The following is a 57,671-nucleotide window of genomic DNA, read 5'->3' as shown; positions in this document are numbered from 1 at the left end:
GTCGGGGCCGAAGCCCACGCGGGTGGCACCCGCCCAGGAGCGGCTGAGCGTCGTCACGACGTAGACCGCGAAGAGGACGAGGCCGACGATGCCGGTCTGCATCCAGACGTCGAGCGCGGCGTCGTGCGCCTGCAGGTAGGTCACGCCGTTGCGGGGTGCGAGCTGTGCCAGCAGCGGGATGTCCGGCCACCAGTAGCCGATCCAGCCGAAGCCGAGCACCGGGTGCTGCTCGATGAGCCCCCAGACGGCCGTCCAGATCGTCCCGCGACCCGTCAGGTCCGAGGACCGGCCCAGCACGGCGACCAGCGTGTCCTTCGCGAGGACGGTGCCGACCACCACGACCACCAGGCCGAGCGCGATCGCCCCGTACCGGGGCGCGCGGCGTTCGGCCGGGACCCGGCGCATCCACAGCGCGAGGGCCAGGACCACCAGCACGACCAGGGCAGCCACGAGCACCGTGCTCGAACGGGTCAGAGCGGTCACCAGCACGGCGACGACGAGCCAGCCGATCGCCCGCATCCGGCGCATCCGGCCCTCGGCGAGCTGGACGGCGACGACGATCGCGGTGAGCAGGGCCACCATCGCCAGGAGGTTCGCGTTCCCCGGGAGCCCCTGGATCCGGCCACCGGTGAAGAGCTCGGCGCGCGAGAAGTAGAACGCGTCCGGGACGTCCCGGTCGCCGTAGTCCGTCCAGATCGGTGCGATCGGATGCCGGACGACGACGGCGACGACGGCCTCGAACAGCAGCGACAGACCGAGGACCCACCGGAACGCCAAGCTCATCGCGTCGAGGATCCGACGCCAGGTCAGGGTCGAGGCGATCGCGAAGGCGACCAGGGCGCACAGCACCTGGGCCACGGTGCTCGCCAGCGTGGCCAGCCGCCAGTGCGACCAGAGCACGGACACCAGGCACCAGGCGAGGAAGAGCCAGAGTGCCCGGGGCGTGCGGGTCAGCGGCGGACGGGCACGGACCACGACACTGACGCCCCAGGCGCCCTCGAGCGCCCACACCGCCGCGGCACCCCACCACGTGATCGTGTTCGGGACGGCGTCGCCGGCGGACAGCGTCAGCAGGACCGTGGCGGCGAGGGCGAAGGCCTCTCGTTCGGGCACGGAGCCGCGCGCCAGTGGCCAGGTGTTCGTCACGGAGGACAGGCTAGTGCCGCTCACTGCCCGAGCGTCCGGAGTGCGTCGGCGAGCGCGCTGCCGAGGGACGGGGCCAGGGTCCGCGCGAACGTGGCGGTGAGGTGCGTCGGGTCGCGGTGCACGACGACGCCGCCCACCACGGCCGGGCAGGTGGTGGCGGTGCAGTACCGGTCGGTCAGGTCCACGAGCGCGGCACGGTGGCCGAGCCGTGCCACGGCCTCGGCGGAGCCGTCGAACGCGGCGAGCGCGGCGGCCCGGGGTGAGTCGCAGACGTCGGTCGTGGGGCCGGTCATCCGACCGAGGCAGTCCAGGGTGTCGTTGCCCGCGACGGGGTTGTCGCGGATAGCGATCACCGGCACCCCGGCGTCCGTGGCGTTCCGCCATGCGCCGACCAGGCCGTCGACCACCGTGGCGTCGTTCGTCGAGCCGGCCGGCACGATCACGGGGCTCTTCGTCGCCGCGTGCGTGACCACGAGGGCGTCGAGGTCCGGGTGGTCCCGCACCCAGGCGAGCGCCGCCTGCTTCCACCCGTTGCAGCTGGCGGTGTAGGCGTCGGACGGTGCCTGCTGCTCGGCCGTCGTCAGGTAGCAGCCGATGTGCCCGGCGACGTCGATCCGCCAGTTCCGTTCGCGCGCGATCGCCGCGTAGGCGCTGATCAGCGCGTTGTTGTGCGAGTCGCCGATCGCCGCGATGTGCTTCGTGTAGCCGGTCGCCGGTCCGAGGCGGCAGACGGCGAGGTCGGGCGTGGTGTTCGACCAGCACGCGGGGCGGTTGGCGTCATCGGTGCCCGCGGCGGCCGGCGCCGGGACGCGGACGTCGGACAGACGCGGGTCGGTGCACGGGTCCGCGGTGCCGACACCGGCAGCGGCGCCGAAGCAGGGGACGTCGCCGGTCTCGAGCGACCGCTGGTAGGCGGCTGCCTGCGTCTGCTGCACCTCGAGCGCGCCGAGTGTGGAGGCCCCGAGGGCGACCACGAGGAGGGTGCTGGCGATGCCCCAGAGCGCCACGCGCCGTGGCCGCAGTGCCGTCACGCGGGCCGAGAACCGCAGGGGTTCCTCGACGAAGCGGGTCGTGAGCGCCGCGAGGGCGATGCTGCCGACGAGGATCGCGACCTTGCTCCGGGTGCCGAGCGGGTGCCCGGTGACGATCGGCAGCAGGACGACGGCCGGCCAGTGCCAGAGGTACACGGCGTAGGAGATGCGGCCGAGTGCCGCGACCGGCGCCCACCGACCGAGCACGGTCAGGCCCGACGACCCGCCGAGGAGGACCACGAGGCCCGCGCCGACCACGGGCAGCAGGGCGGCGGTGCCGGGGTAGGGCGTCGTCGGGGAGATCATCCACAGGGCCGTGACGAGCATGACGACGCCGAGCCAGGCGCCGCCGCTGCGCAGCCGGTCGGCTCCGTCCCCGCGTCGCGTCGCCTCGCGGGGGATCGTGCGCAGCGTTGCCGCCAGCCCACCGAGGGCGAACTCCCACGCCCGGGTGGCGGTGGAGAAGTACGCGATGCCCGGTGCTGTGCGGGTCTCGACCACGCACCAGACGAGCGAGAGCACCACGACGGTGCCGAGCAGCAGTCGGGCGGTGTGGACCGGGGATGCGGAGCGTGTCCCGCTGCGCGCGTGGCGGCGGACCGCGGCCAGCACCACCAGCAGCACCGGCAGGGCGATGTAGAACTGCTCCTCCACGGACAGCGACCAGAAGTGCTGGAACGGCGACGGGTCGTTGTCCGAGGCCAGGTAGTCCACCGCGTCCGAGGCGAGTTGCCAGTTCTGCAGGTACACCGTCGACGCGATGAGCTCACGCCCGTACTGCCCCCACAGCGTGCTCGGCACGAGGACGAGGACGGCCGTCCCGGTGGCGATCAAGGTCAGCGCCGCGCCGGGCAGCAGGCGCTTCGCCCGGCGGGCCCAGAACGCCGCCAGCGCGATCCGCCCCGAGCGGACCTGCTCGCGCAGCAGGTGGCCGGTGATCAGGTACCCGGAGACGACGAAGAAGACGTCCACGCCGACGAACCCGCCCGGCACTCGGTTCGGCCACAAGTGGTAGACGACGACGGCGAGGACCGCGAACGCCCGCAGCCCCTGGATGTCCCAGCGGGTCCGGTCGGCGTGGTCGGAGGCGGGGCGGATCGGCTCGGACATCGCGGAGAGTCTATGTATCGCGGATCGTGCACGTGGTGTGCCGCTCCCGTCCACTGCCGCCGGATACGCTCGACCCATGTTCCTCGGCATCACGAACACCCCGCGCGACTACGCCTGGGGGTCCGTCTCCGCGATCCCCGAACTCCTCGGACGGACCGTCACCGGCGTCCCGCAGGCCGAACTCTGGCTCGGCGCCCACCCCGGCAGCCCGAGCGTCGTGGTCAACCCCGCGATGGTCGGCGGCGCGGACACGGTGCTCGACTGGATCGCCGCCGAGCCGCAGACGGCCCTCGGCGACGACCGCACCGGACTGCCCTTCCTGCTCAAGGTCCTCGCCGCCGCCGCACCGCTCTCGCTGCAGGCGCACCCCACGCCCGAGCAGGCGCGCGAGGGTTTCGACCGCGAGGAAGCGGCCGGCGTCCCGATCGACGACCCCGCCCGCAACTACAAGGACCCGTTCCCGAAGCCCGAACTCGTCGTCGCGCTGAGTGACCGGTTCGAGGCACTCAGCGGGTTCCGTCCGGTCGCCGAGGCGCTCGCCGACGTCGAGACGCTCGACGCCGGGTCCGGCCGACTCGGACCGCTCGTGGTGCACCTGCAGCAGGGACTCGAGGACACCGTGCGTTGGCTCGAGGAGACCGACGACTCCGCCCGTGCCGTGATCGGCGCGGTCGGGCACCTGGCCGAGGAGGCCGTGGCCGCTGCCGTCGCCGCCGGGACCGCCGTCTCGCCGAACACCGCGACCGCCGCCGACCTGGCCCGGACGTACCCGGAGGACCCGGGCGTCGTCGTCTCGCTCCTCATGCACCGCGTGACGCTGACTCGAGGCGAGGCCATGTACCTGCCGGCCGGGAACATCCACGCGTACCTCGACGGCCTGGGCATCGAGCTGATGGCCCCGTCGGACAACGTCCTGCGCGGCGGCCTCACGCCGAAGCACGTCGACGTCCCGGAGCTGCTCCGGGTGCTCGACTTCACGGCGTACCCGGCGCCGCTGCTCGAGCCGGAGCACCTCAGCCCGGCCGTCGACCGCTTCGCGCCCGAGGGTGTCGGTTTCGCACTGGTGCGCGTCACGAGCGACGGGCGGCCGGTCGGGCTCAGCACGGGTGGTACCGCCCCACTGTCGGGTCCGTCCATCGCGATCTGCACCGAGGGCGTCGTCACGCTGGTCGGGACCAACTCGGCGATGCTGCTCCGTCAGGGGGAGTCCTGCTACATCACGCCCGACGAGGGCGACGTGTCGGTCGAGGCCGACGCCGGCAGCGGCCGCACCGCGACGGTCTTCATCGCCACCGGCGCGTAGCGCGTAGCGCGGCGCCGGGACGGGGAGGCGGCGGGGCAGCCGGTCCGCCGTCCCACCGGCCCGTTCCGCTAGCGTGGCGACATGAGTTGGTTGGTCACCGGCGGTGCCGGGTACATCGGGTCCCACGTCGTCCGCGCGCTGGTCGCTGCGGGCATCGACACGGTCGCGTTGGACGACCTCTCGAGCGGCTTCCGCGCCTTCGTGCCGGAGAGCGTCCCGTTCGTCGAGGGCACGATCCTGGACGGCGGACTGCTCGCCCGCACGCTGCGCGAGCACGACGTGACGGGTGTGGTCCACGTCGCGGGCTTCAAGTACGCGGGGGTCTCGGTCGAGCGGCCGCTGCACACCTACGAGCAGAACGTCACCGGCATGGCGACCCTGCTCCGGGCGATGGCGGACGCCGGTGTCGACAAGGTCGTGTTCTCCTCGAGTGCCGCGGTCTACGGCACGCCGGACGTCGACGTGGTCGTGGAGGAGACCCCGAAGGCGCCGGAGTCCCCGTACGGCGAGTCGAAGCTCATCGGCGAGTGGCTGCTCCGCGACATGGAGGTCGCCGCGGGCTTCACGACCACGTCGCTCCGATACTTCAACGTCGTCGGTTCGGGGGAGCCGGACCTCTACGACGCCAGCCCACACAACCTGTTCCCGCTCGTCTTCGACGCCCTGCTGGCCGGCCGGACGCCGCGGATCAACGGGGACGACTACGCCACGCCGGACGGCACCTGCGTCCGTGACTACGTGCACGTCGCCGACCTGGCCCACTCGCACGCGGTCGCTGCACGCAAGCTCGAGGCGGGCGAGCCGCTCGAGCGCGCCTACAACCTCGGCAGCGGTGACGGCGTGAGTGTCCGTCAGATCATGGACGCGATGGCTCGCGGGACCGGGATCCACTTCCGGCCCGAGATCGCGCCGCGTCGCGCCGGGGACCCAGCACGCATCGTCGCCACCGGCGAGGCGGCCGGTCGGGACCTCGAGTGGGCGATGCGACACACGCTCGACGACATGGTGACGAGCGCCTGGGAGGCCCGGCAGCGCGCCGCGTAGACAGCGCACGACCGCCACGCCCCGCCTCCACTTCGGGCGCGGGGCGTCGCTGTCCCCCGAAAGGCCCGCAGACACGCCGCGACACGCCCGAATGGGGGACATGCCACGGCGGAAGCCGGAGGGGCTTCTATGATCCGCGACTTGACTCCGGGTAATCACACCGATGTAATTACACCGACGACATCGTCGTCAGGTTCCCGAACCGAGACGTCAAGGGGTGATCAGGGTGAGCGCATCCGACTTCGAAGCCGGAGTGCCGGACGACTGGCACGTCGACCCCGTCGCGCTCGGTGTCCCGGGCGTCCGCCGGTCGACCGAGGCCGACGAGGAGAACCCGCTCGCGTGGCAGGTGGACTCGCTCTGCGCGCAGACCGACCCGGAGGCGTTCTTCCCGGAGAAGGGCGGCTCCACCCGCGAAGCGAAGAAGATCTGCACCTCGTGCGAGGTCCGGTCGCAGTGCCTCGAGTACGCGCTCGAGAACGACGAGCGGTTCGGCATCTGGGGCGGTCTCTCCGAGCGTGAGCGTCGCAAGCTCCGGAAGCGCGCCTGAGGCTCGCACAGGTTCACGCCGCGCCGTCGTGCGCGGCCGGCACCGTGCCTCCCGGCCCGTAGAGTCGCTCCCGTCATGCAGCCCAGTGCCTCCACGCCCCGCGTCACCGCGATCCTCGTCGCAGCCAACGGGTCGGACCATCTCGACCGCACCCTGAACGCCCTGGCGGCGCAGACCCGCCCGCCGGAGGGGCTCGTGGTGGTCGACGTCGGCTCGACCGACGGGTCGACCTCCGAGCTCTCCTTCGGCGGCAGCGCCCAGCTGTCCCGCATCGCGGCCGGGCGGCCCTTCGGTGAGGCGGTCCGGCACGGCGAGCAGGTCGCCCCCCGCGCCGAGGCCCAGGACGGCGTCGACGAGTGGCTCTGGCTGGTCGGCCACGACAACAGCCCCACGCCCGGCACCCTCGCCGCGCTCCTCGGTGCCGTCGAGATCGCCCCCTCGGTCGCGATCGCCGGCCCGAAACTCGTCAACGTCGACGACCCGGCCCGCATCGCCGCGTTCGGCGAGAGCATGACGCGGATGGGGCGCTCGATCACCCTCGTCCAGGACGAACTCGACCAGGGCCAGCACGACCGGCACACCGACGTGCTCGGTGTCTCCGCGGGTGGCATGCTCGTCCGCCGGTCCGTGTGGAACAGCCTCGGCGGCTTCGACCCCGCGCTGCCGGACGTCGACGCAGCCCTCGACTTCTCCGTGCGTGCCCGCCTCGCCGGCCACCGCGTCGCCGTCGTCCCGGACGCCCGGGCCACCAGCGCCGGTCCGATCGAGGAGTTCGGCCGCGCGAAGGTGTCCGAGCGGCGCCGTGTGCGGATGCACCGCCAGGCGCAGCTGCACCGCCGCCTGACCTACTCGTCCGCCGGTGTCCTCTGGATCCACTGGCTGACCCTCGTGCCGTTCGCCCTCGGACGGGCGATCGGACACCTCGTCGCGAAGCACCCGGCCGCGGTCGGCGGTGAGCTCGCCGCCGCGTTCGCGGTCGCCTTCGGCGGTGGGGTCGGTCGTGCCCGGCGGACCCTCGCGGCGAACCGGAAGCTCGGCTGGGGGGCGATCGAACCGCTCCGGATCAGCTGGCGACGGGTGCACGAACACCGCACGACCTCCCGCGACGTCGAACTCGCGCGCGTCGAGGACGCGCCCATCGCCCGAGCGTCCTTCCTGGCGGACGGCGGCATCTGGGTGGTCCTGGCCGCCGTCGTGCTCAGCGTCGTGACGCTCTTCCCGCTGCTCGGCTCGCCTGCGCTCACCGGCGGGGGACTGCTGCCGCTCAGCACGGACGTCGGCGACCTCTGGCGGAACGTCGGCTACGGCTGGCACTCCCTCGGCACCGGCTCCACCGGCCCGTCCGACCCCTTCGCCGCGGTGCTCGCCGTGCTCGGCTCGATCACGTTCTGGTCGCCGTCGACCTCGATCGTGCTCGTCATGCTCCTGTCCTTCCCGCTCGCCGCCCTCGGCGCGTGGGCCGCGGTGCGCAAGGTGACGACGCGGACCTGGGTGCCGGTCATCGGCGCCGTCCTCTACACGGTCGCACCGGCCCTCGTCGGCGCGGTGACCACCGGCCACCTCGGGGCGGTGATCGCCCACGTGCTGCTGCCCTGGCTGTTCCTGACGCTGGTCGAGGCGCACCGGTCGTGGGCGTCGGCCTCCGGGGCTGCGCTGCTCTTCGCGGTCGTCGCCGCGTCGGCACCGTCGCTCCTGCCGGTGCTCCTGATCGGCTGGCTCGTCGCCCTCGTGGTCGGCTGGCGGCACGCACACCGACGGGTCTTCGTGCCGGTGCCGGCCGCCGTGCTCTTCGTCCCGCTCGTGCTCGCGCAGATCGCCCGGGGCAACCCGCTCGCCGTCTTCGCGGACCCGGGAGTCCCCTCCGCCACGCCCGCGCCGAGTGCGCTGCAGCTGGCGATCGGGCAACCGCTGCCGGACTGGAACGGTTGGCTGTCCGCCGTCGCGCCGCTCGGCCTCGGCGACGCCGTGCTGCCGGTCGCGATGGCCGTGCTGGCCCTGCCGGTCGCCGCGAGCGCGATCGGTGCCGTCCTCGGCCACCGCTGGTCCCTGGCGGGCACGGCGCTCGTCGCCGCCCTGCTCGGCTACGCGACCGCGTTCGGGGCGACGCACCTCGCCGTCACCGGCGTCGGCTCCACCACCACGATCGTCTGGCCGGGCAGCGCCCTGTCGGTGTTCGCGCTCGCGATCGTCGTCGCGGCGTGCATCGGCATCGACACCGTCCCCCGGGCGGCCCCGGTCGTCGGGCTCGTCGCCGCGGTCTTCGCGGCCGTCGCGGTGGCTCCCGCCTTCGCCGCCTTCTACCTCGACCGTGCGGCCATCCAGCCGACTTCGGGCCGGGTGCTCAGTGCGTACGTCAACGCCGAGGCGCAGGCGAACCCCGACGTCGGCACGCTCGTCGTCCAGCCGCAGACCGACGGGTCGCTCGCGGTCGCCCTCGAGCGCGGCCAGGGCTCGACGCTCGACGACCAGTGGACCCTCGACGCGACCGCACTCTCGCTGAGCCGGTCCGGCAGCCGCCTGGCGACGCTCGCCGGCAACCTGGCGAGCCGCAGCGGCTACGACCCCGAGCCGGCGCTCCGCGACCTCGGCATCAGCTTCGTCCTGCTCGATGACGCCCCCGACGACGCCGAGGCTCGCGCGGTCCACGATCGGGCCGCCGGGGCGATCGGGCAGGACGCCCGCTTCACGAGCATCGGGGAGACCGCCAGCGGGGCGCTCTTCCACTACGAGGGCGACGTCGAGCGGACGAGCACCGGCTCGGCCGCCGCGAAGGCGACCCACGTGCTCTACCTCGTGGTCATCGGCGTGGTCTTCGGTGCGGCCGCACTGCTCGCCGTGCCGACCGCGCCGCGCCGCCGCCGTGCGACGTCGAACGTCCTCGAGGCCGACGAACCCGCCACCACCTTCGACGAGGAGCGCGACGAATGAGCACGAGCACCGCGCGCCGCTGGGCCCTCCGCGGCACCGCCACCGTCGTGGCCGTGGTCGTCGCGGCCGGCACGATCGCCGCCGCGCACACCATCGGCACGACCGCGGACCCGGGGCACCCGGCCGGGCGGACCGTCACCCCGGTGCCGGCCGCCGCCGAGCGGGTCTGCGCCGGCAGCGCGCTGCGTCTGTCCGACGACGCCGGCAACGACGCCACCCGCGCGAGCACCATCGGGTCGCCGGAGATCGCCACCGCCACCACCGGCGACCGGGTCGACCGGAGCGAGCTCGGCAGCGCGAGCACCGGCAGCAGCGTCCCGACGCTCCTCACCGCACCGGCGGGCGACACCGCTCCGCAGGTGGCTGGCAGCAGCTCCCAGAGCGTGTCCGACGGCGACGTCGTCGGCGTGGGGGCAGCCTCCTGTGACGACCCGTCGCAGTCGACCTGGCTCGTCGGTGGTTCGACCGAGACCGGTCGCACCAGCCTCGTCACCCTCAGCAACCCGACCGACGTCAACGCGACCGTCGACCTGTCGATCGCCGACACCAGCGGCACCGTCAGCGCACCGGGGACCACCGGCATCGTGGTCGCCCCGAACTCGCAGAAGGTCGTCCCGCTGTCCGGTTTCGTCACCGACCAGGGCTCGACGGTCGTGCACGTCACGTCCTCCGGCGGCCAGATCGTCGCCCACATGCAGGAGACCGTCGTCCGGACGCTCACCCCCGGCGGCTTCGACATCGTCTCCGGCGGAGCGGCCCCGTCACGGACCCAGGTCATCCCCGCGGTCGTGCTCGAGGACGCCGAGGGGGCGCAACGCGGCGAGGACACCGCCGATGCCGCTCCGGTGCTGCGTCTCTACGTCCCCGGCACCGAGGTCGCGCGTGTCACGCTCGGCATCACCACGGCCGACGGTGGCGGGACCACGGTCGATGCCACCGCCGAGCCGGGCGTCGTCACCGACGTGCCGCTCGACGACTTCCCGGACGGCCGCTACTCGTTCACGATCGACTCGTCCGTGCCGATCGTCGCGGGGGCACGCACGACGACCCCGACCGACGACGGGCGGACCGACCTCGGCTGGTTCGCGTCGGCCGAGCCGCTCTCCGCCACCACGGTCACGGCGGTCGCCGCCGGCTCCGGTGCTCGCCTGAACCTCGTCAACCCGACGCGGCAGGACGCGACCGTGACGGTGCGGTCCGGTGACGACGCGCAGGAGGTGCAGGTCACCTCCGGCTCGACCACCACCGTGACCGTGCCGAGTGCGCAGCAGGTCACGATCAGCGGCGCCGAGGGCCTTGTGGCCGGAGTGACGTACCAGGGGGACGACGGCATCGCCGGGTTCCCGGTGCGCCCGGAGACCGAGGTCTCCAGTCCGGTGCGCGTCTACCCGTAGCGAGCGAGGCCGTCGGGTGCCGACCGGTCCGTCACCAGTGACGGTAGCGGTCCGGTGCCAGGTCCCAGGGGTCCTTGTCGATGAGCTCCGCGACGGCGCGGAACACCGCGGTCTCGACGACGATCCGCCGGTCCACGTCGTCCTTCTCGGGGCTGTGCGTGACCCGCTCGACCGGGATCCGGAAGACGGTCACGCGACGGGCGTCCCGGTCGATGCGCCATCGGGGGAGTTCGTCGGGCAGGCCGGTGTCGGTCGGCATGTCCGCGACCTGGAACACCACGCCCGTCAGTTCCTCCGGCCACAGTCCGACCAGGTAGTGCGCGGTGTCGCCGACGACGCGGTCGAAGGCCTCGGCCCGGGTGATCACCGGGGCCAGTTCCGGCCCGGTCACGCTCGACCGGTGGCCGCGACCGTGGCGGGAACGACCGCGTGCACGGTCGACCGGGGTGACGATCCTGGGCTTGCGGCGCATCCCGCCATCGTACGCGGCAGGACCACGCGCGGGCTCCCCGGGGCGCGGCCGGTAGGGTCGACTCCGGTATGGACGTACGGATCTGCAGCAAGGTCGCCTGTGGCGCGGGCGCCTCGGCGACCCTGACGTACGACTACGCCGACTCGATGGTCGTCGTCGGGCCGCTCTCCGGGCGCGTCGAACCGCACGGGTACGACCTCTGCGCACGGCACGCCGCGACGCTGCGGGTCCCGCAGGGATGGCGCGTGATCCGGCGTGACCCGCCGCCCCGGACACCGGAGCGTCACCCGTCCTGACGGGAGGCGCGCCTCGCTCCCTCCTGCACCGTGAGCCGTTCCCGTGGGTCTGTCCACGGACGTCACGCGACACCGTCCTGGTCGGCGGTGCGTGGGAGACTGAGCGGCATGCCGACCGACACCCGCGCCGCCGTCCCGTTCCGCGTCGCCGACCTCACGCTGGCCGAGGCCGGCCGCCACCAGATCCGACTCGCCGAGAACGAGATGCCCGGCCTGATGGCGCTCCGGGACGAGTTCCGCGCCGCGCAACCGCTCGCCGGGGCGCGCATCGCCGGCTCGCTGCACATGACCGTGCAGACCGCCGTCCTCATCGAGACGTTGGTCGCCCTCGGCGCGCAGGTCCGCTGGGCCAGCTGCAACATCTTCTCCACGCAGGACGAAGCCGCGGCCGCCGTCGCCGTCGGCCCGACCGGCACGGTCGACGCCCCCGCCGGCGTCCCGGTGTTCGCGTGGAAGGGCGAGACCCTCGACGAGTACTGGTGGTGCACGAACCAGGTCTTCGACTGGAGCGCCGAGGCAGCCGAGGCCGGGGCCGACTCCGAGCCCGTCTCCTGGCGTGGCCCGAACCTGGTCCTCGACGACGGTGGCGACGCGACCATGCTCGTGCACACCGGTGCGGACGCGGAAGCCGCTGGCCGGGTCCCGGACGCCGGCCCCGACGCCAGCGCCGAGTGGGAGATCGTGCTGGCCACGGTCGCGTCCTCGCTCGAGCAGTCCGGCGACCGCTGGACCCGGATCGCCGCGGACATCGAGGGCGTCACCGAGGAGACCACCACCGGCGTCCACCGCCTGTACGAGCTGGCGCGCGCCGGCGGGCTGCGGTTCCCGGCGATCAACGTCAACGACTCGGTCACCAAGTCGAAGTTCGACAACAAGTACGGCATCCGCCACTCGCTGCCGGACGGCCTGAACCGGGCCACCGACGTCCTGATCGGCGGCAAGGTCGCGTTCGTCGTCGGCTACGGCGACGTCGGCAAGGGCGCGGCCGAGGCGCTCCGCGGTCAGGGCGCCCGTGTCATCGTCAGCGAGGTCGACCCGATCTGCGCACTCCAGGCGGCGATGGACGGCTACCAGGTCGCCCGTCTGCAGGACGTCGCGGCCCAGGTGGACATCGTCGTCACCTGCACCGGCAACCTCGGGGTGGTCGGCGTGGACGACATGCTCGCGCTGAAGCACCTGGCGATCGTGGCGAACGTCGGGCACTTCGACAACGAGATCGACATGACCGGCCTCGAGTCGATGCCCGGCGCCGAGAAGGTCGAGATCAAGCCGCAGGTGCACGAGTGGCGTCTGCCCAACGGCCGCTCGATCCTGGTGCTCAGCGAAGGCCGCTTGATGAACCTCGGCAACGCCACCGGTCACCCGTCCTTCGTGATGAGCAACTCGTTCACGAACCAGGTGCTCGCGCAGATCGAACTGCACACCCGGCTCGAGCAGTACCCGGTCGGCGTCTACGTGCTGCCGAAGCACCTCGACGAGAAGGTCGCCCGGCTGCACCTGGAGGCCCTCGGGGTCCGGCTCACCGAACTCCGGCCGGAGCAGGCGGCGTACATCGGCGTCCCGGTCGAGGGCCCGTACAAGTCGGAGCAGTACCGCTACTGAGCCCTGGTGCCGGGGCAGCGTCGGTCGGGGTCTTCAGCGCGGGAAGCCCGGCGGACGCGCCCCCGCGAGCGTGCTCGCCCGCTCGAGGGTGCGCGCCCGGCCGGTGAACGCCCGCAGGTCACGCGCTCGGCGTAGTGCGACCACCCCGGCCAGGAACTCCTCGGCCGGGACCGGCGGCACCGGCTGCGCGTACTCGGCGACCTCGGCCGCCAGGGAACGCGCCACCTCGGCGCGGAGTCCGGTCTGCACCGAGGCCGCGCCCCGGAAGAACGCTGCGATGCGGTTCTCGAGCCGTTGCGGCAGCCGACGCACGTCCGCGACACCGGCCCACCCGACGAGTGACGGCGGCAGCGTCACGACCGGGTCGACCGTCCGGCGCAGTCGCTCGTGCTGCACGACGGTACCCGCGAGCAGGTCGCCCAGGCGTCGAGGGCGGGAGCCGAACAGTGCGACGACCAGGGCGAGGGAGCCCACCGTGAGCCAGAGTTCCAGCAGTCCGACGAGGGCCCGGGTGAACGCGTGCCGGAACGACACCGCGCCGCCGTCGACCCGGACCACCCGGGTCCCGAGGGCGTACCGACCGACGCTCCGGCCTCGGGTGACGGTCTCGACGGCCGCCGGGACGAGCACGAAGACGACGACCACCACGACGATCTGCGCCGCGGCGGACCAGCCGCTGTCGACCCCGGTCGGCCAGACCCGGGACATGCCGATGAGGAGCATCACGAGGAGCACCACGAGGCACAGCGCGTCGAGCAGTGCGGCGGCTCCTCGCAGGACGATGCTCGCCGGCACGACGTCGAGCGCGACCGCCTCACCGACGACGAGCGCGTCGTCGGTGTCGTCCAGGGCGCGGACGAACCGGCGGTCCGCGAGGTCCCGGGGCGTGGCGCGCTTCGACATGGGATCATTCTGTCGGAACAGGACCACGAGCGGTCGTGGACCCGGAGCGTGGCTCCGACCAGCACGAGGGGGAGCGCATGGACCTGGACGCCTACTCGGAGGTGCATCGCGCTCGGTGGGACGAGCTCGACCGGCTCGCCCGACGCCGCCCCACCTCGGGTGACGACGTCGATCGCATGCTCACCGACTACCGAGCGGCCGCGACGGACCTCGCCCGCATCCGGCAGGTGTCACCGCGCTCCGCGACCGGTGACCGGCTCTCGCTGACCCTCCACCGAGCCCGCCTGCGGTTCACGGGGACGCCGGTCGACCCCGTCACCGCCGTCGTCCGGTTCTTCGCCCTCCAGCTGCCCGCCGCGCTGTACCGGATCCGGTGGGTCACGATCTGGGTCGCGGTCGCCACGATCGTCATCGCCAGCGTCACGGCCGTGTGGATCACGTCGACGCCGGGCGCGGTCGACACGTTCGGGACGGACTCGGCACTCCGGCAGTACGCCACCCAGGACTTCGTCGACTACTACTCCGACCACGGTCTCGGGGCCTTCACCGCGCAGGTGTGGACGAACAACGCGTACATCGCCGCGAGCATGGTGGCGTTCGGCATCACCGGACTGTTCGTGCCGTACTCGATCGTGCAGAACGCGATGAGCCTCGGTGTCTCGGCGTCGATCATGCACTCGCAGGGTCGGCTCGGGGACTTCTTCCTCTACATCGCCCCGCACGGGCAGCTCGAGCTGTACTCGATCTTCCTGGCGGGTGGGGCCGGGCTGATGATCGCGTGGTCGTGGATCGCCCCGGGGCACCGGACCCGGGCGCAGGCGCTGGCCGAGGACGGTCGAGCGCTCATCACGGTCGCGATCGGTCTCGTGCTCACCCTGCTCATGTCCGGCATCGTCGAGGGGACCGTCACGCGGCAGGACTGGGCGTGGCCGGTGAAGATCGGCATCGGCACGGTGGCGCTCGCCCTGGTCCTCGGCTACCAGTGGGTCGTCGGCGGGCGAGCACACCGCGCGGGGGAGCGCGGCGACGTCGACGAGTTCGACCGCGGAGCCACCGAGATCGTCGCCGGCTGACCCAGCGCGACCGCCCCGGTGTCGCAGCGTCTCGGTGTCGCAGCGTCCCGGTGTCGCAACGTCTCGGACGGGCCGGTCAGAGCCTCCCGGCCGCCTTCGCCCGCAGGTAGGCGTCGGCCGTCCGCGGCGGGACCTCCTCGGGCAGTCCTCGGACCACCTCGGCGCCGGCCCGGCGGGCGACGTCGGCGACCCCGTCGGCGTCGAGCAGCGACCGTTCCGCGGCGGCCCGCCGGTACACGTCCGCGTGTCCGGGTCCTGGTCGGAGCCCGGCCGCGGACCCGGCGCCGGACAGGAGGCCCGGCGTGCGGCCCCGGCTGCCGTCGGCGACCGCCATCCGCGCCAGCGCGGGGTCCTCGACGCTCGTCACGACCACCGCGTGCCGACGCGCGAGCACGGGCAGGACCGTGAGCAGGTCACCGGAGGCACCCACGGAGTCGAGGCTGGTCGCGAGCACCACGAGCGCGCGCTGCGTGGTCACGGCGTCGACGATCCCGGGCACCGCGGCCCAGTCGGTCGGCCGGAGCTCGGGTTCGGCCAGGGCGAGGGTCTCGCCGAACCGCTGCACCACGTCCGAGCGGGTCGCGCTGAGGACCCGTCCGCGCACGGCGTCGTCGAGCACGACGAGATCGACCCGGTCCCCGGCGGCCGCTGCGAGGGCGCCGACGAGGAGCGCCGTCTCGATCGCGGTGTCCAGGCGGGGCTCGTCGTCGACCCGCCCGGCACCGGCGCGTCCGGCGTCGACGACCACGACGACACGGCGGTCGCGCTCGGGTCGCCAGGTGCGGACGACCAGGTCCTGGCGGCGCGCGGTGGCACGCCAGTCGATCGACCGGACGTCGTCGCCGCGCACGTAGTCGCGGAGCGAGTCGAACTCGGTGCCGTGACCACGGAGTTGCAGCGTGGTCTCGCCGTCGAGTTCGCGGAGCCGGGCGAGCCGGGACGGCAGGTGTCGGCGTGACCGGAACGGCGGGGTGACGACGAGTTCGGCCGGGGCGGGGACGACGCGTTGCCGGGCGACGAGGCCGAGCGGCCCGGAGGCCCGGATTGCGATGCCGGTGGTGGTCCGCCGTCCCCGCCGGAACGGGGTGAAGCGCATCTGTGCGGTGCGTCGTTCACCGGCCGGCACCGTCAGTCGCACGCGTCGCGGCTCCTGGCCGGCGGAGGGCTCCCACATGTCCCGGACCAGGCCGCGCAGGACCCGTCGGCCGTCGTTGGCGAGGACGAGCGTGCCATCGGCACCGGCGTCCCGCCGGGCCAGCCGCGGCATCCGCCGTTCGATCCTGACCTGGCGCAGGTCCGCTGCGAGCAGCAGGTCGACGGCACTCGCGACGACCAGCAACCCGATCCACGCCGACGCACCCCACCCGCTGCCGAGCAGCACCGTGGGCACGACGGCGACCGCCAGGAGCGCGACGAACCGGCCGGAGAGCGCCACTAGATCGGTACCCGGACCTGTTCGAGGACCTGCTGGAGCACCCCGTCCGCGTCGACGCCCTCGAGTTCGGCGTCGGCGGCGATCCGGAGGCGGTGCCGCCACACGGGCAGCAGCATCGCCTGGACGTGGTCGGGCGTGATGGCGTCGTAGCCGGTCAGCCAGGCCCACGCCTTCGCCGCGGCGAGCAGGGCCGTGGAACCGCGGGGGCTGACGCCGATGCGGACGGACGGCGCCTGGCGGGTGGCACGGGCCAGGTCCACGACGTACGCGAGCACGTCGTCACGGGCGCCGACCGCCCGGACAGCGCGCTGTGCGGCCCGGACCTCCTCGACGCCGACCACGGGCACGATCCCCGCCGAGCGGACGTCGCGCGGCACGAACCCGTCGGCGTGCCGTCGGAGGACCTGCCACTCGACCTCGCGCGGCGGCAGGTCGAGCGTCAGCTTCATGAGGAACCGGTCGAGCTGCGCCTCGGGGAGCGTGTAGGTGCCCTCGAACTCGATGGGGTTCATCGTCGCCGCGACGAAGAACGGGTCGGGCAGCATCCGGGCTGCGCCGTCGACGCTGACCTGCCGTTCCTCCATCGCCTCGAGCAGCGCGGACTGCGTCTTCGGCGGCGTCCGGTTCACCTCGTCGGCGAGCAGCACGTTGGTGAACACCGGTCCTTCCCGGAACGGGAACGTGCCTGTCGAGGCGTCGTACACCAGCGAGCCGGTGACGTCCCCGGGCATCAGGTCGGGTGTGAACTGGATGCGCTTGGTGTCGAGTGACATCGCGGCGGCCAGGCTCCGGACGAGCAGGGTCTTCGCGACCCCCGGGACGCCCTCGAGCAGCACGTGGCCCTGGGCGAGCAGGCCGACGATCATGCCGGAGACGGCGCCCTCCTGCCCGACGACGGCCTTGCCGACCTCGGCGCGGACGCGGGCGACCGCCTCGCGGAGCGGATCGGTGCCAGGGGTCGGTCCGGCGGAGCGCCCGGAGGGCGTGGTGATGGGCAGGTCGGTCACGATCGTCCTCCTGGTCGTGTGCGGGTGGTCGCCGTCGTCGGTCCGGCGGGCGACCCGGTCGGTCCGGTCGGTCTCGTCGGCAGCTCGTCCGGGGCAGGCCGGGAGGCCCGTCCCACGTCCCCGGAGCGCGCCCGGTCGACCGCGTGCTCGAGTTCGTCCAGGGCAGCTGTTCCCTCGACGAGGGCCCGGTCGTCGTCGGTGGTCCCACCGACGAGCACGGCACCGACCTCGGCGGCGGACCGTCCCGTCACCGCGGCGGCCCGCCGGACGACCTCGTCGACGTGCGCCGACCGGGGCAGTCCGAGGCTCCGTCCGATCCGCCGGAGTGCCGCGAGCCGGAGGGTGTCGAGCGCGTGGGTCCGGTCGCGGACGCGGGCGTACAGCCGCGCGCGCCCCTCGGTGGTCTCGGCGGCACGCACCACGACGGGCAGGCGTTCGACGACCAGGGGGCCGAGCCGACGCCCGCGCCAGGACGCGGCGGCGACGGCGACCAGCCCGAGGACGGCGAGGGCACTTGGCACCCAGGGCGGTGCGAGGTCGCCGAGGGACGGCGCAGCATCGGTGCCGTCCGGGGTGGGGACGTACCAGATCAGACGGTCACCACTGCCGAGCAGCCCGAGTGCGAGGGCGGCGTTGCCCGCGCGGGTGACGGTGTCGTTGCGGAGGACACCGGTCGTGCCGAGCACCGTGACCCGGCCGTCCTCCGTGTCGGCGCGGAGGAGCCCCCAACGGGTGTCGGCGCCGGAGCCGGACGGGGCGCAGCGCTGCACGTCGGCATCGTCCGTGTCGTAGGTCGCACCGACGACGGTGACGGAACCCGCGGCCCGCGCGGCCGGGATCGGGCAGGTCGTCGTCGCCGCCACGCGGGTCGACGAGGTGCTGCCCGCCGGACGTGCGTCGACGCCGAACGACTCGAGGACCCCGGGGTCGTCCGTCACGAGGACCACATCGCCGACGGTCCGCGCGAGGCGCCGGGCGACACCGCGGTCGAGCACGCCGGCGGAGTCGTCCACCAGGACCGTGGCATCCGTCCCGACCTCGACGGCGTCCGCGTCGTGGACCACGTCGACCGTGGTGCCCTGCTGTCCGAGGACCTCGACCAACGCGCGCGAACCGCTCGCCGAGGTGGAGGTCGGGTCGAGCGGGACGTCGCGCTCGCGGTCGTCCCGGCCGACCGCGGCGGTCAGGGCAGCGAGCAGGAGGCCGACGACGACGACCGCGACCCAGGTGACGATCCGGACGCCGCGGTCCGAGGGACCCGGCCCCCCGGACTCCGTGGCGGACGTGGTCGTGTCCCGACCCGACGGGCCCACCCGTGCCGACGTCGTCGCGGAGCTCATGCCGGGACCGCCGGCCGGTCCGCGGGGAGGGGCCGTGCCTGTCGTACGGCACGTTCGGTCTCGAGCACGCGACGTGCGGCGGACTCGTCGGCCTCGACCCCCAGGTAGCGGACGGCGTCGAACGCGTCGGAGGCACCGCGCAGCAGGTCAGCGAGCTGCGGGAAGGGCACCGTGGCGCGGTCGGCGATGGCTCGGGCGGTCGCTCCGGGCACCACGACGACCAGGTCTCGTTCGCCGAGACCGCGGGCGAGGGCGCGGTAGCCCTCGAGGACCGCGGTCGCCCAGTCGCCGGAGCGGAAGGCGTCGTCCGCGGCTGCGGACACGGCCCGCGCGGACCGGAGGTCGTCGTCGTCGAAGACACCGCCGAGGGCACCCGGACGGACACGCGCACGGCGGCGGGGGAGACCCCGGGTGACGACGACCAGGACGACCACGGCGACGAGCACGACGATCGCGATGACGAGCAGGGTGCGCCCGAAGCCGGTGGAGCCGACGCCGTCCGGGGCGAGCGAACCGAGCCAGTCGAGGAACGACCGCGAGGCCCGGTCCCACCAGGTCTCCTGTGCGCCCTGGTAGTCACGGTGGGCGAGCTCCCGCTCGAGCAGTCGGCGTGCCTCCTCGGGACCGGGGGTGCTCACCCGCGGCCGTCCTGCTGGTCGGGCTGGTCGTGCTGGTCGTGCTGATCCGGCCGCTCCGGGGCCCAGGGCTGTTGCGGCTGCCAGGGCTGTTGCTGCGGCCAGGGCTGTTGCGGCTGCTGCTGCGGCCAGCCCTGTTGCTGCGGCTGCCACGGCTGTTGCGGCGCCCACGGCTGCTGCGGCGACCAGGGAGCGCCCGGCGTCCAGGACGGCCGCGCCACCGGTGCGTGCGGTGCGAACGGGTCCGCGGGGTGACCGGTGTCCACGTGGGAGGCGATGCGCTGGTCGAGCGCCTCGGTGCGGATGCGTCGGTCGATCGCCAGGAAGGTCACGATGGAGGCGCTCAGCACGTCCGTCACGCACTGCACCGCGATCACGAGCAGGCTGCCGACGACCAGGGCCACGACGCCGCCGACCGAGGGTGCCGCACCGGTCGCCGCGGTCTGTCCGAGCGGGTCGAACACGCCGGAGAACAGGGTGAGTCCGATGGTGAGCGGGATGCTGGCGATGCTCGCAGCGACGCCGAGCACGACCTGCACGAGCAGCAGGATGCCGAACGTGCGCCAGAACGCGCCGCGGGTGAGGCGCCACGACTGCCCTGCCGCCGAGAAGACGCTGCGACCCTCGAGTGCGATCGTCGGCACCGTGAAGGCGAAGCGGGTGACCAGGAAGGCGATGAGCACCAGGAAGCCGAGGACCATCAGGAAGACCGTCAGCACGAACCAGCCCGCTGAGCTGTCCCCGGCGGCCAGGGCGGCGACGAACGCGATCACGACGACGACGAAGACGACGGCGACCACGAACCCGGCGGCGAGTTGCAGCAGGATCCACCCGATGACCGACCCGCGACGACCGGCGAGCAGGGACCACAGTCCGCGGAACGTCCCGCGGCGTCCGAGCACCCGCTGCCCGGTGTCGACCGCGACCGGGGCGACGAGGAACCCGCGTGCCAGGTAACTGAGGAACGGCAGGCCGATCGCCAGCACCGCGTACAGGGTCACGGTCCCGGCGATGATGCTGTCCGCGTCCCCCCGACCGCCGCCGTCGACCGCGGACAGGACACGGCTCTGCAGGACCCGCTGGCCGACCGCCGACCCGAGGGTGGCCAGGAGCCCGAGGACCCCGGAGAGCAGGACGGCCCAGAGCAGCAGCACGCGCGCGTTGCGCCGGAAGACCGTGAAGGCGCCGGCCAGCACGTCGCCCAGACCGAGCGGCCGCAGCGGGATCACCGGACGGGACGCGGGCGGCAGTGGAGCCGGCCCGCCGGTGCGCGGAGCGGATGTGCCGGGGGCGGGCGTGCCTCCCGGCTGGCCGGAACCCACCCACTGCGTCGGCTGCTGCTGCGGGCCGTTCGACCCGTGCTGCGGCTGGTCCGTCCCCGGGACCTGCCATCCGTCGTCGACCATCGACCCGCCCCCTCGCCTGGCCGCTGCCGGAACGCGCGACCGTGTCCATCCTGTCGGAAAACCTGCGGTGACGGGGCCTCGGCTATCGTGAGCGGAGAGCACCCGTCCCTGGGTGCCCCACCCTGCCCTCCGGAGTCCGCATCCCATGACACCGCGCATCCTCGTCGTCGACGACGACCAGGCCCTCGCCGAGATGATCGGCATCGTCCTCCGCTCGGAGGGCTACGAGCCCGACTTCAGCGCGGACGGCAACGACGCCGTCGAGGCCTTCCACGCCACGAAGCCGGACCTCGTGCTGCTCGACGTCATGCTGCCGGGCATCGACGGCATCGAGGTGTGCCGTCGCATCCGGGCCGAGAGCGGCACGCCGATCATCATGCTCACCGCCAAGGGCGACACCGCGGACGTCGTCGCGGGACTCGAGAACGGCGCCGACGACTACGTCGTCAAGCCCTTCAACCCGAAGGAGCTCGTCGCCCGGATCCGGACCCGCCTCCGGCCGACCGCCACCGACGCGACCGTCCTGCACGTCGGCGACCTGGTCGTCGACGTCCCCGGACACGAGGTCCGCCGCGGTGACGCGGCCATCGCCCTCACGCCGCTCGAGTTCGACCTGCTCCGTGCGCTCGCCGAGAAGCCCAGCCAGGTGTTCACCCGCGAGATGCTCCTCGAACAGGTCTGGGGCTACCACTACAAGGCGGACACCCGCCTGGTGAACGTGCACGTGCAGCGCCTCCGCGCCAAGATCGAGCACGACCCGGACAACCCCCGCATCGTGACCACCGTCCGCGGGGTCGGGTACCGGGCCGGCGCGCAGAGCTGACGGACGTGACGTCCTCGTCGGCCCCGGCGCCGTTCCGCCGGGTGCGCCGGCGGGTCCGCACCTGGCTCCGCCGGATCTGGCGTGGGATCGCGTACCTCTGGCGTCGTTCGCTGATGGTCCGCTCGGCCGCGATCACGGTGGCGACCACCGGACTCGCCGTCGCCGTGATCGGCACCGCCGTCATGGTGAGCATCTCGAACAACGTGTACGCGCAGCGCCGCGACCAGATCGAGGCCGAGTCGGCGCGGGCGACCATCGTGGCGCAGAACATCTTCGACGCCGCCACCGCGGCCGAGGACAACAACCAGACCGAACTGGAGTCGCTGCAGAGCGAGGCGCAGAACGCGATCCTCTCGAACACCACCAGTCCGGGCGGGACGAGCATCGCGATCGAGCGCACACCCGGAGCCCGGACACCGCAGATCCTGCAGAACGTCGCCAGCACCGGGTTCCCGGACTCCGTGATCACGGACGACCTGCGGAAACGGGTGGCCGCCGACAGCGGGGAGCTCAGTCTGCAACCCGTCCGGCTGGAGGGCCCGGACGGCCGCGGACCGGGGCTCGCCGTCGGGTCCACACTGCAGATCCCGAGCGCCGGCCAGTACGAGCTGTACATCGTGTACGACCTGTCCGACGCGCAGCAGACGCTGGACTTCGTGTCCCAGACCCTCTCGATCGGCGGTGTCGCCCTCATCGTGCTCATCGCGCTGGTCACCTCGCTCGTGGTGCGCCTGGTCGTCGTCCCCATCCGCGGCGCTGCCGAGACCAGCCGCAAGATCGCCGCCGGCCGTCTCGATGAACGCATCCCGGTCCGGGGTGAGGACGACATCGCCACCCTCGCCCGGAGTTTCAACGACATGGCCGACGCCGTCAGCCGCCAGATCACCCAGCTGGCCGAGCTCTCGCGCGTCCAGCAGCGGTTCGTGTCCGACGTCTCCCACGAGCTCCGGACGCCCCTCACCACGATCCGCCTCGCCGGGGACCTGCTCTTCGACGCCCGGCACGCCTTCGAACCCTCCGTCGCCCGGTCCGCAGAACTGCTGCACGCCCAGGTCGACCGGTTCGAGCTGCTGCTCGCGGACCTGCTCGAGATCTCCCGGTACGACGCCCAGGCCGTCGAACTCGAGACCGAACCCGTCGTCCCCGCGGCGCTCGCGGCCGACATCGTCGAGGAGTTCCGCCCCCTGGCCGACCGCGCCGGCATCGAGCTGCGCCTGTCCACCCCGGGCGGACACACCACCATGCAGCTCGACGCCCGCCGGATCCGCCGCGTGCTCCGGAACCTCGTCGGCAACGCCATCGAGCACGGTGACGGCCGACCCGTCGACGTCGTGGTCGACAGCGACTCCCGCTCCGTCGCCATCGCGGTGCGCGACCGTGGCGTCGGGATGCCGGCCGAGGACACCGCCCGGGTGTTCGACCGCTTCTGGCGTGCCGACCCCAGCCGCAAGCGCACCATCGGCGGCACCGGACTCGGGCTCGCCATCAGCCTCGGCGACGCCCAGCTGCACGGTGGCCGCATCGACGTGTGGTCACGACCGGGCGAGGGCTCCGCGTTCGTGCTCACCCTGCCGCGTCGGAGCAGCGAGACCCCGCCGACGTCGGCGATCCCGCTGCCCGCGCTCGACGAGTCCTACGCGGGACCGACCGGAACGGAGGACCCGGCATGACCCGGACGGCCCGACCGACCCACCGTGCGCGCCTCCGGCTGGTGCTCACCGCCGCGCTCGCCGCCGTGACACTGCTCGGCGCCACCGCCTGCGCGGCGATCCCCACCGGTGGTCCCGTGCGCTCCGGGCAGTCGATCACCGACGAGTCGCCCACCGGCGGTGTGGACTACCGTCCGACCGGCCCCGAGGACGGGGCGAACCAGACCGACCTGCTGACGCAGTTCATCGACGCCGCCACCGGTGCGCAGAACGACTACGCCGTCGCCCGCGAGTTCCTCAGCAGCGGCTTCTCGCAGAAGTGGAACCCGCGGCAGGGCGTCACCATCCGGCAGGGCGACGGTCAGGTCGAACGCGTCGGCGACCAGGAACTCACCTACACGCTCACCGCGGGTGCCTCGGTGGACGCCGACGGCGAGTACACCCAGGCGGTCCGCCCGACGTCCTCGACGCTGACGTTCCAGTTCGTCCGCGAGGACGGCCAGTGGCGCATCGCCTACGCCCCCGACGGCATCATCCTGTCGCCCGTCAACTTCACCTCGGTGTTCCAGCCGCACGCGCTGTACTTCTACGACCCCACCTACCGGTTCCTCGTCCCGGACGAGCGCTGGTTCCTGGCCCGCTCCTCCACCAGCACACGCATCGTGAGCGCCCTGCTCGCCGGGCCCGCAGAGTGGCTCGAGGGCTCGGTCGTCTCGTCGTTCCCCGAGGGGACCCAGCTCTCCCTGAACGCCGTCACGATCGAGAGCGGCAGCGCGCAGGTCGACCTGTCGAGCGAGGCGCTCCGGGCGAACACGGTCGAGAAGGTCCGGATGCGCGAACAGCTCACCGACTCGCTCTCCTCGGTCGCCACGATCTCCTCGGTCGACCTCACCGTCGAGGGCGTCGCCCTGCCCCTGCCCGACTCCAGCGGCACGAGTGCCCAGCGGAACCCCGACGTCGACGCTCGACCCCTCGTCGTCCAGGACCGTGTCGCCGGGTACGCCACACCGGGCACCGGCGACGTCACCGCGCTCGGCGGCGGACTGAGCGACCGGATCGCCGGCCTCGACCCGAGCTCGCTCGCCCTCTCCGCATCCGGCACGGCCGCAGCCGTCGGCAACGACGACGGTGTGTTCGTGGTCCGGTCCGGCAAGGACCCGCTGCGCATCGACACCCGCGAGGACCTCGTGCCACCGAGCATCGACGACCAGGGCTTCGTCTGGGTCGCGCAGCAGTCGGACACCCGGTCGATCACGGCGTACGGGCTGGGCGGCGACCCGCACACCGTCACCTCGACCCTCCCCGAGGGCCGGCTGGTGTCGTTCCAGGTGTCCCGGGACTCGACCCGGGCCCTGGCACTCCTCGACACCGACGACGGTGCCGCGCTCTACGTCGTCGCGATCACGCGCGGCTCCGACCGTGCGCCGACCTCGCTCGGCCCGCCCGTCCGCGTGCAGGCCGCCGACGGTGACCCCGTCGGAGCCGCCTGGGTCGACGAGCTCGACGTCGCCTCGGTCGGACGCACGACGGCCGGCTCGAGCATCGTCCGCACCACCGTCGGCGGGCAGTGGGACACCCTCGCGAAGCCGGACGGCCGCGCGACGGCGATTGCCGGGGGGAGCGGCAGTGCGCTGCTGCTCCGGATGTCCGACGGGTCGGTGCTGCAGTCGACCGGCGCCGGGTGGGACACCACCGGCGTCGAGGCGTCGGTGCTCGGCGTGCAGCGCTGACCAGGGGGCTCTCCCTCCACAACCGGGCCGGACGGGAGGCCCGTCCACAGTCCGCCCCGTCGGCCCACCCCCGACGGTCCCCACTCCGGGACCATCGGGTCATGCCAACGCCCCAGACCCAGTCGGTCGTCCTCCCGTCCGCGGTCCCGCTCGCCGACACCGCACCTGCCGCGACTCCACGCCCCGCGACTCCACGTGCCGCGACTCCGCGTGCCGCGACTCCGCGTGCTGCAACTCCAGCGGGCGGCCGTGGTCGTCCCTGGGCCGACGCCGCTGCTGCGGTCCTCGCGCTCGTGCTGCCCGTCGCCTGCGTCGGCTGCGGCGCACCGGACCGTGCGCTGTGCCGCGCCTGCCGGTCCGTCCTCGACGCCCTGCCCGGTCGCACCCGGCTCGTGGCCGGCGTCCGGCTCGACGCCGCCCACGAGTACGACGGCCTCGTCCGGACCCTGGTGCTCGAGTGGAAGCTGCGCGGGCGCGTGGACGTCGTCAGCGGGCTCACCCGGCGCACCGCGGACCTCGTCCGGGCGGCGCTCGCGGCGGCCCCGGTCGGCGCACTGGTGCTCCGCGTGCCGCCGTCATCGCGGGGACACCGGCGGCGCGGGTTCGACCCCGTCGTGACGGTCCTCCGTCGAGCGGGCGTCCGACGTGCACGGGCCCTGCGGCGGGTCCCGGTACCGGACGCCGGCCCCGGTTCCGACTCCGGTCCCGCTCCGGACGCCGGCCCCGGGTCGGCGGGCGCCGGGACGGACGGCCGCGGGCAGAAGGAGCGCACCGCCGTCGAGCGGGTCGCGGCCACCGTCGGGTCCCTCGTCGCGGACGGTGTGGCGGACCGCGACGTCGTGCTCGTGGACGACGTCGTCACCACCGGCGTCACGATGGCCGAGGCGGTCCGCGCCGTCCGCGGTGCCGGTGGCCGGGTCGTCCGGTGCGTGGCCGTCGCCACCGTGGAGGTCTGAACCGTGCGCGGCGGGCGCGGCACGGCGGACATGGACATCGGCTGGGCATCAGGTGGAGGTCTCCGGCACGCGGGCCAGCTCGGGCACGGGCGGAGCCAGCAGGGTCTAGCCTCGCGGCAAGGCGTTGGTGTTCGCCGGACGGAGGCGAACCGCCGAGTGTGGATGGGAGCCGCCATGGACGTGACGATCACGGGCCGCAACGTCGGGGTCACCGACCGATTCCGGGCCTACGTGGAGCAGAAGTCCGAGAAGATCGACGTGCTCGCCGACCGGGCCCTCGCCTTCGAGGTGCGGGTGAGCCGGCACCACGAGAAGAGCAGCGGAGCGCAGGGCGAGGACCGCGTCGAACTGACCCTCATCGGACCCGGACCGCTGGTCCGGGCGGAATCGGCCGCGTCGGACAAGTACGCGGCCTTCGACCTGGCGTTCGCGCGCATCGCCGAGCGCCTGCGTCGAGCACGTGACCGCAAGAAGGTGCACCGCGGCCGTCACCGTCCGACGTCCGTGGCCGAGGCCTCGGGCGCCGCGTTCGAGGGCATGGGTGTGGAGCCCGCCGACGGCAAGCTCATCGAGGAGGTCGCCACCGGTGCCGTCCCCGTGGTCGACGCCGACCAGGGAGCCGGCCGTGAAGAAGAGGACGCCGCGTACTCGCCGGTCGTCATCCGGCAGAAGGTCTTCGAAGCCGCACCGATGACGGTCGACGACGCGCTCTACCACATGGAGCTCGTCGGACACGACTTCTACCTGTTCGTCGACTCCGAGACCCACCGGCCGAGTGTCGTGTACCGCCGGAAGGGCTGGGACTACGGCGTCATCGGCATCGACGAGAACCCGGGCGCCGACGCCCGGGGGAGCGAGCACGTCCTCGTCGAGGAGTCCGCGCCCGCGACCGCGTAGTCGGCGCGACGCACCACCTCCGAGTGCGCACGGTCCCGTCCGGGGTCGTGCGCACTCGTGCTGCTCCCAGCGCCGGACCCCGGCGGGTTGCTAGCATGACTGGCTGATCGGGCGCGTCGACCGCGCACGACGACTTCGTAAGGAGCTCACGTGGCAAACGTGCTGGAGAAGGTCCTCCGCATCGGTGAAGGGCGGACCCTCCGTCGGCTGAAGGCGTACGCCTCGGCGATCAACGACCTCGAGGACGACTTCGCGAGCCTCACCGACGAGGAACTCCACGAGGAGACGACGGAGCTCCGCGAGCGGTACGCCAACGGCGAGACGCTCGACGACCTCCTGCCGGAGGCGTTCGCCGCCGTCCGTGAGGCATCGAAGCGCACCCTCGGCATGCGGCACTTCGACGTGCAGCTCATGGGCGGCGCGGCCCTGCACCTCGGCAACATCGCCGAGATGAAGACCGGTGAGGGCAAGACCCTCGTCGCGACGACCGCCGCCTACCTGAACGCGATCCCGTCGCGCGGTGTGCACGTGATCACGGTCAACGACTTCCTCGCGTCGTACCAGTCCGAGCTCATGGGTCGTGTGTTCCGCGCCCTCGGCATGACGACCGGCTGCATCATCGCCGGGCAGTCCCCGGTCGAGCGTCGCGAGCAGTACGCCGCGGACATCACGTACGGCACGAACAACGAGTTCGGCTTCGACTACCTCCGCGACAACATGGCATGGCAGGCGTCGGACATGGTCCAGCGCGGCCACTTCTTCGCCGTGGTGGACGAGGTCGACTCGATCCTCATCGACGAGGCCCGCACGCCGCTCATCATCTCCGGCCCGTCCTCGGGTGAGGCGAACCGGTGGTTCACCGAGTTCGCGTCCATCGCCACCCGCCTCACCCCGGGCGAGGACTACGAGGTCGACGAGAAGAAGCGCACCGTCGGTGTCCTCGAACCCGGCATCGAGAAGGTCGAGGACTACCTCGGCATCGACAACCTGTACGAGTCGGCGAACACCCCGCTGATCTCCTTCCTCAACAACTCGATCAAGGCCGCGGCCCTGTTCAAGCGCGACAAGGACTACGTCGTGATGAACGGCGAGGTGCTCATCGTCGACGAGCACACCGGCCGCATCCTGATGGGGCGTCGCTACAACGAGGGCATCCACCAGGCGATCGAGGCGAAGGAGGGCGTCGAGGTCAAGGCCGAGAACCAGACCCTCGCCACCATCACGCTGCAGAACTACTTCCGTCTGTACCAGAAGCTTTCGGGCATGACCGGTACCGCGGAGACCGAAGCGGCCGAGTTCATGTCGACCTACAAGCTCGGCGTGGTCCCGATCCCGACGAACCGGCCGATGCAGCGCATCGACCAGACCGACCTCGTCTACAAGAACGAGCAGGCCAAGTTCGAGCAGGTCGCGAACGACATCGAAGAGCGCCACCACAAGGGCCAGCCGGTCCTCGTCGGCACCACGAGCGTCGAGAAGTCCGAGTACCTGTCGAAGCTGCTCGCCAAGAAGGGCGTCAAGCACGAGGTCCTCAACGCGAAGAACCACGCCCGGGAAGCGGCCATCGTCGCCCAGGCCGGTCGTGCCGGCGCCGTGACGGTCGCCACGAACATGGCCGGCCGTGGTACCGACATCATGCTCGGCGGCAACGCGGAGTTCCTGGCCGTGCAGGAGATGCACGCCAAGGGCCTGTCCCCGACCGAGACCCCGGACGAGTACGAAGCCGAGTGGGACACCGTCTTCACCGCGATGAAGGCCTCGGTCGAGCAGGAGAGCGCGAAGGTCCGCGATGCCGGCGGGCTCTACGTCCTCGGCACCGAGCGTCACGAGTCCCGCCGTATCGACAACCAGCTGCGTGGTCGTTCCGGTCGTCAGGGTGACCCGGGCGAGAGCCGGTTCTACCTGTCGCTCACTGACGACCTCATGCGCCTGTTCAACTCCGGTGCTGCCGAGAGCCTGATGGGCCGCGGCAACGTCCCGGACGACCTGGCCATCGAGAACAAGCTGGTCGGTCGCGCGATCCGTTCCGCCCAGTCGCAGGTCGAGGGCCGCAACGCCGAGATCCGCAAGAACGTCCTGAAGTACGACGACGTCCTGAACCGGCAGCGTGAAGCGATCTACAGCGACCGCCGACACATCCTCGAGGGTGACGACCTGCACGAGCGCGCGCAGTCGTTCCTCAAGAGCGTCATCGACGACGTCATCGACACCCACACCGGCGAGGGCTCCCCGGACGACTGGGACCTCGACGCCATGTGGACCGAGCTCGGCACGCTGTTCCCGATCTCGATCACCATCGACGAGGTCATCACCGAGGCCGGCTCGAAGGGCAAGGCCACGCGGGAGTTCCTGGCCCGCGAGATCCTCTCCGATGCGCAGCTCGCGTACAAGAACCGCGAAGAGGCCCTCGGGGACGAGGCGATGCGTGAACTCGAGCGTCGTGTCGTCCTCTCGGTGATCGACCGCCGTTGGCGGGACCACCTCTACGAGATGGACTACCTCAAGGACGGCATCGGCCTCCGCGCGATGGCGCAGCGCGACCCGCTGGTCGAGTACCAGCGCGAGGGCTACGCCCTGTTCCAGACGATGATGGGGCAGATCCGCGAAGAGTCGGTCGGCTTCCTCTTCAACCTCGAGGTCCAGGTGCAGTCGGACGGCGAGAGCGCGGTCATCGAGGCCAAGGGCCTCGGCGAGGAAGGCGAGAACGCCGGACTCGAGTACTCCGCACCGTCGATCGACGGCGAGGTCGAGGTCCGCGACGAGGCCGGGCGCCTCGAGCAGGCCGCGACCGCTCGGGCGCAGCGCGCGCAGGCCGAGCAGGAGGAAGCCGCTGGACCGGAGAAGGGCTCGGCCTTCGGCTCGGCGGCGACCGCCTCCGGCCAGGCAGACGCGAGCAACCGCGCCGAGCGTCGGGCGGCAGCCAAGAAGGGCTGACGCTCCGCGTCGTCGTGACGGGAGGCCCGGTACCAGCTGGTACCGGGCCTCCCGTCCGTCGTCCGCCGTCGCGCCGTCGGTCGCCGACGACGGTCGTCAGAGCACGCCGATCGCGGTGGCCCGCCACCGCCCCCTGCGTTCCTCGAGCCGGATGGCGACCGCGCGGGCGTGACTGCGGGTGTGCACGACGACGGCGGCCTCGGCGACACCGTCCCGCGGCACGCTGACGACGACGCTGCCGACGCGGATCAACGGACGGTGCCGACGGCGGCGTGCTGCCGAGCGAGCCCGAGCAGCGACCGCAGCGCGATGCTGGAGATGTCGTTGGACCTCCTCGGTGATCCACCGCGAGATCGTCTCGACCTCGCGCGCCCCGGTCAGGATCTCCGCCACGCAGAGCGCGAGCGATCGTGCGGTCTCCCCGGGGTCGGGCAGTCCCGGTGGCATCGTCCGCGGTGGCCCGTTCTCGAGCCGTCCACGGTGTCGCTCGTGCTCGGCGCGGTCGTCGTGCCGGCGTCCCAGCCTCCCGTCCGCGCCGTGCCCGTCCGGCTCGTCCTCGATCCGTCGTGCGTTCTCCGCCACCCCGGCCCCTTTCATCAGGCCGAGCGTAGGGTTCGTGGAACATCACATACGGCCGAATGCCGTGGTCTGTGGAGAGCGCGTCCTTCTCCACAGCGGCGAGCCGAGGGTGCTCGGGGCCGCACCTAGACTGATCGGGTGTCGACCCTCAGTGACCTCGTCCTCGCGCAAGGCCGTTCTTCCGAAGCCGACGTGGAGTGGCTGCACCTGCTCGTCGGTGACTGGCAGCTGCTCGCCGACCTGTCCTTCGCCGACATGGTGCTGTGGGTGCCGACGAAGGACGACTCGACCTTCGTCGCGGTCGCGCATGCGCGCCCGTCCTCGGCGGCGACGCTGTTCTACCGCGACATCGTCGGTCAGGAGATCCGCGAAGAGTGGCGGGACCAGGTCACCCAGAGCTTCACGGGCAGCCGCGTCGTCGATTCGGCGGAGCCCGACTGGTACGAGGACACCCCGACCCGTGTCCGCGCGATCCCCGTGCTCCGGCGCCTGACCGCGAAGAGCGCGCAGACGACCGACCGCCCCATCGCGGTCGTCACGCGGCACTCGAACCAGGACGAGTCCCGGACGCCGAGCCGCCAGGAGCTCAACTTCACCGCGAGCGCGAACGACCTGTTCGGCATGATCGCCACCGGTGACTTCCCCGACCTCGGTGCCCCGGCCGGTCCGCGTCGTGGTGCGCCGCGAGCGAGTGACGGCCTGCTCCGCCTGGACACCGACGGCGTCGTGACGTTCGCCAGCCCGAACGGCCTGAGCGCGTTCAACCGGATGGGCTTCGACGGCGAACTCGAGCGCAAGTCCCTGGCCGAGGTCACGACCGAGCTCCTCGGCGCGCAGCTCGACGTCGACGAGTCCCTGCCGCTCGTCGTCACCGGCCGGGCTCCGTGGCGGGCCGACATCGAGGCCAAGGGCGTGACCGTGACGCTCCGCTCGATCCCGCTCCGCGACCACGGTGAGCGGATCGGGGCCGTCGTGCTCTGCCGAGACGTGACGGAGATGCGCCACCAGGAGCGTGAACTCATCACGAAGGACGCGACGATCCGGGAGATCCACCACCGCGTCAAGAACAACCTGCAGACCGTCGCGTCGTTGCTCCGCATCCAGGCTCGGCGCACCCACTCCGACGAGGCGCGGACGTCGCTGCAGAACGCGATGCGCCGCGTCGCCGCGATCGCCGTCGTGCACGACACCCTGTCGACCGGGCTCAGCCAGACCGTCGACTTCGACGAGGTGTTCGACTCCGTCCTCAAGCTCGTCACCGAGGTCGCCGCCTCGCACAACACGACCGTGCACCCGAAGAAGACGGGGGAGTTCGGCGTCCTCCCGTCCGAGGCGGCCACCCCGCTCGCGCTCGGGCTGACCGAGCTCGTCACGAACGCGGTCGAGCACGGGCTCGACGGCCGCGACGGCGAGGTCGAGATCGTCGCGAACCGCTCGGACGACCACCTCGAGATCCAGGTGCGCGACAACGGCGTGGGCCTGCCCGAGGGCAAGGTCGGCGCGGGACTCGGCACCCAGATCGTCCGCACACTCATCCAGGGCGAGCTCGGCGGCACGATCGACTGGCACACGCTGACCGGCAGCGGCACCGAGGTCACCATCTCGATCCCGTTCCGCTGGCTCACCGCGGGCACCGCCGCCTGACCGCGACGAACGCCGGTGTCAGACTGACGCGGCACCGCACACGACGACGCCCGCCGGCCCCGAGGGGCACGGCGGGCGTCGAACGGTCTGTCGGTCCTGCTGCGTCAGGAGGCGCGGCGGGCGCGGGCGGCGCGGCGCTTGAGCGCGCGACGCTCGTCCTCGCTGAGGCCACCCCAGACGCCGGAGTCCTGGTTGTTCTCGAGTGCGTACTGCAGGCACATCTCGGTCACGGTGCAGCGAGCACAGACCGACTTGGCCTTCTCGATCTGGTCGACGGCTGGGCCGGTGTTCCCGACGGGGAAGAAGAGCTCGGGGTCCGCGGTGAGGCAGGCTGCCTGGTCACGCCAATCCATGTGGTGGTGCTCCTTGCGTTAGATGCTCGAACGGCAGGCCGGGGCCGTGACTCGGGGGATCGGGACTCTGCACATGCTCATGTGACGTACGGGAGGCTTCCTGTGGGGAGGAGCCCGCTCGGGGAGAGTTCGACGCCCGCAGAACGCTCGGGGGAGGAGCGTCGAACCACGGGAGACGCACACCACATCGTGCCGTCCAAACGACCTCGAACATCGTTCCATACTGGTATGGCCAAATCAAGGGTTTCACTGCTGGAGGATCGCTGTGCCTGACACCATCCCGGACGACCAGGTCGTCCCCCGGGGGCAGCCCGCTGCGCTCCGCGTCCTCATCGTCGTCGTCGGGCTCGAGTTCCTGGCGATGGCAGCCGTGACCGTCTTCCTGCTCGTCGAGCTCCTCACGACGCCCGCGACGAGCATCGCGTCGGCGGTCGCGCTCCTCGTGCTCGCGGTCCTCGCGACCGTGTGGCTCGGTGCCATGCTCGTCGGACTGCGGAGCGGACGGGCCTGGGTCCGGAGCGGGATCATCGTCTGGCAGGTCCTGCAGGGAGCACTCGCCATCGGTGCGTTCCAGGGCGTGTTCCGCGTGCCGGCGGTGGGGTGGGCGCTGCTCATCCCGGCGTTGCTCGCGATCACCCTGGTGCTGTCGAAGTCCGTGACCGCGGTCCTCGCACGGCGCGACTGAGGGGAGACCCCCGGCGCCGCCCGAGGACCGGGGTCGGACGCGGTCAGACCAGCCCGAGCTTCTTCCGCAGGCTCGCGACGTGGCCGGTCGCCTTCACGTTGTAGAGCGGCAGCTGGACCGAGCCGTCCTCGTCGACGACGATCGTCGACCGGATGGTGCCGGTGACGACCTTCCCGTAGTTGTTCTTCTCGCCCCAGGCCCCGTAGGCCCGGTGGACGGCGAGGTCCGGGTCGCTGAGCAGCGGGAAGCTCAGCGCCTGCTCGTGGTGGAAGCGCTGCAGGGCGGGCAGCTCGTCCTTCGAGACGCCGAGGACCTCGTACCCGGCGGCTTGCAGGGACGACATGTTGTCCCGGAAGTCACAGGCTTCGGTCGTGCAACCGGGGGTGGAGGCGGCCGGGTAGAAGTAGACGATGACCTTGCGTCCGCGCAGGTCGGCGAGGGCGTGCTCGGTGCCGTCCTGGTCGGGGAGGGTGAAGTCGGGGGCGGTGTCGCCGGCGGCGAGACGGTCGCTCAAGTGGGGCTCCTGTTCGTTCGGCCCGAGTGGTCAAGGGCACGCACAAGTCATGCTATTGTTGATTCCCGTCGCGGGGCGCACGTCGAAGCGGCAGGACAACTGCACACACGCACCTCTAGCTCAATTGGCAGAGCAACTGACTCTTAATCAGTGGGTTCTCGGTTCAAGTCCGAGGGGGTGCACCACACGAAGACCCCGACCGATCCGGTCGGGGTCTTCTGCGTTCGCGCACGATCCTCCCTGCGCTGACGGCCCCCGCAGCGACACGCCCGACCGCCGGATCGGGCCGACCTCGAGCCCGACCTCGATCCCGACTCCGACCCCGACCCCGACCCCGACCTGGCCGTGGCATGACCGTCACCCGACCTCAGACCGGCGGCAGGTCGACGACCCGTTCCTCGCCGACGACCGGCACGAGCGCGCCGGCGGACACGCTCGCGAGTTCGGTCTCGAGCGCCGGGATCCCGTCCGCGGGCACCCACACCTCGAACACCGCCCGCTCGCCGTACACGGTGTCGCCCGAGGTGGCGTCGTGGTGCTGCACCCAGGCTCGCAGCGCGTTGTCGACGCGCCCGGCATCGGCGTGCGGGACCTCGACGTGCACCCGGGTCCGCGCCGCCCGTCGGACCACCCGCGCCCGGTCGAGTGCCTCGGACACCGAGGTCGAGTAGGCGCGGACGAGTCCGCCGGCGCCGAGCTTCACCCCGCCGAACCAGCGGCTGACGACCACGACGACGTCCGTCAGGTCCCGGCGGCGGAGGACCTCGAGCATCGGCACCCCGGCCGTGCCGGACGGTTCGCCGTCGTCGGAGGAGCGTGCCTGGTCACCGAGGACGCCGGTGACCATCGCGATGCAGTGGTGCCTCGCGTCCCATGACCGTCGCCGGACCTCGGCGATCACGGCCTCGGCCGCTGCCGGGTCCGGAGCCGGGTGTGCCGTCGTGACGAACCGGGAGCGGGAGACGACGAACTCGTGCTCGACCGGGCCGGCGATGCTCGAGGGGTACCGGCGCGACACCCTTCCGAGGGTAGTCGAGCAGTAGAGTGGCGCAGCACGGGGAGCGGAGGGGGACGACGATGACGGCATCGGTGCCGAAGGGCGGCGTGCTCGACGCGGGCGAACTCGCACGTCGACTCAACCTGCTGCTCGACTTCGAGGAGTCGCAGCGCGGTGCACCCGTCCCCTTCGCCGAGATCGAGCAGTACGTCGGCGCGCACGGCGGATCACTCTCGCGGGCGAAGTGGACGTACATGGTGTCGGGCGACGGCCGGCGCAACAGCGACACCCAGCTGCTCCGCGTCCTCGCTGGCTTCTTCGAGGTGGACGACGCCTTCCTGCTCGAGGACAGCGACCTGCCGGAGCGCATCGGCGCCCAGCTCGCGCTCGTCCGGTCGATCCGGTCGGCGCGTGTCAGCGGCTTCGCGGCGCGGACCTTCCCGGGCGAGCTCTCCCCGGAGGCACTCCGGCGGATCGCCGAGGTCATCGAGCAGGAGTCGAGTCGCGGCGGTGCGGCGTGAGCGACCCCGGCGTCCTCGAGCGCTTCTGGCAGGTGGGTGCCGCGGCGGGCTGGACCGGCATCGAGGACGCCGTAACCGCCGCCGAGCAGATCGTCGGCAAGCCGATCAGGGTCCGCGAAGAGGCGTTCCTGGCGGATGAACCCGTCTGCGGTTTCGTGGCGACGCTGGAGCACCAGCACCTCGTGATGATCTCGCCGACGCCGTCCCCGACCTTCCGGGCGTTCGTGATCGGGCATGAGCTCGGGCACGTCCTGCACGGGCACCAGGAGTCCGCACCGCAGGCTGCAGCGATCCGGGCACTGATCCCGGACCTGCCGCAGTACAAGGTCGAACGGGCACTCGCCCGCGGCCTGTTCGAGAACGAGTACGAACGCCAGGCGGAGCTCTTCGCGGACCGCCTCGCGCAGCTCATCCGCGGCCACCGCGAGCGCCCCAGTGCGTTCCGCGGGGTCTTCGGGTGATCCTCGCGGTCGTCCAGGCGGTCCTGCTCGTCGTCGGGTCGGTCGTGCTGGCCGTCCTGCAGCGTGGCCAGGACCGCACGCTGACGATGACGTTCCTCTTGTTCTCCGCGACGATCGTCGCGGGCGTCGGACCGCTGTACCGCGCGGTGGACCCGTTGCTCGGCGGACGCAACGTCCTGACGCTCGTCTGCGACGTCCTGATGGTCCTGGGCACGAGCACCCTGCTCTGGGGTGTGGCGAAGGCCGTCGGGGCGGCACGGACCTGGATGCGGAACGTCGTCGTCGTCTCGTGCTCGCTCGTCCTCGTCCTCATCGTCCTGGCCTTCAGCACGCTCGACCCGGTGCCGACGACGACGACCTTCATGCTCGCGGTCGGTGCTCACCCGACGGCTGCCGTGTACTCGATCGCGCAGACCACCTACCTGGGTCTGGCGCTCGGTGCGACGGGCCTCATCTGCGTCCTGCGCGTCCGGGAGGCGCGGACCGGCCTGGACCGCGTCGGGCTGTGGGTGCTCGTCGCCGGCGGGGTGTTCGGTGCCGTCCGCATGGTCGTGGTCGCCGTGATGGACCTGGCGCACGTCGCCGGGCGTCTCGGCGTCACGTCCGCCCTGAGCCTGCCCTACGACGTCCTGACGCCCGGCGCCGTCCTGCTCGTCGCCTCCGGCATGCTGCTGCTCGTCGTCGGGCACCGCGTCTGGCAGACCCGTCGCAGTGCGGCGCTGGTCCGGGCGCTCCGTCGCCTCGCACCGGTCCACGCTCGGCTGGGGACCGACAACGAGTACCCGGACTCCGACGACCCGGCCACCCGGTTGAGTCGTCTGATCGTCGAGGTGAACGACGGCGCCCGACGGAGTCGGACGCCCCTGGACGCCGCGGACCGCGCGGCCCTGGCCGAAGCCGAAGCGGTGCTCGCGACCGCCTGACGCGGACGCGCCGAGACCCCCGCCGGGGCCGTCCAGCCCTCGTGTACGCTCTGTAGCACGTGCTACACCTCGAGTGTCGCGGGTCTCGGCCGGTCGTGGGGGGCGGCCGAGGCCCGGGCGTAGGATCGTCGGGTGCTCGTCTTCGCCGCAGTGGTCCTGTTCGTCGGTGCCGTCTTCAACGTGATCGCCTGGCCGCGCTTCTTCCAGCGGGTCGCGAAGGACACCCGAGCCCGTGACACCGCCGGCCGTCCGACCACGTTCTGGCGCGTGCACTTCGTGCTGATGACCATCGGGCTGGCCATCGCCGCCGCATCGGTCGTCGCCGCGGTGCTCCTGCTCGTCTGACGACACCGCGACGCGGGGTGACGGCCTCGCTGCCCGTGACGGCCTGGCTGCCCGTGACGGCCTGGCTGCCCGTGACGGCCTGGAGGCTCGTGACGGGCTGGCCCCGCGCCTCCCGTCAGTGCCGCCCCACGACGACGCTGCCGCGCTACGACGCCGACGGCATCGGCGCGCCGAGCGCCGAGCGCAGCGCCATGTCCGCGAGTGACTCGTCCGCGGGGGAGAGCAGCACCCGCCAGATGTCCGCCAGCGTGACGAACTCCACGCACACGGCGTCGAAGTCGCACTCCTCGATGCGCCAACCGAGGACGGCCTCCATCGGAACGGGCAGCAGGGTGTCCTGTTCGAAGCTGGTCTCGGCCGTCACGCGGTCGCGGAACACGCGGACCCGGCAGAGCGCACCACGCCAGGTGTGCTGCAGGTCGAGCGTCGGGAGAACAGGGGAGTCCGGCACCCGCTGATCGTACCTGCGGGTGCCGGACTCGTGTCGACCCTCGCGGGGCCGTGTGCTTCCTGGTGTGGGACCGGACGGTCAGGCGCCGCTGTCGGCGCCGTCGCCGCCGTCACGACGACGGACCTGTGCTGCCGGGTCGCGACCGTTCACCGGGTACGGCCCGGTGACGCCCTGTCGCAGCGAGGCGATGCGCAGGATGCGGTCACGCTGCAGGAACCAGCCGACGACGAGCAGCGGGATGACGATCACGAGGGACGCGATCGTGTACGTCCCGACCGGGTAGTCGATCGCCATGAGCACGACCACCGAGGCGAGGAACGCCAGGGTCAGCCAGCTCGTCACCGGTGCGCCGGGCAGTCGGAACGTCGGTTCCTTCGCGAGCCCCTGCTTGGCCCACTGCCGCAGCTTCATCTGGCAGAGGATGATCGTGCCCCACGCCGTGATGATGCCGAGGCTCGCGATGTTCAGGGCGATCTCGAACGCCTGCCCGGGGACGAAGTAGTTGAGCACGACTCCGGCGACGGTGAACGCGGCGGTCAGCAGGATGCCGGCGTACGGCACCCCGCCCTTCGACATCTTCGTGGTCCACTTCGGTGCCGACCCGTTCATGCCCATCGAGTGCAGCGCGCGGCCGGTCGAGTACAGCCCGGCGTTCAGCGAGGACAGCGCCGCGGTGAGCACGACGAAGTTCATGATCGACCCGACGACGACGCCGACCTGCGGGTTCCCGATCGACGAGAAGAACGTCACGAACGGGCTCTCGCCCTCCTTGTACGCGGTGTACGGCAGCAGGATGGACAGCAGCACGATCGAGCCGACGTAGAACACCGCGATGCGGAAGACGACGGAGTTGATGGCGCGGGGGATGACCTTCTCGGTGTCCTGGGTCTCACCGGACGCGGTGCCGACGAGCTCGATGGCGGCGTAGGCGAACACGACGCCCTGGATCACCAGGACTGCGGGCAGGACCCCGTTCGGCAGGATCCCGCCGTTGTCGCCCCAGATCGAGAAGCCGGTGCGGACGGCTTCGCCGCCGGCCTCGACGGGGAACGCGAAGACGAGCCAGATGATCGCGACCACCAGGAACGCGACGAGGGCGGCGACCTTGATGAGTGCGAACCAGAACTCGAGCTCGCCGAAGACCTTCACCGCGACCATGTTGGCGGCGAGGACGACGAGCAGTGCGATGAGGGCGAGCAACCACTGCGGTGCCGCCGTGAACGCCGACCAGTACTTCAGGTAGACCGCGACCGCGGTGGTGTCGACGATCGAGGTCATCGCCCAGTTGAGGAAGTACATCCAGCCGGCGGCGTACGCGAACTTCTCGCCGTAGAACTCGCGCGCGTACGAGATGAACGAGCCGGAGGACGGCCGGTGCAGCACGAGTTCACCGAGCGCCCGCAGGATGAAGAAGGCGAAGACGCCGGCGATCAGGTAGGTGATCGCCAGTGCCGGGCCCGCGGTGTGCAGTCGGCCTCCGGCGCCGAGGAAGAGCCCCGTGCCGATGGCGCCGCCGATGGCGATCATCTGCAGCTGGCGGGGCTTCAACCCGTGCTGGTAGCCCTCTTGCTCGTGCGAGAAGTCGTTCGCGGGAGCGCGGTCAACGCCCGTTTCGTTCTTCGCTGTCATGGCGAGAACGCTACCGGTGCACGTCTGCTGGGCCACCATGGAGGGATGGACATCCTCCTCCGACTCCTCGTCGCGATCGGGTTCGCCCTGCTCGTCACGGCAGCAGCCGCACTCGTCCTGCACCTGGTCTTCCGTGCACTCGCCCGGCGGGAACGCTGGGCGGCTGCGCTCTCGCGACGGACGAAACACCCGACCCGCGCCACCCTGCTCGTCGCCCTGCTCTGGACGGCGTTCACCACGAGCGTGCCGGACGACCTCCGCCGCTTCCCCTGGCGGGACGACGTCTCGCACGTGTTCCTCATCGCGATGATCGGCGTCGGCTGCTGGCTGGCGTGCGAGCTCGCGATCTTCCTCGAGAGCCTCGGGTTGCACCGCTACCGCGTCGACGTCCCGGACAACCGGGTGGCACGCCGGGTCCGCACGCAGGTCCTCATCATCCGGCGGCTCACCGTCGCCGTCCTCGTCATCATCGCCGTCGGCGCGATCCTGCTGACCTTCCCCGGGGTCGAGGCCGCCGGCGCCAGCGTCCTCGCGAGCGCCGGTCTCCTCTCGGTGATCGCCGGTCTCGCCGCCCAGTCCATGCTCGGCAACGTGTTCGCGGGCATGCAGCTCGCGTTCTCCGGGTCGATCCGGGTGGACGACGTCGTCGTGGTCGAGGGGCAGTGGGGCCGCATCGAGGAGATCACCCTCACCTACGTCGTCGTGCACCTGTGGGACGACCGCCGGTTCGTCCTGCCGTCGACGTACTTCACCAGCACCCCGTTCGAGAACTGGACGCGGACCAGCAGCGAACTGCTCGGCGCGGTCGAGTTCGACCTGGACTGGCGGGTCAGCCCCTCCGAGATGCGCCTGGAACTCGACCGGATCCTCGCCACGAGCACGATCTGGGACGGCCGCACCAAGGTGCTCCAGGTCACGGACGCCGTGGGCGGCTTCGTCCGGGTCCGCATCCTCGTGACCGCGCCGGACGCGGGCGGTCTGTTCGACCTGCGCTGCTACGTCCGGGAGGAGATGGTCGAGTGGATGCAGCGGCAGCACCCGGAGGCGCTCCCGCTGCAGCGCATGCAGCTCACCGAGACGACCACCACACCGAGGGCCCGGCGCGGGCCGCGGAGCGAGAACGACTCGCAGCTGTTCGGCGAGGGCGACGAGCGCTCCGCCCTCTTCACCGGCCCGATCCGGACCTCGGGCATCCGCCCCGACGAGGTCCCGCCGGACAGCGAGGACCAGCACCGGTAGGCGCCGCGGCCGCGGAGCCGCCACCACGACGGACGGGAGGCCCGGTACCAGCTGGTACCGGGCCTCCCGTCCGTCGTGGTGGTCGCGTCGCGACCGCCGGCACGACTAGCGCTGCTTGGACTTCACCGCGCGGTCGTCCTCGACGACCGTGCCCACGGCCACGATCGTCGTCGCGAGCCAGGCCACCCAGGTGAGGGCGAGCCGCCAGTCGCGCGGACCGCGCCTGGACGTCTGCAGCACGCTGTAGCCGCTGATGAGCGAGCCCCACACCGCACCACTGAACATGAACTTCCGCACGGGTTCCTCCTGTCGTCGTCCTGGCCACGTTACCGGGCGCTACATTGGAGCGCCGCCGGGCGCACAGGGACTCCGGCTCACCACCGAGGAGTCACATCGTGCGCCAAGCAGTCATCGGAGCCGTCCTGCTCGCCGTCGGCGCGGTGTGCGTCGCCCTCGGCCTGCTCCCGGTGCCGGAACTCGGCGCCCTCGCCGCCCGCGTCCTGCCCGTCCTCGGGTTCGTCCTGGGCCTGACCGTCGTCTCCGAACTCGCCGCGGACGCCGGAGTGTTCGACCGCCTGGCCGACGTCGCCGCCCGGATCGGTGGCGGTCGGACCATCGGACTGTGGGGCGCCGTCGTCGTGCTCGCCGTGGTCTGCACCGTCTTCCTGTCGATCGACACCACCGCGGTGCTGCTCACCCCGATCGTCATCACGCTCGCCCGCCGGGTGGGTCTGCCGCCGATGCCGTTCGCCCTGACCACGGTCTGGCTGGCGAACACCGCGTCCCTGCTGCTGCCGGTGTCGAACCTCACCAACCTGCTCGCCGTAGACCGGATCGGGCTGGACGGTCCGTTGCCGTTCGCCGGCCTGATGGTCTGGGCGGCGCTCGCCGGGGTCGTGGTGCCCTGCGCGGTGCTGCTCGTGGTGTTCCGCCGCTCGCTGTCCGGCCGGTACACGTCGGTCGGCCTGCGGAAGGCCGCCGACCCGGTGTTCTTCTGGGCGGCCTCCGCGGTGCTCGTCGCCCTCGTCGTCGCCCTGACCGCGGGGGTCGAGGTCTGGGTGGCCGCCGTCGTCGCCGCCGTCCTGCTCGTCGTCGTCGCGGCCTTCCGGGCGCCGCCCGGACTCAGGCCCTCCCGGGTGCCGTGGTCGACGCTCGTCTTCGCCGCCGGGCTCTTCGTCGTCGTCGAGACCCTGCACGCGACCGGCGTCTCCGACCCCGTCGTGCACGCCCTGGCCGGCGGCACGGGCAGCGGCTCCCTGCTGCTCCTCGGCGGCGCGGGCGCGGTCGCGGCGAACGCGATCGACAACCTGCCCGCGTACCTCGTGCTCGAGCCGGCGGCAGGGCACGAGGCCCTGCGGTACGCGGCCCTGCTCGTCGGCGTGAACGCGGGCTGCCTCGTCACACCGTGGGCCTCGCTCGCGACGCTGCTCTGGCACGCGCGGCTCACCGCCGAGGGCATCCACCTGTCGTGGGGGCGCTACCTCGCGCTCGGGTGCGTGGTGGCACCGCTCACGGTCGTGGCGGGTGTGTTCGCGCTGGCGATCTGAGCGCGGTGGCCCGTCCACGGTTGTGCGCGCGGGTGCGGCGTCCCGCGTCAGAGCCAGTCGCGGTGCTTGAACGACCGGTAGAGCAGCAGTGACGACGCGACGGTGAGCGCGATCGAGGCCCACAGCCCGCTCCACTCGCCCTCGCCGGGGAACTGCACGTTCTGCCCGAAGAAGCTCGTGATGCCGGTCGGGATCGCGATGATCGCCGCCCAGCTCGTCACCTTCTTCATCACCGTGTTCTGCCGGTTGGACGCCAGGTTGAGGTTCGTGTCGAGGACGCTCGAGACCGCGTCCCGCTGCTGATCGACGGAGTCGGCGATCGACACCAGGTGGTCCTCGACGTCCCGGAAGTACGGACGGACGCCGTCGATGATCGTCTCGGCGTCCCCGTGCAGCAGCGAGCCGACACTGTCCCGTGTCGGGACGACGAGTCGGCGGAGCACCCCGAGTGCCTTGCGCAGACGGAACGACCGGCGCTGGATCTGCTGCTCGCGCGGGTCGCCGTTCTCGAAGAGGTCGTCCTCGAGCGCGTCGATGTCCCGCTCGATCGTCTCGAGGACGCTCGTGGCGTGGTCGACCACGGTGTCGAGCAGACCCCACAGCAGCCACGGGACGCCGTGGTCGGCGAGGTCGCTGTTCGCGTCCCACCGGCGCTGCACCGCGGCGGTGTCGAAGTCGGGGCCGTGGATGGTGACGAGGGCGTGGTGCGTGACGAACGCCTTCACCTCGTGGGTGACGAGCTCGCCGTCCTTCCCCGGAGCATGTGCGTCGTAGACCACCAGGAACAGGCCGTCCCGGTACCGGTCGAGCTTCGGGCGCTGCCCACTCTCCACGGCGTCCTCCACCGCGAGGGCGTGGATGCCGAGTTCCTCCTGGACCTGTTCGAGATCCGACGCCTGCGGGTCCGTGAAGTCCACCCAGACGAAGGCGCCGTCGCGGGCGACGAGGTCCGAGACCTGCTCGACCGGGAAGTCCCGCTCCGCCGACGAACCGTCCTGCCAGCAACGCGTGCTCACCATGGCGCTGAGCCTAGTGTCGCTGCGCTGCGTGGCGGACGCGCCCCCGGGCCTCCCGGCCGAGCGCGGGTGAACGTCCCCTCAGCCGGGCCACCCGTGCGCTGGTAGTTTCGGTGCCGACGCCCCGGCAGGCCGCCGGGCAGGAACGGAGCACCCGCCACCCATGCCCGCAGACCGCACCGACACCACGCGCTACGCCTTCGTCGTCGCCTCCAACCGCCTCCCCGTGGACCGCGTCGTCGAAGACGACGGCACCGAGGGTTGGCGGCACTCGCCGGGCGGTCTCGTCACCGCACTCGAGCCGGTGATGCGCGCGAACGACGGCGCCTGGGTCGGCTGGGTCGGGCAGCCGGACGTCACGGTCGAGCCGTTCGACAACGAGGGCATCCACATCGTGCCGGTGCCGCTCAGCGCGGACGACGTGCAGGAGTACTACGAGGGCTTCAGCAACGACACGCTGTGGCCGCTCTACCATGACGTGATCGAGCACCCGAGCTACCACCGCGACTGGTGGAACGCGTACAAGCGCGTGAACCAGCGCTTCGCGGAGCAGATCGCCGAGATCACCGAGCAGGACGGCATCGTCTGGGTGCAGGACTACCAGCTGCAACTCGTGCCGGCGTTGCTCCGTGCACTCCGCCCGGACCTGACCATCGGCTTCTTCAACCACATCCCGTTCCCGCCGGTCGGCATCTACGCGCAGCTGCCGTGGCGTGCCCAGATCCTGGACGGCCTGCTCGGAGCCGACGTGATCGGGTTCCAGCGGCAGGACGACGCCAGCGACTTCCTCCGCGCGGTGCGGCACATCAAGGGCTACACGACGAAGGGGTCGACGGTGGACGTCCCCGTCGACGACCCGAAGGCACCGCGCAGCCGCAAGGGCATCACGGTCCGGCACGTCGAGGCCCGGCACTTCCCGATCTCGATCGACGCCGAGAGCTTCGAGGAGATCGCCCGACGACCGGAGGTGCAGCAGCGCGCGAAGGAGATCCGCGACGGACTCGGCAACCCGAAGACCGTCCTGCTCGGCGTGGACCGACTCGACTACACCAAGGGCATCCGACACCGCATCAAGGCGTTCGGCGAACTGGTCGAGGACGGGCGCCTCGCCGTCGAGGACGCCGCGCTCATCCAGGTCGCGAGCCCGAGCCGCGAGCGCGTCGACACCTACCGGATGCTCCGCGACGAGATCGAGCTGAGCGTCGGTCGGATCAACGGCGACCTCGGCGTCATCGGTCACCAGCCGATCTCCTACCTGCACCACGGCTACCCGCGCGAGGAGATGGTCGCGCTGTACCTGGCCGCCGACATCATGCTCGTCACGGCGCTGCGCGACGGCATGAACCTGGTCGCGAAGGAGTACGTCGCGTCCCGCCACGACAACGACGGCGTCCTGATCCTGTCCGAGTTCGCCGGTGCCGCCGACGAGCTCAAGCAGGCCGTGATCGTCAACCCGCACGACATCGGGGCGCTGAAGGACTCGATCCAGCGAGCGATCGAGATGCCCCGCCGTGAGCGCTCGACCCGGATGCGTGCTCTCCGCAAGCGCGTGAAGGACAACGACGTGGCCCGGTGGTCGCGCTCGTTCCTCGAGGCGCTCGACCGGCACGCTCCGAAGGGCGCTCAGATCGACCCGGAGTCGGTCGAACAGGGCGAGCCGCACCGCGAGGCCCAGACCGACGGGACGTCGATCTTCGACCAGGACGCGCAGAAGGCCCGCGCCGCCGAGGACACCCGGGAGGACCGTGATGCGTGACGAGCCCACGAGCACTGACCAGACCACGGACGGCGGTCTCGAGCAGGCCCTCGGGACGCTCGCGGCTGCGCCGCGACTGCTCGTGGCACTCGACTTCGACGGCACGCTCGCACCGTTCGCCGACGACCCGGCCGACGTCGGTGCCCTGCCCGGCAGCTGGGCCGCCGTGCTCACCCTGCAGCGGGCACGGGACACCGAGGTCGTGCTCGTCTCCGGACGGCCGCTCGGCAGCCTCGCGGCGGTGACCCACGCCCCGGACGGCATGGCGCTCGTCGGCTCGCACGGCGTCGAGTGGCGGGTCTACGGCCACGACGAGGACGCCCTCACTGCGGACGAGTCCGCCCGGGTGGCCCGCATCGGTGCGGCGCTCGACGAGGTCGGCGCACGGCACCCGGGCGTCGTCATCGAGCACAAGCCGGCCGGTCACGGCGTGCACACACGACGGGTGAGCGCGGACGAGGCCGCTGTGGCGAACGCGGACGCCAGCCGCGCGGCCCACGACGCGGACCCCGACGTCCTGGAGCGCGGTGGCAAGGACATCGTCGAGTTCGCGGTCCGGCACGTCACCAAGGGCGACGCGATCGAGCGCCTGCGGGAGCTCCGTGGCGCGGACGCGGTCTTCTTCGCCGGCGACGACGTGACCGACGAGGACGGCTTCCGCGCGCTCCACGACGGGGACGTCGGCGTGAAGGTGGGGGAGGGCGACACGCTCGCCGGACACCGCGTCGCCGACCCTGCTGGACTGACCGTCGTCCTGAAGCAGCTGGCACGCCTCCGGGCCACGCGCTGAACCGGGGCCGGGAGCGCACGCACCAGAGCCTCCCGGCCAGGGGCAACACCATGCGCACGCATGGTGTTGCGCCATTGGTATCCCAAACGGTCCTAGACTCTGGACATGCCTGACATCGACGTGAAGCCGCGTAGCCGGGTCGTCACCGACGGGATCGAAGCAACCACTTCGCGTGGCATGCTGCGGGCCGTCGGGATGGGCGACGAGGACTGGGAGAAGCCGCAGATCGGCATCGCCTCGTCGTGGAACGAGATCACCCCCTGCAACCTGTCCCTCGACCGCCTCGCGCAGGGCGCCAAGGAAGGCGTCCACGGCGGCGGCGGGTACCCGCTGCAGTTCGGCACCATCTCGGTGTCCGACGGCATCTCGATGGGCCACGAGGGCATGCACTTCTCGCTCGTCTCGCGTGAGGTCATCGCGGACAGCGTCGAGACCGTCGTGAGCGCCGAGCGCCTCGACGGCACCGTGCTGCTCGCCGGCTGCGACAAGTCGCTGCCCGGCATGCTGATGGCCGCCGCGCGCCTGGACCTGTCGAGCGTGTTCCTCTACGCGGGTTCGGTCATGCCGGGCTACGTCAAGCAGGCCGACGGCACGATGAAGGAAGTCACGATCATCGACTCCTTCGAAGGCGTCGGCGCATGCAAGGCCGGCACCATGAGCGAGGAAGAGCTCAAGAAGATCGAGTGTGCGATCGTCCCGGGCGAGGGCGCCTGCGGCGGGATGTACACCGCCAACACGATGGCGAGCCTGGCCGAGGCGCTCGGCATGTCGCTGCCGGGCTCCGCTGCGCCGCCGAGCGCCGACCGCCGCCGCGACTACTACGCGCACCGCTCCGGTGAAGCCGTCGTCAACCTGCTCCGCAAGGGCATCACCGCCCGCGACATCCTGACGCGCGAGGCGTTCGAGAACGCCATCACCGTGCTCATGGCCCTCGGCGGGTCGACGAACGCGGTGCTGCACCTGCTCGCGATCGCGCACGAGGCCGAGGTCGAGCTCACCCTCGACGACTTCAACCGGATCGGTGCCGCGGTGCCGCACCTGGCCGACATGAAACCGTTCGGCAAGTACGTCATGGTGGACGTCGACCGGAACGGCGGCATCCCCGTGATCATGAAGGCGCTGCTCGACGCGGGCCTGCTGCACGGCGACTGCATGACGGTGACCGGCAAGACCGTCGCCGAGAACCTCGCCGAGATCGACCCGCCGGAGCTCGACGGCGAGGTCTTCCGGAAGATCGACAACCCCATCCACGCCACCGGCGGCCTGACGATCCTGCAGGGCTCGTTCGCGCCGGAGGGCGCAGTCGTGAAGACCGCCGGGTTCGACGCCGACGTGTTCGAGGGGCCGGCGCGGGTGTTCGACCGCGAGCGCGCCGCCATGGACGCCCTCACCGAGGGGACGATCCAGAAGGGCGACGTGGTGGTCATCCGCTACGAGGGCCCGAAGGGCGGACCGGGCATGCGCGAGATGCTCGCCATCACCGCGGCCATCAAGGGCGCGGGGCTGGGCAAGGATGTACTACTCTTGACGGACGGTCGATTCTCAGGCGGCACAACCGGCCTCTGCATCGGCCACATCGCACCGGAAGCCGTGGACGCAGGTCCAGTGGCGTTCGTGCGCGATGGCGACCGCATCCGTGTCGACATCCCCGCTCGCTCGCTCGACCTACTGGTCGACCCGGGCGAGTTGGAAGCCCGCCGTGACGGCTGGGCTCCGTTGCCCCCGCGCTACACCCGCGGAGTCCTCGCGAAGTACGCCAAGCTCGTCCAGTCCGCTGCCACCGGCGCGGTCACGGGCTGACGTCGACACCCCGCAAAATCGCCATCCCTCCAGGCAAGGAACCGTTCATGCCCACGGAAGCCACACCGCTGTCCGCTGCCGGAGCACGTCGTTCGCCGGAGGTCCTGACCGGCTCGGGAGCCGTCCTGCGGACGCTCGAGCACCTCGGGATCACCGACGTCTTCGGCCTCCCCGGCGGCGCGATCATCCCGTTCTACGACGAGCTCATGGCGTCGACGACGATCCGTCACATCCTGGTCCGGCACGAGCAGGGCGCCGGTCACGCCGCCGAGGGCTACGCGTCCTCGTCCGGCAAGGTCGGCGTCGCCATCGCCACCTCCGGCCCCGGCGCGACGAACCTCGTCACCGCCATCGCCGACGCCTACATGGACTCGGTGCCGTTCATCGCCATCACCGGCCAGGTGTTCTCGACGCTGATGGGCACCGACGCCTTCCAGGAGGCCGACATCGTCGGCATCACGATGCCGATCACGAAGCATTCGTTCCTGGTCACCAAGCCCGAGGACGTCCCCGCGACGCTCGCGGCGGCGCACCTGATCGCGACGACGGGCCGGCCCGGCCCGGTGCTCGTCGACATCACCAAGGACGCCCAGCAGAAGTCGGCGCCGTACATCTGGCCACCGAAGCTCGACCTCCCCGGGTACCGCCCGGTCACGAAGGCGCACGGCAAGCAGATCACCGCCGCGGCCCAGCTGCTCGCCGAGTCGAACCGCCCCGTGCTCTACGTCGGTGGCGGCGTGATCCGGTCCGGCGCGTCCGCGGAGCTCCTGGCGTTCGCCGAGGCCACCGGCGCCCCGGTCGTGACGACGCTGATGGCTCGAGGCGCCTTCCCCGACTCGCACGCGCAGCACCTCGGCATGCCGGGCATGCACGGCACGGTGCCGGCGGTGCTCGGGCTGCAGGAGAGCGACCTGATCATCGCGCTCGGCGCCCGCTTCGACGACCGTGTCACGGGCAAGGTCGACGACTTCGCTCCGCACGCCAAGGTCGTGCACGTGGACATCGACCCGGCCGAGATCTCGAAGATCCGGTACGCCGACGTCCCGATCGTCGGTGACGCGAAAGAGGTCCTCGTCGACCTCGTGGCGGCGTGGGCCGACGTGCCGGTCGACCAACGAGCCTCCACCGCGGACTGGTGGGCGCACCTCAACCAGCTGCTCGAGGACTTCCCGCTCGGCTACACCGAGCCGACCGACGGACTGCTCGCACCGCAGGCGATCATCAAGCGCATCGGTGAGATGACCGGGCCCGAGGGTGTCTTCGCCTCCGGTGTCGGTCAGCACCAGATGTGGTCCGCGCAGTTCATCCAGTACGAGCGCCCGAACGCATGGCTGAACTCCGGCGGCGCTGGCACGATGGGCTACTCGGTCCCGGCGGCCATGGGCGCCAAGGTCGCCCAGCCCGACCGGGTGGTGTGGGCGATCGACGGCGACGGCTGCTTCCAGATGACGAACCAGGAACTCGCGACCTGCGTCATCAACGACATCCCGATCAAGGTCGCGATCATCAACAACTCCTCGCTCGGCATGGTGCGGCAGTGGCAGACGCTGTTCTACGACGGGCGCCACTCGTTCACGGACCTGCAGACCGGCCACGGCACCCGTCGGGTCCCGGACTTCGTGAAGCTCGCGGACGCGTACGGGGCGCTCGGGATCCGGGTCGAGAAGGCCGAGGACGTCGACGCGGCCATCCAGCTCGCGCTCGACACCAACGACCGCCCGGTGGTCATCGACTTCGTGGTCAGCCGCGACTCGATGGTCTGGCCGATGGTCCCGCAGGGGATCGGCAACTCGTCCATCCAGTACGCCCGCGACCTCGCCCCGACGTGGGACGACGAGGACGCTGACATGACGGGGGAGCCCGCATGAGCCACGTCCTGTCCCTCCTCGTCGAGGACAAGCCGGGTCTGCTGACCCGCGTCGCCGGCCTGTTCGCCCGGCGCGGTTTCAACATCGAGTCCCTCGCCGTCGGCAACACCGAGGTGGACGGCCTCAGCCGCATCACCGTCGTGGTGGACGTCGAGGACCTCCCGCTCGAGCAGGTGACGAAGCAGCTCAACAAGCTCGTCAACGTCATCAAGATCGTGGAGCTCGACTTCCCCCAGTCGGTGCAGCGCGAACACATGCTCGTCAAGGTGCGGGTCGACAACCAGACCCGGTCCGCGGTGCTCGACGCCGTGACGCTCTTCCGGGCGCAGGTCGTCGACGTCGCCACCGACTCGCTCGTCGTCGAGGTGACCGGTGACCCCGGCAAGATCCAGGCGATCCTGCGCGTCCTCGAGCCCTACGGCATCAAGGAGCTGGCCCGCGCCGGACTCCTCGGCATGGGCCGCGGACCGAAGAGCATCACCGACCGGGTGCGCTGAGCACCGGTCGCCCCAGACACCCCAACCAAGGAGACCACGCACCGTGACTGACATCGTGTACGACGCCGACGCCGACCTGAGCCTCATCCAGGGCAAGAAGGTCGCCGTCATCGGCTACGGCTCGCAGGGCCACGCCCACGCACTCAACCTCCGCGACTCCGGCGTCGAGGTCAAGATCGGCCTCAAGGAGGGCTCGAAGAGCCGCCAGAAGGCCGAAGAGGCCGGCTTCGAGGTCCACACGCCCGCCGACGCCACCGCCTGGGCCGACGTCGTCGTCATCCTCGCGCCGGACCAGGTCCAGCGCATCGTCTACAAGGACGACATCGCCCCGAACCTCAAGCAGGGCGCGACCCTCGTCTTCGGCCACGGCTTCAACATCCGCTACGGCTACATCGAGGCCCCCGAGGGCGTCGACGTGTCGCTCGTCGCGCCGAAGGGCCCGGGCCACACGGTGCGTCGCGAGTACGAGGCCGGCCGCGGCGTCCCCGTGATCGTCGCGGTCGAGGTCGACGCCTCGGGCAGCGCCTGGGACCTCGCCTGGTCCTACTCGAAGGCCATCGGCGGCCTGCGCTCCGGCGGTATCAAGACGACCTTCACCGAGGAGACCGAGACGGACCTGTTCGGCGAGCAGGCCGTCCTCTGCGGTGGCACCTCGCAGCTGATCCAGTACGGCTTCGAGACCCTGGTCGAGGCCGGGTACCAGCCGCAGATCGCCTACTTCGAGGTCCTGCACGAGCTCAAGCTGATCGTCGACCTGATCTGGGAGGGCGGCCTCACCAAGCAGCGCTGGTCGATCTCCGACACGGCCGAGTTCGGTGACTACGTCTCCGGCCCGCGCGTGATCTCGCCCGAGGTCAAGGAGAACATGAAGGCGGTGCTCGCCGACATCCAGGACGGCACCTTCGCGAAGCGCTTCATCGAGGACCAGGACGCCGGCGCGCCGGAGTTCACGGCCCTCCGCGAGAAGGGCGAGGGCCACCCGGTCGAGGCGACCGGCCGCGAGCTCCGCAAGCTCTTCGCGTGGAAGCAGGCCGACTCGGACTACGTCGACGGTTCGGCCGCGCGGTAGTCTGCCCGAGACAAGCTCGACCCGCGAGGCGGCGGTGCACTGCACCGCCGCCTCTCGATGTGACCCGGACACCATGCAGCAGCTCCTCCAGTACCCCGACGTCTCCCGAGGACGTCAGCGCAGCGCCGTGACGCGCTCCGTCGCCGTCCCCTCCGTCCTCTCCACACCGTGGCAGGCACGGTCCGTCGAGCATGGGATGATCGTTCGATGGCGGTGACGAGACGAGCGGTCCACATCGGCGCCGGCAAGATCGGGCGCGGGTTCGTGGGCCAGTTCCTCGTGGCGAGCGGCTACGACCTCACCTTCGTCGACGTCGACGAGCGTGTGGTCTCCGCCCTCAACGAAGCCGGCCGGTTCGTGGTGCACGAGGTCGGTGAGATGCCCGTCGAGCACCTGGTCCACGGGTTCCGTGCGCTGAACAGCAAGACCGACCGTGACCGCGTCGTGCAGGCGATCGCCGACGCCGACGTCGTCACGACGGCCGTCGGCGCACGCACCCTGCCCCTCGTGGCGCCGCTCATCGCGGAGGGGCTGGCCGCACGCCCGATCGACCGCGGCGGCGTCACGATCGTGGCCTGCGAGAACGCCTTCAACGCCACCGACTCGCTGCACGCCAGCATCCGACGCGCGCCAATCCTCGAGGACCGCGACATCGCCGCCGTCTTCGCCAACTGCGCGATCGACCGCATCGTCCCCGACCAGTCCGGGGTGCTCGGACAGTCCGGCGGCCTCGACGTCGTCCTCGAACCGTTCTACGAGTGGGTCATCGAGCGCACGCCGTTCGCCGGGACCGGCTCCGAGCCTCCCGTCATCGACGGCGTGACCTGGGTCGACGACCTGCAGCCGTTCGTGGAGCGGAAGCTCTACACCGTCAACACGGCGCACGGAGCCGCCGCGTACCACGGCTGGGTCCGCGGCATCGGGCTCATCCGGGAGGCCCTGCAGGACCCGGACGTGCGGGCTGAGGTGGACGGGGTGCTCGCGGAGACGACCGCGCTGCTCGTCGCGAAGCACGGCTTCGACCCGGCGGACCACGCCCGCTACGTCGCGGCGAACCTGACCCGCATCGCGAACCCGCTCCTGCCCGACACCACCCGTCGTGTCGGTCGCAACCCGCTCCGCAAGCTCGGTCGTCGTGAACGCTTCATCGGCCCGGCCGCGCAGCTCGCCGAGCGCGGCCTGCCCGTCGACCACCTCATCGGTGCGGTCCGCGTCGCGCTGGAGTTCGACGACCAGGACGACCCCGAGTCGATCGAGCTGCACGCCCTGCTCCGCTCCGGTGCCACCGCGCACGCCCTGACCGAGATCCTGACCGGACTCATGGAGGGCCATCCGCTGTTCCCGGCCGTCCGCGACGTCGTCGCCGGTGTCCTCGAGACCCAGCCCGCGCAGGCATGAGCGGCGACCCTCGTAGGATCGACGGCATGACCGAGGCGCGCGAAGCCGACGACGACGCCGCCCTGTCGTGGGATGACGCCGAGGACGCGACGCACGTCGACGCCGCGCGCAACCCGATCGCCGTCAAGGAACGGGACTCCCGTGATCCCGACGCGCCCGAGACGTCCGGGGCGCTCATCGGGTTCGGTGTCTTCGGCGGGCTGTACCTGCTCTACACCGTCGCGTGGCTGCTCACGGCCTCGACCAGCTACCTGTCGACGACCGACGCGGTGCTGTCCGGCTTCGTCACGCTGCTCCGTTTCCTGGCGATCGTCGCGCCGGCGCTCTGGTTCGCCGTGGTGATCTGGGTCGCCCGCACCCGCAGCACGCGCACGCGGTTGCTCTGGATGCTGCTCGGCGCCGTCGTCCTGTTCCCGTGGCCGTTCCTGATGACGCGGAGCTTCGGGTGAGCGCCGTCGAGCGCCCCGCTGGCGGGTCCCGCACCCCAGGAGCACTGGCCGGACGGATCGTCGTCTGGGTGTTCTTCGCGGCGCTGTTCGCCTACATGACCGCGCAGAGCGTCGGCAACTTCGTGGTGATCACCGACAAGCTGCAGAAGTTCAACGAGTTCGTCGGGTCCGCCGGTGGAGCGTCCCTGCAGCGATCCGTGCCGTGGGTGTGGCTGGTCCTCGACGTCCTCATCCCGCCACTCGCGTACGCGGTCGGCGTGTGGGTGACCCGACGGTCGACGGCGGTCATGACCGTCGCGGTGCTCGTCGTCGCCTTCGCCGCCGCGGGGGCGCTGTGGCTCACGCTGCAGCTCTACGTGCCGAGCCTCGTCGAGCTCTGACCCGCTCCCGGCGTCGTAACCGGGTCCGGCCGTCGGTAGGGTGGTGGTACACCACCCGTCTCGTGTGAGGAACCGCAGTCGTGTCGAAGCCGGTCGTCTTGATCGCCGAAGAACTCTCGCCCGCCACCGTCGACGCCCTCGGGCCCGACTTCGAGATCAGGAACGTGGACGGTACCGACCGTCCAGCGCTGCTCGGGGCGCTGTCCGACGCGCACGCGATCCTGGTGCGCTCCGCGACCAAGGTCGACGCCGAGGCGATCGCCGCGGCCCCGGAGCTCAAGGTCATCGCCCGTGCCGGCGTCGGCCTCGACAACGTCGACATCAAGGCGGCGACGACCGCCGGCGTGATGGTCGTCAACGCGCCGACGTCCAACATCATCTCCGCGGCCGAGCTGACGGTCGGGCACATCCTGTCGCTCGCCCGCCACATCCCGGCAGCGCACGCGTCGCTGGCTGCCGGTGCCTGGAAGCGGTCGTCGTACACCGGTGTCGAGCTCTACGAGAAGACGGTCGGCATCATCGGCCTCGGCCGCATCGGTGCCCTGATCACCCAGCGTCTGCAGGCGTTCGGCGTCTCGGTCATCGCGTACGACCCCTACGTGACCTCGGCCCGCGCCCAGCAGCTCGGCGTCGAACTCGTCTCGCTCGAGGACCTGCTCCGGCGCGCGGACTTCACCACGATCCACATGCCGAAGACACCCGAGACGGTGGGCATGATCTCCGACGAGCAGTTCGCGCTGATGAAGCCGACCGCCTTCGTCGTGAACGTCGCCCGCGGCGGGCTCATCGACGAGGACGCGCTGCACCGGGCGCTGACGTCGAACACCATCGCCGGCGCCGGTCTCGACGTGTTCGTGTCCGAGCCGCCGAAGGACTCGGCGCTCGTGTCCCTGCCGAACGTCGTCGTGACCCCGCACCTCGGTGCCTCCACCGACGAAGCGCAGGAGAAGGCCGGTGTCGCCGTCGCCAAGTCGGTCCGCCTCGCGCTCGGCGGCGAGCTCGTCCCCGACGCGGTCAACGTCGCCGGTGGTGTCATCGACCCGTACGTCCGCCCGGGCATCCCGCTGGTCGAGAAGCTCGGCCAGGTCTTCACGGCTATGGCGACCTCGCCCGTGACGAGCATCGACGTCGAGGTGCACGGCGAGCTCGCCGCGTACGACGTCAGCGTGCTGAAGCTCGCGGCGCTGAAGGGCGTGTTCACCGACGTCGTCAGCGATCAGGTGTCCTACGTCAACGCGCCGCTCATCGCCGAGCAGCGCGGTGTCACCGTCCGGCTCATCACCGACGCGGACAGCCCCGAGTACCGCAACCTCCTCACGATCCGCGGTGCCCAGTCGGACGGCCCGGCGATCAGCGTCTCGGGCACCCTCACCGGCCCGAAGCAGGTCGAGAAGCTCGTCGAGATCAACGGGTACGACGTCGAGGTCGCCCTCGACAAGCACCACGTCGTGATGGCGTACACGGACCGTCCGGGCATCGTCGCGGTCTACGGCAAGGAGTTCGGTGAGGCGGGGATCAACATCGCCGCGATGCAGATCGCCCGTCAGTCCGCCGGCGGTGAGGCGCTCAGCGTGCTGACCGTCGACTCGCCGGTGCCGGACGACGTCCTCGAGCACGTCCGCTCGACGATCGACGCAGCCTCGCTGCGTGAGATCGACATCACGCTCTAGGAGACCCTCATGTCGCAGACGCTCAGGTTGGCCGTCATCCGTGGCGACGGCATCGGCCCGGAGGTCGTGGACGAAGCACTGAAGGTCCTGCACGCGGTGACCGACGGTGACCTCGACGTGCAGGAGACCCCGTTCTCGCTGGGAGCCGAGCGCTTCCTGGCGACCGGGGACATCCTCACCGACGACGACCTGGCGGCGCTGGCGGGACATGACGCGATCCTGCTCGGCGCCGTCGGCGGTGACCCTCGTGACCCGCGCCTCGCCGGGGGCATCATCGAGCGCGGCCTGCTGCTGAAGCTGCGGTTCGCGTTCGACCACTACGTCAACCTGCGGCCGACCAAGGTGCACGCGGCGGTCGGTTCGCCCCTCGCCGACCCGGGCGAGGTGGACTTCGTCGTCGTCCGCGAGGGAACCGAGGGCCCGTACGTCGGCAACGGCGGCGCCATCCGGGTCGCCACCCCGCACGAGATCGCCACCGAGGTCTCGCTCAACACCGCGCACGGTGTCGAACGGGTCGTGCGGTACGCCTTCGACCTCGCGATGCGGCGCCCGCGGAAGCACCTGACCCTGGTGCACAAGAGCAACGTCCTGGTGCACGCCGGCTCGCTCTGGCAGCGGACCGTCGCCGCGGTCGGTGCCGAGTACCCGGAGGTGGCGGTCGACTACCAGCACGTGGACGCGGTCACCATCCACATGGTGCGCGAGCCCTCCCGGTTCGACGTCATCGTCACCGACAACCTCTTCGGCGACATCATCACCGACCTCGCCGGCGCCATCAGCGGTGGCATCGGCCTCGCGGCCTCCGGCAACCTCAACCCCGACGGCACCTTCCCCAGCATGTTCGAGCCGGTCCACGGGTCCGCACCGGACATCGCCGGCCAGCAGTCCGCCGACCCCACCGCCGCGGTCCTCTCGGTCGCCCTGCTGCTCGACCACGTCGGCCGGGCGGACCTGGCGGGCGCGGTGACCCGCGCGGTGGAGGCCGACCTCGCCAGCCGGGGCACCACCCGACGGTCCACGGCCCAGATCGGCGACGCCATCGCCGGAGCCGCGGCAGCCGCACGCACCACCACGGCCTGACAGGAGCCACCCGCATGAGCGACAGCACCACCGAGACCACCGACACCGACTTCGCCCTCGACTTCTCGACGACCCCGTCTCCGGAGCGCCGTGCCGCCGCCGAGCGCGAGGAGATCCTCGCCGACCCCGGGTTCGGCAAGCACTTCACGGACCACATGGCCTCGGTGGAGTGGACGATCGACGACGGCTGGCACGACGCCTCGGTCCACGCGTACGGACCGCTCTCCCTGGATCCGAGTGCGAGTGTCCTGCACTACGCGCAGGAGATCTTCGAGGGCATGAAGGCCTACCGGCACGCCGACGGTTCCATCTGGGCGTTCCGTCCGGACGCGAACGCCCGTCGGTTCGCCCGCTCCGCCCGTCGGCTCGCGCTGCCGGAGCTGCCCGAATCGGTGTTCGTCGAGTCGATCCGCCGGCTCGTCGCGGCGGACCAGGACTGGGTGCCGTCCGCTCCGGAGACGAGCCTGTACCTCCGCCCCTTCATGATCGCGACCGAGTCGTTCCTCGGTGTCCGTGCTGCGAACGAGGTGCAGTACCACTGCATCGCGAGTCCGGCGGGCCCGTACTTCACGTCCGGCCCGAAGCCGGTGTCGATCTGGCTCTCGACGCAGTACGCCCGCGCCGCCCGGGGCGGCACCGGAGCCGCGAAGACCGGTGGCAACTACGCGGCGTCGTTGCTGCCGCAGCAGGAGGCGTACGAACACGGTTGCCAGCAGGTGATGTTCCTGGACTCCGAGAAGGGCGAGTACCTGGAGGAGCTCGGCGGCATGAACGTCGTCCTGGTGCGCTCCGACGGCACGCTCGTCACGCCGGACTCGGACTCGATCCTCGAAGGCATCACCCGGGACTCGATCCTGCAGCTCGCACTCGACCGCGGTCTCAGCGTGGAACGTCGTGCGGTGTCCCTCGCCGAGTGGCGCGACGGAGTCGCCGACGGCACCATCACCGAAGCGTTCGCGTGTGGCACCGCCGCGGTCGTCACCCCGATCGCGGAACTGCGCGGTGACGGCTTCACCATCGGCTCGCCGACGACCGGGGCCGGAGAACTGACGATGTCCCTGCGCGAGGAACTGACGGACATCCAGTACGGCCGCCGCCCCGACCCGCACGGCTGGATGGTCCGGCTCACGGACCCGACGCCGAGCGCTGAGTAGGGTCGACCCGTGAAGATCGCACGGTTCAGCACCGAGGGGGAGGACCCCCGCTACGGCATCCTCGACGAGCGCGCACTGGTGGTGCTCGCCGGCGACCCGATGTACCAGGGCTTCGAGACGACGGGGGAGCGGGTGTCCCTGAAGGACGCGAAGCTGCTCGCCCCCGTCATCCCGCGGTCGAAGGTGATCGGAGTCGGCCTCAACTACGCCGAGCACGTCTCGGAGATGGAGGAGCGGACCGCGGACGACCCTGTCGTGTTCCTCAAGCCGAACACCTCGGTGATCGGCCCCGAGGACCCGATCCGTCTGCCCGCCGACATCGGCCGCGTCGACCACGAGGGCGAGCTGGCCATCGTGGTCGGCTCCCTCGCCAAGAACGTGGCGAAGGAGGACTTCGCGAGCGTGATCCTCGGGTACACGATCGCGAACGACGTCACCGCGCGCGACCTGCAGGCTCGCGACGGTCAGTGGGCGCGAGCGAAGGGGTTCGACACGTTCTGCCCGCTCGGCCCGGTCATCGAGACGGAGATCGACCCGTCCGACATCCGGCTCGAGACGCGCGTCGACGGCGACCTCCGCCAGGCAGCCTCCACGAACGAGATGATCCACGACATCCCGACGTTGATCGAGTTCATCTCGTCGATCTGGACGCTGCTGCCCGGCGACGTCATCCTCACCGGGACCCCCGCCGGCGTCGGGCAGATCCGCGACGGCGAGGTGGTGGAGGTCACGATCTCCGGCATCGGTTCGCTCCGCAACCCGGTCATCGCCCGGCACTGAGCGCCCGGAGCCGACCTGGAGGCCCGACACCGTCATGGTGTCGGGCCTCCGTCCGTCTCGAGGCCGGCCTGGTTTCGTCGCTGCTCGGCATGGACGGACGGCACGACACGCCCGGGATCGGACCTGGTTGGCAGGCCCTCGGACCGTGTGTAGAGTAATCACTCGTTGCCGCTGAGGCGGAACGGAACGGCCGAGACGGTCACCGGGTGAACAGCCCGGAGATGCAGTCCGGACGGGATCCGGCTCCAGCAACCACCCCCATCGATCAGGTGTCGACTTCGTGTCGGTCATCCGGTGGGTTCGAGAACGACAGCCTCTCTGGCGTGACATCGTGATGGTGTTGGGTGGGGAGTGCGTCTGGTCCTTGAGAACTCAACAGCGTGCACATTGTCAATGCCAATTTTATTGACCT

52 protein-coding genes and 1 tRNA gene (1 of these 53 running past the window's edge) are annotated in these 57,671 nt (G+C 71.5%); 36 read left to right on the top strand and 17 right to left on the bottom strand.

The genetic code is table 11. The features are described 5' to 3' along the window. A protein-coding gene (locus DEI89_RS14300; RefSeq protein WP_181421677.1) for an O-antigen ligase crosses the window boundary here: on the bottom strand, positions 1-1,170 show its 5' portion. 234 nt of this gene lie to the left of the window's left edge; the window shows 1,170 of its 1,404 coding nt (coding positions 1-1,170); its start codon is at positions 1,168-1,170; its stop codon lies off the left edge, out of view. Next, on the bottom strand, positions 1,167-3,287 hold the full coding sequence (locus tag DEI89_RS14295; RefSeq protein WP_181421676.1) for an acyltransferase family protein: 2,121 nt from the start codon (positions 3,285-3,287) through the stop codon (positions 1,167-1,169). Before DEI89_RS14295 ends, DEI89_RS14300 begins: the two co-directional genes overlap by 4 nt. Positions 3,288-3,363: 76 nt before the next feature. On the opposite strand from DEI89_RS14295, the gene manA reads away from it, so the two are divergent. The 5 genes from manA (at position 3,364) to DEI89_RS14270 (ending at position 10,506) form a co-directional block, all read left to right on the top strand. Beyond that, complete coding sequence (gene manA, locus DEI89_RS14290) at positions 3,364-4,590, top strand: mannose-6-phosphate isomerase, class I (RefSeq protein ID WP_110904737.1); 1,227 nt, start codon at positions 3,364-3,366, stop codon at positions 4,588-4,590. Positions 4,591-4,671: 81 nt separating this feature from the next. Beyond that, positions 4,672-5,634: a UDP-glucose 4-epimerase GalE gene (gene galE / locus DEI89_RS14285; protein WP_110904724.1), complete on the top strand. Its 963-nt coding sequence runs from the start codon at positions 4,672-4,674 to the stop codon at positions 5,632-5,634. 217 nt (positions 5,635-5,851) lie between these two features. Then, complete coding sequence (locus DEI89_RS14280) at positions 5,852-6,184, top strand: WhiB family transcriptional regulator (protein WP_375334548.1); 333 nt, start codon at positions 5,852-5,854, stop codon at positions 6,182-6,184. Between the two features lie 75 nt (positions 6,185-6,259). Then, positions 6,260-9,112 carry a glycosyltransferase family 2 protein gene (locus DEI89_RS14275; protein WP_110904722.1) on the top strand — a complete coding sequence of 951 codons (2,853 nt, stop codon included), beginning with the start codon at positions 6,260-6,262 and terminating at the stop codon, positions 9,110-9,112. After that, on the top strand, positions 9,109-10,506 hold the full coding sequence (locus tag DEI89_RS14270) for a DUF5719 family protein (RefSeq protein ID WP_110904721.1): 1,398 nt from the start codon (positions 9,109-9,111) through the stop codon (positions 10,504-10,506). The genes DEI89_RS14275 and DEI89_RS14270 overlap by 4 nt, the downstream gene beginning before the upstream one ends. Before the next feature lie 31 nt (positions 10,507-10,537). On the opposite strand, the gene DEI89_RS14265 is transcribed toward DEI89_RS14270, so the two are convergent. Beyond that, positions 10,538-10,978: a metallopeptidase family protein gene (locus DEI89_RS14265; RefSeq protein ID WP_110904720.1), complete on the bottom strand. Its 441-nt coding sequence runs from the start codon at positions 10,976-10,978 to the stop codon at positions 10,538-10,540. Positions 10,979-11,046: 68 nt separating this feature from the next. Here DEI89_RS14265 and DEI89_RS14260 point away from each other — a divergent pair, with 68 nt between their 5' ends. Then, entirely contained in the window at positions 11,047-11,274 is a 228-nt protein-coding gene (locus tag DEI89_RS14260; RefSeq protein WP_110904719.1) for a DUF3499 family protein, read from the top strand. A 108-nt stretch (positions 11,275-11,382) separates the two neighbouring features. Next, positions 11,383-12,876: an adenosylhomocysteinase gene (gene ahcY / locus DEI89_RS14255; RefSeq protein ID WP_110904718.1), complete on the top strand. Its 1,494-nt coding sequence runs from the start codon at positions 11,383-11,385 to the stop codon at positions 12,874-12,876. A 33-nt stretch (positions 12,877-12,909) separates the two neighbouring features. Here ahcY and DEI89_RS14250 read toward each other — a convergent pair whose 3' ends face one another. Further along, positions 12,910-13,779, bottom strand: coding sequence for an RDD family protein (locus DEI89_RS14250; RefSeq protein WP_110904717.1), 870 nt, complete (start codon positions 13,777-13,779; stop codon positions 12,910-12,912). Between the two features lie 35 nt (positions 13,780-13,814). Between DEI89_RS14250 and DEI89_RS14245 the strand changes: the two genes are divergently transcribed. Then, positions 13,815-14,852, top strand: a complete 1,038-nt coding sequence (locus DEI89_RS14245) for a stage II sporulation protein M (protein ID WP_375537778.1) — start codon at positions 13,815-13,817, stop codon at positions 14,850-14,852. A 76-nt stretch (positions 14,853-14,928) separates the two neighbouring features. Here the strand turns inward: DEI89_RS14245 and DEI89_RS14240 are convergent, their stop codons facing one another. Genes DEI89_RS14240 through DEI89_RS14220 form a run of 5 tightly spaced genes read right to left on the bottom strand, consistent with a single transcriptional unit; the run spans position 14,929 to position 20,675 of the window. Further along, positions 14,929-16,287, bottom strand: a complete 1,359-nt coding sequence (locus tag DEI89_RS14240) for a DUF58 domain-containing protein (RefSeq protein ID WP_110904716.1) — start codon at positions 16,285-16,287, stop codon at positions 14,929-14,931. Beyond that, positions 16,287-17,294: an AAA family ATPase gene (locus DEI89_RS14235; RefSeq protein WP_375334546.1), complete on the bottom strand. Its 1,008-nt coding sequence runs from the start codon at positions 17,292-17,294 to the stop codon at positions 16,287-16,289. The genes DEI89_RS14240 and DEI89_RS14235 overlap by 1 nt, the downstream gene beginning before the upstream one ends. Further along, positions 17,291-18,634, bottom strand: coding sequence for a DUF4350 domain-containing protein (locus DEI89_RS14230; protein WP_110904715.1), 1,344 nt, complete (start codon positions 18,632-18,634; stop codon positions 17,291-17,293). Before DEI89_RS14230 ends, DEI89_RS14235 begins: the two co-directional genes overlap by 4 nt. Beyond that, positions 18,631-19,272: a DUF4129 domain-containing protein gene (locus tag DEI89_RS17835; protein ID WP_110904714.1), complete on the bottom strand. Its 642-nt coding sequence runs from the start codon at positions 19,270-19,272 to the stop codon at positions 18,631-18,633. Before DEI89_RS17835 ends, DEI89_RS14230 begins: the two co-directional genes overlap by 4 nt. After that, positions 19,269-20,675, bottom strand: a complete 1,407-nt coding sequence (locus tag DEI89_RS14220) for a glycerophosphoryl diester phosphodiesterase membrane domain-containing protein (RefSeq protein ID WP_146236816.1) — start codon at positions 20,673-20,675, stop codon at positions 19,269-19,271. The genes DEI89_RS17835 and DEI89_RS14220 overlap by 4 nt, the downstream gene beginning before the upstream one ends. A gap of 145 nt (positions 20,676-20,820) precedes the next feature. Between DEI89_RS14220 and mtrA the strand changes: the two genes are divergently transcribed. The 6 genes from mtrA to secA all read left to right on the top strand — a co-directional run bounded on the left by mtrA (position 20,821) and on the right by secA (position 29,664). Continuing rightward, positions 20,821-21,498, top strand: a complete 678-nt coding sequence (mtrA, locus tag DEI89_RS14215) for an MtrAB system response regulator MtrA (protein ID WP_110904734.1) — start codon at positions 20,821-20,823, stop codon at positions 21,496-21,498. A 5-nt stretch (positions 21,499-21,503) separates the two neighbouring features. Next, positions 21,504-23,168 carry an MtrAB system histidine kinase MtrB gene (mtrB, locus tag DEI89_RS14210; RefSeq protein ID WP_258368931.1) on the top strand — a complete coding sequence of 555 codons (1,665 nt, stop codon included), beginning with the start codon at positions 21,504-21,506 and terminating at the stop codon, positions 23,166-23,168. Beyond that, entirely contained in the window at positions 23,165-24,877 is a 1,713-nt protein-coding gene (locus DEI89_RS14205) for a GerMN domain-containing protein (protein WP_110904711.1), read from the top strand. Before mtrB ends, DEI89_RS14205 begins: the two co-directional genes overlap by 4 nt. 101 nt (positions 24,878-24,978) lie before the next feature. Beyond that, the gene (locus tag DEI89_RS14200) at positions 24,979-25,833 is read left to right on the top strand and encodes a phosphoribosyltransferase family protein (protein ID WP_110904710.1); all 855 of its coding nucleotides are present in this window, start codon (positions 24,979-24,981) and stop codon (positions 25,831-25,833) included. A gap of 174 nt (positions 25,834-26,007) precedes the next feature. After that, entirely contained in the window at positions 26,008-26,730 is a 723-nt protein-coding gene (hpf, locus tag DEI89_RS14195; protein ID WP_258366347.1) for a ribosome hibernation-promoting factor, HPF/YfiA family, read from the top strand. Positions 26,731-26,880: 150 nt separating this feature from the next. Then, positions 26,881-29,664, top strand: a complete 2,784-nt coding sequence (secA, locus tag DEI89_RS14190) for a preprotein translocase subunit SecA (protein WP_110904709.1) — start codon at positions 26,881-26,883, stop codon at positions 29,662-29,664. A gap of 96 nt (positions 29,665-29,760) precedes the next feature. Here the strand turns inward: secA and DEI89_RS14185 are convergent, their stop codons facing one another. Continuing rightward, positions 29,761-30,261: an Rv3235 family protein gene (locus DEI89_RS14185; RefSeq protein ID WP_146236815.1), complete on the bottom strand. Its 501-nt coding sequence runs from the start codon at positions 30,259-30,261 to the stop codon at positions 29,761-29,763. Between the two features lie 120 nt (positions 30,262-30,381). On the opposite strand from DEI89_RS14185, the gene DEI89_RS14180 reads away from it, so the two are divergent. Next, the gene (locus DEI89_RS14180) at positions 30,382-31,887 is read left to right on the top strand and encodes a sensor histidine kinase (protein WP_110904707.1); all 1,506 of its coding nucleotides are present in this window, start codon (positions 30,382-30,384) and stop codon (positions 31,885-31,887) included. 104 nt (positions 31,888-31,991) lie between these two features. Here DEI89_RS14180 and DEI89_RS14175 read toward each other — a convergent pair whose 3' ends face one another. After that, entirely contained in the window at positions 31,992-32,240 is a 249-nt protein-coding gene (locus DEI89_RS14175; RefSeq protein ID WP_022904217.1) for a WhiB family transcriptional regulator, read from the bottom strand. A gap of 265 nt (positions 32,241-32,505) precedes the next feature. Here DEI89_RS14175 and DEI89_RS14170 point away from each other — a divergent pair, with 265 nt between their 5' ends. After that, positions 32,506-32,925: a hypothetical protein gene (locus DEI89_RS14170; RefSeq protein WP_110904706.1), complete on the top strand. Its 420-nt coding sequence runs from the start codon at positions 32,506-32,508 to the stop codon at positions 32,923-32,925. Positions 32,926-32,968: 43 nt separating this feature from the next. Here the strand turns inward: DEI89_RS14170 and bcp are convergent, their stop codons facing one another. Continuing rightward, positions 32,969-33,439, bottom strand: a complete 471-nt coding sequence (gene bcp / locus DEI89_RS14165) for a thioredoxin-dependent thiol peroxidase (protein ID WP_110904705.1) — start codon at positions 33,437-33,439, stop codon at positions 32,969-32,971. 109 nt (positions 33,440-33,548) lie between these two features. On the opposite strand from bcp, the gene DEI89_RS14160 reads away from it, so the two are divergent. Further along, positions 33,549-33,624 (top strand) — tRNA-Lys (locus DEI89_RS14160). A 182-nt stretch (positions 33,625-33,806) separates the two neighbouring features. Here DEI89_RS14160 and DEI89_RS14150 read toward each other — a convergent pair. Beyond that, positions 33,807-34,457: a YigZ family protein gene (locus DEI89_RS14150; protein WP_111122387.1), complete on the bottom strand. Its 651-nt coding sequence runs from the start codon at positions 34,455-34,457 to the stop codon at positions 33,807-33,809. Positions 34,458-34,516: 59 nt separating this feature from the next. On the opposite strand from DEI89_RS14150, the gene DEI89_RS17450 reads away from it, so the two are divergent. From DEI89_RS17450 to DEI89_RS14135, 4 genes are all read left to right on the top strand, one after another. Further along, positions 34,517-34,957: a hypothetical protein gene (locus DEI89_RS17450; protein ID WP_146236814.1), complete on the top strand. Its 441-nt coding sequence runs from the start codon at positions 34,517-34,519 to the stop codon at positions 34,955-34,957. Then, on the top strand, positions 34,954-35,418 hold the full coding sequence (locus tag DEI89_RS17445) for an ImmA/IrrE family metallo-endopeptidase (RefSeq protein ID WP_146236813.1): 465 nt from the start codon (positions 34,954-34,956) through the stop codon (positions 35,416-35,418). Before DEI89_RS17450 ends, DEI89_RS17445 begins: the two co-directional genes overlap by 4 nt. After that, a complete protein-coding gene (locus tag DEI89_RS14140) occupies positions 35,415-36,341 on the top strand; it encodes a hypothetical protein (protein WP_110904702.1) in 927 nt (308 codons plus the stop codon). Before DEI89_RS17445 ends, DEI89_RS14140 begins: the two co-directional genes overlap by 4 nt. A 132-nt stretch (positions 36,342-36,473) precedes the next feature. Next, on the top strand, positions 36,474-36,686 hold the full coding sequence (locus tag DEI89_RS14135; RefSeq protein WP_110904701.1) for an SCO4848 family membrane protein: 213 nt from the start codon (positions 36,474-36,476) through the stop codon (positions 36,684-36,686). Between the two features lie 145 nt (positions 36,687-36,831). Here the strand turns inward: DEI89_RS14135 and DEI89_RS14130 are convergent, their stop codons facing one another. Together DEI89_RS14130 and DEI89_RS14125 are read right to left on the bottom strand one after the other, a co-directional pair. Further along, a complete protein-coding gene (locus DEI89_RS14130; protein WP_110904700.1) occupies positions 36,832-37,137 on the bottom strand; it encodes a hypothetical protein in 306 nt (101 codons plus the stop codon). Positions 37,138-37,215: 78 nt separating this feature from the next. After that, a complete protein-coding gene (locus tag DEI89_RS14125) occupies positions 37,216-38,766 on the bottom strand; it encodes an amino acid permease (protein ID WP_110904699.1) in 1,551 nt (516 codons plus the stop codon). Positions 38,767-38,811: 45 nt separating this feature from the next. Here DEI89_RS14125 and DEI89_RS14120 point away from each other — a divergent pair, with 45 nt between their 5' ends. Next, entirely contained in the window at positions 38,812-40,005 is a 1,194-nt protein-coding gene (locus tag DEI89_RS14120; RefSeq protein WP_181421675.1) for a mechanosensitive ion channel family protein, read from the top strand. Positions 40,006-40,110: 105 nt separating this feature from the next. On the opposite strand, the gene DEI89_RS14115 is transcribed toward DEI89_RS14120, so the two are convergent. Next, entirely contained in the window at positions 40,111-40,302 is a 192-nt protein-coding gene (locus tag DEI89_RS14115; RefSeq protein WP_110904698.1) for a hypothetical protein, read from the bottom strand. A gap of 98 nt (positions 40,303-40,400) precedes the next feature. On the opposite strand from DEI89_RS14115, the gene DEI89_RS14110 reads away from it, so the two are divergent. Continuing rightward, positions 40,401-41,552 (top strand): SLC13 family permease, encoded by a 1,152-nt coding sequence (locus DEI89_RS14110; protein ID WP_110904697.1) that lies wholly within the window; start codon positions 40,401-40,403, stop codon positions 41,550-41,552. A 47-nt stretch (positions 41,553-41,599) separates the two neighbouring features. Here DEI89_RS14110 and DEI89_RS14105 read toward each other — a convergent pair whose 3' ends face one another. Next, positions 41,600-42,571, bottom strand: a complete 972-nt coding sequence (locus tag DEI89_RS14105; RefSeq protein ID WP_110904696.1) for a magnesium transporter CorA family protein — start codon at positions 42,569-42,571, stop codon at positions 41,600-41,602. A gap of 160 nt (positions 42,572-42,731) precedes the next feature. Here DEI89_RS14105 and otsA point away from each other — a divergent pair, with 160 nt between their 5' ends. The 13 genes from otsA to DEI89_RS14040 all read left to right on the top strand — a co-directional run bounded on the left by otsA (position 42,732) and on the right by DEI89_RS14040 (position 57,259). Beyond that, positions 42,732-44,324: an alpha,alpha-trehalose-phosphate synthase (UDP-forming) gene (otsA, locus tag DEI89_RS14100; protein ID WP_110904695.1), complete on the top strand. Its 1,593-nt coding sequence runs from the start codon at positions 42,732-42,734 to the stop codon at positions 44,322-44,324. Beyond that, a complete protein-coding gene (otsB, locus tag DEI89_RS14095; protein WP_110904694.1) occupies positions 44,317-45,114 on the top strand; it encodes a trehalose-phosphatase in 798 nt (265 codons plus the stop codon). Before otsA ends, otsB begins: the two co-directional genes overlap by 8 nt. Before the next feature lie 105 nt (positions 45,115-45,219). Next, positions 45,220-46,914 (top strand): dihydroxy-acid dehydratase, encoded by a 1,695-nt coding sequence (gene ilvD / locus DEI89_RS14090; protein ID WP_110904693.1) that lies wholly within the window; start codon positions 45,220-45,222, stop codon positions 46,912-46,914. A gap of 47 nt (positions 46,915-46,961) precedes the next feature. After that, positions 46,962-48,782 carry an acetolactate synthase large subunit gene (locus tag DEI89_RS14085; RefSeq protein WP_110904692.1) on the top strand — a complete coding sequence of 607 codons (1,821 nt, stop codon included), beginning with the start codon at positions 46,962-46,964 and terminating at the stop codon, positions 48,780-48,782. Beyond that, positions 48,779-49,279, top strand: a complete 501-nt coding sequence (gene ilvN, locus DEI89_RS14080) for an acetolactate synthase small subunit (RefSeq protein ID WP_110904691.1) — start codon at positions 48,779-48,781, stop codon at positions 49,277-49,279. The genes DEI89_RS14085 and ilvN overlap by 4 nt, the downstream gene beginning before the upstream one ends. Before the next feature lie 43 nt (positions 49,280-49,322). Next, complete coding sequence (ilvC, locus tag DEI89_RS14075) at positions 49,323-50,348, top strand: ketol-acid reductoisomerase (protein ID WP_110904690.1); 1,026 nt, start codon at positions 49,323-49,325, stop codon at positions 50,346-50,348. Positions 50,349-50,555: 207 nt separating this feature from the next. Further along, positions 50,556-51,746, top strand: coding sequence for a mannitol-1-phosphate 5-dehydrogenase (locus DEI89_RS14070; protein WP_110904689.1), 1,191 nt, complete (start codon positions 50,556-50,558; stop codon positions 51,744-51,746). A 26-nt stretch (positions 51,747-51,772) separates the two neighbouring features. Next, positions 51,773-52,195, top strand: coding sequence for a hypothetical protein (locus DEI89_RS14065; protein WP_110904688.1), 423 nt, complete (start codon positions 51,773-51,775; stop codon positions 52,193-52,195). Next, positions 52,192-52,575: a hypothetical protein gene (locus DEI89_RS14060; protein WP_110904687.1), complete on the top strand. Its 384-nt coding sequence runs from the start codon at positions 52,192-52,194 to the stop codon at positions 52,573-52,575. Before DEI89_RS14065 ends, DEI89_RS14060 begins: the two co-directional genes overlap by 4 nt. Positions 52,576-52,655: 80 nt before the next feature. Further along, positions 52,656-54,245 (top strand): phosphoglycerate dehydrogenase, encoded by a 1,590-nt coding sequence (gene serA / locus DEI89_RS14055; RefSeq protein ID WP_110904686.1) that lies wholly within the window; start codon positions 52,656-52,658, stop codon positions 54,243-54,245. Between the two features lie 9 nt (positions 54,246-54,254). Further along, entirely contained in the window at positions 54,255-55,325 is a 1,071-nt protein-coding gene (locus tag DEI89_RS14050) for a 3-isopropylmalate dehydrogenase (protein ID WP_110904685.1), read from the top strand. A gap of 14 nt (positions 55,326-55,339) precedes the next feature. Next, positions 55,340-56,479 carry a branched-chain amino acid aminotransferase gene (locus tag DEI89_RS14045; RefSeq protein WP_110904684.1) on the top strand — a complete coding sequence of 380 codons (1,140 nt, stop codon included), beginning with the start codon at positions 55,340-55,342 and terminating at the stop codon, positions 56,477-56,479. A 9-nt stretch (positions 56,480-56,488) separates the two neighbouring features. Continuing rightward, positions 56,489-57,259, top strand: a complete 771-nt coding sequence (locus DEI89_RS14040; RefSeq protein ID WP_110904683.1) for a fumarylacetoacetate hydrolase family protein — start codon at positions 56,489-56,491, stop codon at positions 57,257-57,259. Positions 57,260-57,671: the final 412 nt, after the last annotated feature.

This window comes from Curtobacterium sp. MCBD17_030 (genome assembly GCF_003224255.1).
GTDB lineage: Bacteria > Actinomycetota > Actinomycetes > Actinomycetales > Microbacteriaceae > Curtobacterium.
This window is presented reverse-complemented; position numbering and strand designations above follow the sequence as displayed.

Bases quoted from the DNA above. Each gene is read 5' to 3' on its own strand.
- manA (WP_110904737.1), top strand. From the start codon at position 3,364: ATGTTCCTCGGCATCACGAACACCCCGCGCGACTACGCCTGGGGGTCC.
- DEI89_RS14175 (WP_022904217.1), bottom strand. From the start codon at position 32,240: ATGGATTGGCGTGACCAGGCAGCCTGCCTCACCGCGGACCCCGAGCTC.
- DEI89_RS14220 (WP_146236816.1), bottom strand. From the start codon at position 20,675: ATGGTCGACGACGGATGGCAGGTCCCGGGGACGGACCAGCCGCAGCAC.
- DEI89_RS14230 (WP_110904715.1), bottom strand. From the start codon at position 18,634: ATGAGCTCCGCGACGACGTCGGCACGGGTGGGCCCGTCGGGTCGGGAC.
- DEI89_RS14125 (WP_110904699.1), bottom strand. From the start codon at position 38,766: ATGACAGCGAAGAACGAAACGGGCGTTGACCGCGCTCCCGCGAACGAC.
- DEI89_RS14045 (WP_110904684.1), top strand. From the start codon at position 55,340: ATGAGCGACAGCACCACCGAGACCACCGACACCGACTTCGCCCTCGAC.
- DEI89_RS14065 (WP_110904688.1), top strand. From the start codon at position 51,773: ATGACCGAGGCGCGCGAAGCCGACGACGACGCCGCCCTGTCGTGGGAT.
- DEI89_RS14085 (WP_110904692.1), top strand. From the start codon at position 46,962: ATGCCCACGGAAGCCACACCGCTGTCCGCTGCCGGAGCACGTCGTTCG.
- DEI89_RS14120 (WP_181421675.1), top strand. From the start codon at position 38,812: ATGGACATCCTCCTCCGACTCCTCGTCGCGATCGGGTTCGCCCTGCTC.
- mtrA (WP_110904734.1), top strand. From the start codon at position 20,821: ATGACACCGCGCATCCTCGTCGTCGACGACGACCAGGCCCTCGCCGAG.
- DEI89_RS14050 (WP_110904685.1), top strand. From the start codon at position 54,255: ATGTCGCAGACGCTCAGGTTGGCCGTCATCCGTGGCGACGGCATCGGC.
- ahcY (WP_110904718.1), top strand. From the start codon at position 11,383: ATGCCGACCGACACCCGCGCCGCCGTCCCGTTCCGCGTCGCCGACCTC.
- DEI89_RS14250 (WP_110904717.1), bottom strand. From the start codon at position 13,779: ATGTCGAAGCGCGCCACGCCCCGGGACCTCGCGGACCGCCGGTTCGTC.
- otsB (WP_110904694.1), top strand. From the start codon at position 44,317: ATGCGTGACGAGCCCACGAGCACTGACCAGACCACGGACGGCGGTCTC.
- DEI89_RS14185 (WP_146236815.1), bottom strand. From the start codon at position 30,261: ATGAAAGGGGCCGGGGTGGCGGAGAACGCACGACGGATCGAGGACGAG.
- DEI89_RS14270 (WP_110904721.1), top strand. From the start codon at position 9,109: ATGAGCACGAGCACCGCGCGCCGCTGGGCCCTCCGCGGCACCGCCACC.
- ilvD (WP_110904693.1), top strand. From the start codon at position 45,220: ATGCCTGACATCGACGTGAAGCCGCGTAGCCGGGTCGTCACCGACGGG.
- galE (WP_110904724.1), top strand. From the start codon at position 4,672: ATGAGTTGGTTGGTCACCGGCGGTGCCGGGTACATCGGGTCCCACGTC.
- otsA (WP_110904695.1), top strand. From the start codon at position 42,732: ATGCCCGCAGACCGCACCGACACCACGCGCTACGCCTTCGTCGTCGCC.
- DEI89_RS14070 (WP_110904689.1), top strand. From the start codon at position 50,556: ATGGCGGTGACGAGACGAGCGGTCCACATCGGCGCCGGCAAGATCGGG.
- ilvN (WP_110904691.1), top strand. From the start codon at position 48,779: ATGAGCCACGTCCTGTCCCTCCTCGTCGAGGACAAGCCGGGTCTGCTG.
- DEI89_RS14205 (WP_110904711.1), top strand. From the start codon at position 23,165: ATGACCCGGACGGCCCGACCGACCCACCGTGCGCGCCTCCGGCTGGTG.
- DEI89_RS14105 (WP_110904696.1), bottom strand. From the start codon at position 42,571: ATGGTGAGCACGCGTTGCTGGCAGGACGGTTCGTCGGCGGAGCGGGAC.
- DEI89_RS14295 (WP_181421676.1), bottom strand. From the start codon at position 3,287: ATGTCCGAGCCGATCCGCCCCGCCTCCGACCACGCCGACCGGACCCGC.
- DEI89_RS14200 (WP_110904710.1), top strand. From the start codon at position 24,979: ATGCCAACGCCCCAGACCCAGTCGGTCGTCCTCCCGTCCGCGGTCCCG.
- DEI89_RS17450 (WP_146236814.1), top strand. From the start codon at position 34,517: ATGACGGCATCGGTGCCGAAGGGCGGCGTGCTCGACGCGGGCGAACTC.
- DEI89_RS14265 (WP_110904720.1), bottom strand. From the start codon at position 10,978: ATGCGCCGCAAGCCCAGGATCGTCACCCCGGTCGACCGTGCACGCGGT.
- DEI89_RS14275 (WP_110904722.1), top strand. From the start codon at position 6,260: ATGCAGCCCAGTGCCTCCACGCCCCGCGTCACCGCGATCCTCGTCGCA.
- hpf (WP_258366347.1), top strand. From the start codon at position 26,008: ATGGACGTGACGATCACGGGCCGCAACGTCGGGGTCACCGACCGATTC.
- DEI89_RS14260 (WP_110904719.1), top strand. From the start codon at position 11,047: ATGGACGTACGGATCTGCAGCAAGGTCGCCTGTGGCGCGGGCGCCTCG.